The organism is Streptomyces sp. NPDC015346 (assembly GCF_043078785.1).
Lineage (GTDB): Bacteria > Actinomycetota > Actinomycetes > Streptomycetales > Streptomycetaceae > Streptomyces.
On record NZ_JBIBTW010000002.1, the window covers coordinates 397,870 to 453,066 of the forward strand.

The 55,197-nt window shown below is 72.5% G+C and carries 52 protein-coding genes, 2 pseudogenes and 1 riboswitch (2 of these 55 cut by a window edge); of the genes and pseudogenes, 17 read left to right on the forward strand and 37 right to left on the reverse strand.

Annotation, left to right across the window (positions count from 1 at the left end):
- The 3 genes from ACF06X_RS07755 to ACF06X_RS07765 all read left to right on the forward strand — a co-directional run.
- Positions 1-511 carry the 3' portion of a transketolase gene (locus ACF06X_RS07755; RefSeq protein WP_392286320.1) on the forward strand. The gene continues 251 nt to the left of window position 1, outside the view, so 511 of the gene's 762 nt are visible here — the last part of the coding sequence; the start codon falls outside the window, past its left edge; the stop codon is at positions 509-511.
- Positions 512-557: 46 nt separating this feature from the next.
- Positions 558-1,451 carry a transketolase family protein gene (locus ACF06X_RS07760; protein ID WP_392286321.1) on the forward strand — a complete coding sequence of 298 codons (894 nt, stop codon included), beginning with the start codon at positions 558-560 and terminating at the stop codon, positions 1,449-1,451.
- 519 nt (positions 1,452-1,970) lie between these two features.
- Positions 1,971-3,170 carry an acyl-CoA dehydrogenase family protein gene (locus tag ACF06X_RS07765; protein ID WP_392286322.1) on the forward strand — a complete coding sequence of 400 codons (1,200 nt, stop codon included), beginning with the start codon at positions 1,971-1,973 and terminating at the stop codon, positions 3,168-3,170.
- A 108-nt stretch (positions 3,171-3,278) separates the two neighbouring features.
- On the opposite strand, the gene ACF06X_RS07770 is transcribed toward ACF06X_RS07765, so the two are convergent.
- The 5 genes from ACF06X_RS07770 to ACF06X_RS07790 are packed head-to-tail and all read right to left on the reverse strand — an operon-like array spanning position 3,279 to position 7,205.
- Positions 3,279-3,848, reverse strand: a complete 570-nt coding sequence (locus tag ACF06X_RS07770; protein WP_392286323.1) for a GAF domain-containing protein — start codon at positions 3,846-3,848, stop codon at positions 3,279-3,281.
- Entirely contained in the window at positions 3,845-4,468 is a 624-nt protein-coding gene (locus ACF06X_RS07775) for an ATP/GTP-binding protein (protein ID WP_392286324.1), read from the reverse strand. The genes ACF06X_RS07770 and ACF06X_RS07775 overlap by 4 nt, the downstream gene beginning before the upstream one ends.
- The gene (locus ACF06X_RS07780; RefSeq protein WP_392286325.1) at positions 4,446-4,817 is read right to left on the reverse strand and encodes a DUF742 domain-containing protein; all 372 of its coding nucleotides are present in this window, start codon (positions 4,815-4,817) and stop codon (positions 4,446-4,448) included. Before ACF06X_RS07780 ends, ACF06X_RS07775 begins: the two co-directional genes overlap by 23 nt.
- A 2-nt stretch (positions 4,818-4,819) precedes the next feature.
- Positions 4,820-5,254: a roadblock/LC7 domain-containing protein gene (locus ACF06X_RS07785; RefSeq protein WP_392286326.1), complete on the reverse strand. Its 435-nt coding sequence runs from the start codon at positions 5,252-5,254 to the stop codon at positions 4,820-4,822.
- A 7-nt stretch (positions 5,255-5,261) separates the two neighbouring features.
- Positions 5,262-7,205, reverse strand: a complete 1,944-nt coding sequence (locus tag ACF06X_RS07790; protein ID WP_392286327.1) for a sensor histidine kinase — start codon at positions 7,203-7,205, stop codon at positions 5,262-5,264.
- Between the two features lie 604 nt (positions 7,206-7,809).
- On the opposite strand from ACF06X_RS07790, the gene ACF06X_RS07795 reads away from it, so the two are divergent.
- Positions 7,810-8,013, forward strand: coding sequence for a DUF2795 domain-containing protein (locus tag ACF06X_RS07795; protein WP_392286328.1), 204 nt, complete (start codon positions 7,810-7,812; stop codon positions 8,011-8,013).
- Between the two features lie 93 nt (positions 8,014-8,106).
- Here ACF06X_RS07795 and ACF06X_RS07800 read toward each other — a convergent pair whose 3' ends face one another.
- Complete coding sequence (locus ACF06X_RS07800; RefSeq protein ID WP_392286329.1) at positions 8,107-9,351, reverse strand: MBL fold metallo-hydrolase; 1,245 nt, start codon at positions 9,349-9,351, stop codon at positions 8,107-8,109.
- Between the two features lie 162 nt (positions 9,352-9,513).
- Between ACF06X_RS07800 and ACF06X_RS07805 the strand changes: the two genes are divergently transcribed.
- The gene (locus tag ACF06X_RS07805; RefSeq protein ID WP_392286330.1) at positions 9,514-10,167 is read left to right on the forward strand and encodes a TetR/AcrR family transcriptional regulator; all 654 of its coding nucleotides are present in this window, start codon (positions 9,514-9,516) and stop codon (positions 10,165-10,167) included.
- 87 nt (positions 10,168-10,254) lie between these two features.
- Here the strand turns inward: ACF06X_RS07805 and ACF06X_RS07810 are convergent, their stop codons facing one another.
- The 3 genes from ACF06X_RS07810 to ACF06X_RS07820 all read right to left on the reverse strand — a co-directional run bounded on the left by ACF06X_RS07810 (position 10,255) and on the right by ACF06X_RS07820 (position 12,668).
- The gene (locus ACF06X_RS07810; protein ID WP_392286331.1) at positions 10,255-11,133 is read right to left on the reverse strand and encodes an SIMPL domain-containing protein; all 879 of its coding nucleotides are present in this window, start codon (positions 11,131-11,133) and stop codon (positions 10,255-10,257) included.
- 99 nt (positions 11,134-11,232) lie between these two features.
- Positions 11,233-12,330, reverse strand: a complete 1,098-nt coding sequence (locus ACF06X_RS07815) for a DUF6745 domain-containing protein (protein ID WP_392286332.1) — start codon at positions 12,328-12,330, stop codon at positions 11,233-11,235.
- 11 nt (positions 12,331-12,341) lie between these two features.
- A complete protein-coding gene (locus ACF06X_RS07820; RefSeq protein ID WP_392286880.1) occupies positions 12,342-12,668 on the reverse strand; it encodes a hypothetical protein in 327 nt (108 codons plus the stop codon).
- Positions 12,669-12,833: 165 nt separating this feature from the next.
- On the opposite strand from ACF06X_RS07820, the gene ACF06X_RS07825 reads away from it, so the two are divergent.
- The 5 genes from ACF06X_RS07825 to ACF06X_RS07845 are packed head-to-tail and all read left to right on the forward strand — an operon-like array spanning position 12,834 to position 18,096.
- On the forward strand, positions 12,834-13,793 hold the full coding sequence (locus ACF06X_RS07825; RefSeq protein WP_392286333.1) for an STM4015 family protein: 960 nt from the start codon (positions 12,834-12,836) through the stop codon (positions 13,791-13,793).
- Positions 13,790-15,010 (forward strand): STM4014 family protein, encoded by a 1,221-nt coding sequence (locus tag ACF06X_RS07830; protein ID WP_392286334.1) that lies wholly within the window; start codon positions 13,790-13,792, stop codon positions 15,008-15,010. The genes ACF06X_RS07825 and ACF06X_RS07830 overlap by 4 nt, the downstream gene beginning before the upstream one ends.
- A 20-nt stretch (positions 15,011-15,030) precedes the next feature.
- Positions 15,031-15,852: an STM4013/SEN3800 family hydrolase gene (locus ACF06X_RS07835; protein WP_392286881.1), complete on the forward strand. Its 822-nt coding sequence runs from the start codon at positions 15,031-15,033 to the stop codon at positions 15,850-15,852.
- Positions 15,849-17,186, forward strand: a complete 1,338-nt coding sequence (locus tag ACF06X_RS07840; RefSeq protein WP_392286335.1) for an STM4012 family radical SAM protein — start codon at positions 15,849-15,851, stop codon at positions 17,184-17,186. The genes ACF06X_RS07835 and ACF06X_RS07840 overlap by 4 nt, the downstream gene beginning before the upstream one ends.
- A gap of 10 nt (positions 17,187-17,196) precedes the next feature.
- Positions 17,197-18,096: an STM4011 family radical SAM protein gene (locus tag ACF06X_RS07845; RefSeq protein WP_392286336.1), complete on the forward strand. Its 900-nt coding sequence runs from the start codon at positions 17,197-17,199 to the stop codon at positions 18,094-18,096.
- Here ACF06X_RS07845 and ACF06X_RS07850 read toward each other — a convergent pair.
- Both ACF06X_RS07850 and ACF06X_RS07855 read right to left on the reverse strand, forming a co-directional pair.
- Positions 18,083-18,877: an SGNH/GDSL hydrolase family protein gene (locus tag ACF06X_RS07850; protein WP_392286337.1), complete on the reverse strand. Its 795-nt coding sequence runs from the start codon at positions 18,875-18,877 to the stop codon at positions 18,083-18,085. The genes ACF06X_RS07845 and ACF06X_RS07850 overlap by 14 nt on opposite strands.
- Before the next feature lie 149 nt (positions 18,878-19,026).
- Positions 19,027-20,001 carry a peptidoglycan DD-metalloendopeptidase family protein gene (locus tag ACF06X_RS07855; RefSeq protein WP_392286338.1) on the reverse strand — a complete coding sequence of 325 codons (975 nt, stop codon included), beginning with the start codon at positions 19,999-20,001 and terminating at the stop codon, positions 19,027-19,029.
- A gap of 4 nt (positions 20,002-20,005) precedes the next feature.
- A riboswitch (cyclic di-AMP (ydaO/yuaA leader) is annotated at positions 20,006-20,195 on the reverse strand.
- 360 nt (positions 20,196-20,555) lie between these two features.
- On the opposite strand from ACF06X_RS07855, the gene ACF06X_RS07860 reads away from it, so the two are divergent.
- A complete protein-coding gene (locus ACF06X_RS07860; protein ID WP_392286339.1) occupies positions 20,556-21,368 on the forward strand; it encodes a tyrosine-protein phosphatase in 813 nt (270 codons plus the stop codon).
- Between the two features lie 18 nt (positions 21,369-21,386).
- Here the strand turns inward: ACF06X_RS07860 and ACF06X_RS07865 are convergent, their stop codons facing one another.
- The 19 genes from ACF06X_RS07865 to ACF06X_RS07955 form a co-directional block, all read right to left on the reverse strand.
- Positions 21,387-21,542: a DUF6126 family protein gene (locus tag ACF06X_RS07865; RefSeq protein WP_392286340.1), complete on the reverse strand. Its 156-nt coding sequence runs from the start codon at positions 21,540-21,542 to the stop codon at positions 21,387-21,389.
- A gap of 20 nt (positions 21,543-21,562) precedes the next feature.
- Positions 21,563-22,186 (reverse strand): helix-turn-helix domain-containing protein, encoded by a 624-nt coding sequence (locus tag ACF06X_RS07870; protein WP_392286341.1) that lies wholly within the window; start codon positions 22,184-22,186, stop codon positions 21,563-21,565.
- A 75-nt stretch (positions 22,187-22,261) separates the two neighbouring features.
- Positions 22,262-23,647 (reverse strand): aspartate aminotransferase family protein, encoded by a 1,386-nt coding sequence (locus ACF06X_RS07875; RefSeq protein WP_392286342.1) that lies wholly within the window; start codon positions 23,645-23,647, stop codon positions 22,262-22,264.
- Entirely contained in the window at positions 23,644-25,563 is a 1,920-nt protein-coding gene (gene dxs, locus ACF06X_RS07880; protein ID WP_392286343.1) for a 1-deoxy-D-xylulose-5-phosphate synthase, read from the reverse strand. Before dxs ends, ACF06X_RS07875 begins: the two co-directional genes overlap by 4 nt.
- A 129-nt stretch (positions 25,564-25,692) precedes the next feature.
- Positions 25,693-26,715, reverse strand: coding sequence for an adenosyl-hopene transferase HpnH (gene hpnH, locus ACF06X_RS07885; protein ID WP_392286344.1), 1,023 nt, complete (start codon positions 26,713-26,715; stop codon positions 25,693-25,695).
- Positions 26,716-26,722: 7 nt separating this feature from the next.
- Complete coding sequence (locus ACF06X_RS07890; protein ID WP_392286345.1) at positions 26,723-27,379, reverse strand: 1-hydroxy-2-methyl-2-butenyl 4-diphosphate reductase; 657 nt, start codon at positions 27,377-27,379, stop codon at positions 26,723-26,725.
- Positions 27,379-29,430 (reverse strand): squalene--hopene cyclase, encoded by a 2,052-nt coding sequence (gene shc, locus ACF06X_RS07895; RefSeq protein ID WP_392286346.1) that lies wholly within the window; start codon positions 29,428-29,430, stop codon positions 27,379-27,381. Before shc ends, ACF06X_RS07890 begins: the two co-directional genes overlap by 1 nt.
- A gap of 108 nt (positions 29,431-29,538) precedes the next feature.
- Positions 29,539-30,639, reverse strand: coding sequence for a polyprenyl synthetase family protein (locus ACF06X_RS07900; protein ID WP_392286347.1), 1,101 nt, complete (start codon positions 30,637-30,639; stop codon positions 29,539-29,541).
- Entirely contained in the window at positions 30,636-32,072 is a 1,437-nt protein-coding gene (hpnE, locus tag ACF06X_RS07905) for a hydroxysqualene dehydroxylase HpnE (protein ID WP_392286882.1), read from the reverse strand. The genes ACF06X_RS07900 and hpnE overlap by 4 nt, the downstream gene beginning before the upstream one ends.
- Positions 32,073-32,169: 97 nt before the next feature.
- A complete protein-coding gene (gene hpnD, locus ACF06X_RS07910) occupies positions 32,170-33,120 on the reverse strand; it encodes a presqualene diphosphate synthase HpnD (RefSeq protein WP_392286348.1) in 951 nt (316 codons plus the stop codon).
- Positions 33,117-34,028 carry a squalene synthase HpnC gene (hpnC, locus tag ACF06X_RS07915; protein ID WP_392286349.1) on the reverse strand — a complete coding sequence of 304 codons (912 nt, stop codon included), beginning with the start codon at positions 34,026-34,028 and terminating at the stop codon, positions 33,117-33,119. The genes hpnD and hpnC overlap by 4 nt, the downstream gene beginning before the upstream one ends.
- Before the next feature lie 333 nt (positions 34,029-34,361).
- Positions 34,362-35,015 carry a TetR/AcrR family transcriptional regulator gene (locus tag ACF06X_RS07920; protein WP_392286350.1) on the reverse strand — a complete coding sequence of 218 codons (654 nt, stop codon included), beginning with the start codon at positions 35,013-35,015 and terminating at the stop codon, positions 34,362-34,364.
- Positions 35,016-35,145: 130 nt separating this feature from the next.
- Positions 35,146-35,931: an ABC transporter ATP-binding protein gene (locus ACF06X_RS07925; protein ID WP_392286351.1), complete on the reverse strand. Its 786-nt coding sequence runs from the start codon at positions 35,929-35,931 to the stop codon at positions 35,146-35,148.
- Positions 35,924-36,853 carry an ABC transporter permease gene (locus tag ACF06X_RS07930; protein WP_392286352.1) on the reverse strand — a complete coding sequence of 310 codons (930 nt, stop codon included), beginning with the start codon at positions 36,851-36,853 and terminating at the stop codon, positions 35,924-35,926. Before ACF06X_RS07930 ends, ACF06X_RS07925 begins: the two co-directional genes overlap by 8 nt.
- 50 nt (positions 36,854-36,903) lie before the next feature.
- Positions 36,904-37,776 carry a glycosyltransferase family 2 protein gene (locus tag ACF06X_RS07935; RefSeq protein WP_392286883.1) on the reverse strand — a complete coding sequence of 291 codons (873 nt, stop codon included), beginning with the start codon at positions 37,774-37,776 and terminating at the stop codon, positions 36,904-36,906.
- A 20-nt stretch (positions 37,777-37,796) separates the two neighbouring features.
- A complete protein-coding gene (locus tag ACF06X_RS07940; RefSeq protein WP_392286353.1) occupies positions 37,797-38,576 on the reverse strand; it encodes a CDP-alcohol phosphatidyltransferase family protein in 780 nt (259 codons plus the stop codon).
- Positions 38,554-39,615, reverse strand: a complete 1,062-nt coding sequence (locus ACF06X_RS07945; protein ID WP_392286354.1) for an iron-containing alcohol dehydrogenase family protein — start codon at positions 39,613-39,615, stop codon at positions 38,554-38,556. Before ACF06X_RS07945 ends, ACF06X_RS07940 begins: the two co-directional genes overlap by 23 nt.
- Positions 39,603-40,340 carry a sugar phosphate nucleotidyltransferase gene (locus ACF06X_RS07950; RefSeq protein WP_392286355.1) on the reverse strand — a complete coding sequence of 246 codons (738 nt, stop codon included), beginning with the start codon at positions 40,338-40,340 and terminating at the stop codon, positions 39,603-39,605. The genes ACF06X_RS07945 and ACF06X_RS07950 overlap by 13 nt, the downstream gene beginning before the upstream one ends.
- A complete protein-coding gene (locus tag ACF06X_RS07955; RefSeq protein ID WP_392286884.1) occupies positions 40,337-42,223 on the reverse strand; it encodes a DUF5941 domain-containing protein in 1,887 nt (628 codons plus the stop codon). Before ACF06X_RS07955 ends, ACF06X_RS07950 begins: the two co-directional genes overlap by 4 nt.
- 432 nt (positions 42,224-42,655) lie before the next feature.
- Here ACF06X_RS07955 and ACF06X_RS07960 point away from each other — a divergent pair, with 432 nt between their 5' ends.
- From ACF06X_RS07960 to idi, 3 genes and pseudogenes are all read left to right on the forward strand, one after another.
- Complete coding sequence (locus ACF06X_RS07960) at positions 42,656-43,597, forward strand: cation diffusion facilitator family transporter (protein ID WP_392286356.1); 942 nt, start codon at positions 42,656-42,658, stop codon at positions 43,595-43,597.
- A 231-nt stretch (positions 43,598-43,828) separates the two neighbouring features.
- Positions 43,829-44,575: pseudogene (locus ACF06X_RS07965) on the forward strand (class I SAM-dependent methyltransferase); the annotation flags it as partial.
- A 272-nt stretch (positions 44,576-44,847) separates the two neighbouring features.
- A complete protein-coding gene (idi, locus tag ACF06X_RS07970; RefSeq protein WP_392286357.1) occupies positions 44,848-45,486 on the forward strand; it encodes an isopentenyl-diphosphate Delta-isomerase in 639 nt (212 codons plus the stop codon).
- 187 nt (positions 45,487-45,673) lie between these two features.
- On the opposite strand, the pseudogene ACF06X_RS07975 reads toward idi, so the two are convergent.
- Together ACF06X_RS07975 and ACF06X_RS07980 are read right to left on the reverse strand one after the other, a co-directional pair.
- Positions 45,674-46,120: pseudogene (locus ACF06X_RS07975) on the reverse strand (ATP-binding protein); the annotation flags it as partial.
- Between the two features lie 129 nt (positions 46,121-46,249).
- On the reverse strand, positions 46,250-46,963 hold the full coding sequence (locus ACF06X_RS07980; RefSeq protein ID WP_392286358.1) for an HdeD family acid-resistance protein: 714 nt from the start codon (positions 46,961-46,963) through the stop codon (positions 46,250-46,252).
- Positions 46,964-47,028: 65 nt separating this feature from the next.
- Between ACF06X_RS07980 and ACF06X_RS07985 the strand changes: the two genes are divergently transcribed.
- Positions 47,029-47,781: an enoyl-CoA hydratase/isomerase family protein gene (locus tag ACF06X_RS07985; protein WP_392286359.1), complete on the forward strand. Its 753-nt coding sequence runs from the start codon at positions 47,029-47,031 to the stop codon at positions 47,779-47,781.
- A 52-nt stretch (positions 47,782-47,833) separates the two neighbouring features.
- Here the strand turns inward: ACF06X_RS07985 and ACF06X_RS07990 are convergent, their stop codons facing one another.
- Together ACF06X_RS07990 and ACF06X_RS07995 are read right to left on the reverse strand one after the other, a co-directional pair.
- Entirely contained in the window at positions 47,834-48,478 is a 645-nt protein-coding gene (locus ACF06X_RS07990) for a DJ-1/PfpI family protein (RefSeq protein WP_392286885.1), read from the reverse strand.
- A gap of 8 nt (positions 48,479-48,486) precedes the next feature.
- A complete protein-coding gene (locus ACF06X_RS07995; protein ID WP_392286360.1) occupies positions 48,487-49,500 on the reverse strand; it encodes a GlxA family transcriptional regulator in 1,014 nt (337 codons plus the stop codon).
- A gap of 113 nt (positions 49,501-49,613) precedes the next feature.
- On the opposite strand from ACF06X_RS07995, the gene ACF06X_RS08000 reads away from it, so the two are divergent.
- Positions 49,614-50,480, forward strand: a complete 867-nt coding sequence (locus tag ACF06X_RS08000) for a hypothetical protein (protein ID WP_392286361.1) — start codon at positions 49,614-49,616, stop codon at positions 50,478-50,480.
- Positions 50,481-50,605: 125 nt separating this feature from the next.
- Complete coding sequence (locus tag ACF06X_RS08005) at positions 50,606-53,011, forward strand: Tex family protein (RefSeq protein WP_392286362.1); 2,406 nt, start codon at positions 50,606-50,608, stop codon at positions 53,009-53,011.
- Positions 53,012-53,181: 170 nt separating this feature from the next.
- Here the strand turns inward: ACF06X_RS08005 and ACF06X_RS08010 are convergent, their stop codons facing one another.
- The 3 genes in view from ACF06X_RS08010 to ACF06X_RS08020 are tightly spaced (each overlapping or abutting the next) and all read right to left on the reverse strand, a layout consistent with a single transcriptional unit that may run on beyond the window.
- The gene (locus ACF06X_RS08010; protein ID WP_392286363.1) at positions 53,182-53,589 is read right to left on the reverse strand and encodes a hypothetical protein; all 408 of its coding nucleotides are present in this window, start codon (positions 53,587-53,589) and stop codon (positions 53,182-53,184) included.
- Positions 53,586-53,909: a hypothetical protein gene (locus ACF06X_RS08015; RefSeq protein ID WP_392286364.1), complete on the reverse strand. Its 324-nt coding sequence runs from the start codon at positions 53,907-53,909 to the stop codon at positions 53,586-53,588. The genes ACF06X_RS08010 and ACF06X_RS08015 overlap by 4 nt, the downstream gene beginning before the upstream one ends.
- Positions 53,909-55,197 carry the 3' portion of an ABC-F family ATP-binding cassette domain-containing protein gene (locus ACF06X_RS08020; RefSeq protein WP_392286365.1) on the reverse strand. It continues 349 nt past the right edge of the window, so 1,289 of the gene's 1,638 nt are visible here — the last part of the coding sequence; its start codon lies beyond the right edge, outside the window — the gene reads right to left on this strand; its stop codon occupies positions 53,909-53,911. The genes ACF06X_RS08015 and ACF06X_RS08020 overlap by 1 nt, the downstream gene beginning before the upstream one ends.

Sequence of the window (55,197 nt, forward strand, 5' to 3'; positions counted from 1 at the left end):
GAAGGGGCACGGGCCGATGGCGTACTACGCCGTGCTCGCCGCCAAGGGCTTCTTCCCCGAGGAGCTGCTCACCGGCTTCGGGTCGTACGACTCGCCGCTCGGGCACCATCCCGACCGGACCCTGGTGCCGGGGGCCGAGATCGGCAGCGGGTCGCTGGGGCACGGGCTGCCCCTGGCGGTCGGGACCGTGCTGGGGCTGAGGGCGCAGGGGCTGGCCGAGCCGCGGGTGTGGGTCCTGATCGGTGACGCCGAGCTGGACGAGGGCAGCAATCACGAGGCCCTCGCCTATGCCGGGCCCGCCGGCCTGGAGCAGCTGCACACGCTCGTGATCGACAACAGCTCCGCCACCTACGGCTGGCCCGGCGGGATCGCCTCGCGGTTCGAGGCCGCCGGATGGTCCGCCGCGACCGTGGACGGCCGTGATCACGAAGCGCTCCACGCGGCCTTCACCGCCCCGCACCCCGGGCGGCCGCGCGCCGTCGTCGCCCGCGTCGAGCCGAAGACCGCCTGAGCCCGAACCGCTCAAGAAGAAGCCGTACAAGCCCGAGGAGCCTTCCATGGACACCATGCGTGACCGTTTCATCTCGACCACCAGCCGTCTTCTCGACGAGGACCCCCGCCTCGCCGTCGTCCTCGCGGAGATCAGCAGGGACGGCTTCCAGCAGGCCGAGCGCCGCCACCCCCACCGTGTGATCAATGTGGGGATCCGCGAGCAGCTGCTCATCGGCGTGGGCGGCGGGCTCGCGCTGACCGGGATGCGGCCGGTCATGCACACCTTCGCGAGCTTCCTCGTCGAGCGCCCCTTCGAGCAGATCAAGCTGGACTTCGGCCATCAGGGCGTCTCGGGTGTCCTGGTCAGCGCCGGAGCCTCGTACGACTGGCCCGCCGGCGGCTTCACCCATATGTCGCCCGGCGACGTCGCCCTGCTCGACACCCTCGACGGCTGGACGGTCCATGTCCCCGGCCACCCGGACGAGGCCGAGACCCTGCTGCGTCAGGCCGTCGCGGGCGACGATCGCGTCTACGTCCGGCTCTCGCTGCAGTCCAACGCCTCGGCCCGTCCCGTCTCCCCCGGCTTCACCACACTGCGCGAGGGCCGTGCCGGGGTCGTCGTCGCGGTCGGGCCCCTGCTGGACAACGTCCTCGCCGCGACCGAGGGCCTCGATGTGACCCTTCTCTACGCCACCACCGTCCGCCCCTTCGACGCCGCGACCCTGCGCCGGGCGGTCGCCGGGGCCCGCGCCGACGTCGTCCTGGTCGAGCCCTACCTCGCCGGGACGTCGACCACCGCCGTCAACGACGCCCTCGCCGAGACGCCCCATCGGGTGCTGGGCCTCGGCGTCTCCCGCCGCGAGCTGCGCACCTACGGCAGCATGGAGGAACACCTGACGGGCCAAGGCCTCGACCCGGCCGCCCTGCGGGAACGCGTCACCACCTTCCTCGGCCGCTGACCCCTGGCGCGCGGGCGCCCCTGACCGGCGTATGCGCCGGAGCGCACACCGGTCACTCCCCGTGACACGCCGGGGCGCCGCCGGGCGCACCCGCACGCCGGTCCCGAGGGTCCGACCGGCGGCCGAGGGTGGCCGAGGGTGGCCGCATCCCCGCGCTCCGGCGCCGGGACCGACGTGTGGGAAGTTCCGGCATGCCGCCTCTCTGGGTATGAAGTGACGCATGAGGCGACCGGATACGCCACAAGGCCATATGCCCATGAACTGTTTGCCCTTGGCATGTGGCAGAAAGATGCCCACGGGGAATGCCCTGGTGAACCGCGCGAACAGGCCAAGTCCACGCGAAACACAGTCAGATTCAAACGTCAACCACTCCGGTTTCGGACAAACTCGGTGGCGATATTGATCCGCCCCAGAAAGATCAACACCATGAAGTGTCGGCCTGTTCGGGACGGGACCACTGCCGATGCACCAGCTGCTCGAACAACCGAACGAGCAGGCGTTTCGCAGGGGAGGACTCGAATGGACGGCTACTTCAGCAGTCGACTGCATCATCAACTCAGGGAAACGGTGCGCGCCTTCGCGGAGAGTGAGGTTCGGCCACGGATACCGGAGATGGAGGCGTCCAGGTCGGTACACCACGAACTCTCCCGGCTCATCTGCGAGCAGGGCTGGCTGGGGGCGACTATCAGCCAGGAGTACGGCGGCATGGGTGCGGGGCACCTGGCCAAAACCATCATCATCGAGGAGCTCTCCCGGGTCAGCGGCGCGATGGGCGCCATGGTCCAGGCCTCCCAGCTCGGCACCGCCAAGATCGTGCACTTCGGCAGCGACGAGCAGCGCAAGACCTGGCTTCCGGCCATCGCGGCCGGAGAGTGCCTGCCGACCATCGCCGTCACCGAACCCGGCTCCGGCGGCCATGTCCTGGGCATGACCGCGAGCGCCGTGCGGGACGGTGACGACTACATCCTCAACGGCAGCAAGGTCTTCGTCGGCAACAGCCATGTCGGCGACCTGCACGGCGTGGTGGTGCGGACCGGCCCCGGATCGAAGGGGCTCACGGCCTTCCTGGTCGAATCCGATCGCCCGGGGTTCCGTACCGGTCCCCAGCAGCCTGCGATGGGGCTGCACGGCTTCAGCTTCGGCGAGCTCATCTTCGAGAACTGCCGGGTCCCCGCCTCGAACCGGCTGGGTGACGAGGGCGACGGACTGTCCGTGGCGTACTCCTCCAGTGTGCTGTACGGCCGGGCCAACCTCACCGCCGTCTCGCTCGGCATCCACCAGGCGATCCTGGAGGAGACGACCCGGTTCTGCGCCGAACGCCAGCGCTACGGCAAGCCCCTGCACGACCTGCCCACCGTCAAGTTGAAGCTGGGTCAGATGCAGTCCCGGCTCATGACGGCCCGGCTCTCCGCCTACCACGCGGTACACCTGCTGGACCAGGGCATGTCCTGCGACGCCGAGTTGATGAACGCGAAGCTGGTCAACGTCGAGTCCGCCCTCGACTCGGGGCGCAACGCGATGGAGATCCACGCCGCGGCCGGGCTCTTCACGGACCGCTCCATCGAGCGCTATCTGCGCGACGCGCACCACATCTTCGCCCCGGCCGGCACCTCGGACATCCAGCTGCTGCGCCTGGCGGAGGTCGCCCTCGGCCAGGACAAGGGGAGTTGGTCGGAGAAGCTGTCGGACCTGGTCAAACTGGAGCCCGCCCACCTCTGAGCGGCCGGCCCCGCCCACCGGAGACGGAAGAAGCGCCCCGGCCCGGCCGTGAGCCGTTCCGGGGCGCTCGGGGCGTTCCGAAGCGCTCCCGGGCGCCCCGTCACCACCTCAGATGAGGTTCTCCTCACGGCGGTGGATCTGCTCCACCAGCTCCGCGGCGAGCCTCTTGATCGTCTCAAGGCCGGCCCGGCCCCACGGGCGTACGTCGGTGTCGACGACGCAGATCGTGCCGAGCGCGATGCCCGTACGGTCGATCAGCGGAGCACCCATGTAGGAGCGGATGCCGATCTCGTCCACCACCGGGTTGCCCGCGAACCGCGGGTAATCGCAGACGTCCTCCAGGACCAGTGCCTTGCGGCGCACCACCACGTGCGGGCAGTAGCCGTGGTCACGGGCCATGAACCGGCCGACGTTGCCGCCGGCCGCCGCCGCGCCGAGGTCGCTGCCCGTGTGGGTGCCCGCCGGGGTGTGCAGTCCGGCGAAGAACTGCCGGTTCTCGTCGATGAAGTTGACCATCGAGTACGGCGCCCCCGTCACGTCCGCGAGCCGGTGGGCGAACTCGTCGAAGGCCGGCTCCGGCCGCTCCCCGAGGCCGAGTTCGCGCAGCCGCTGCACACGGGCGGGCGCCTCCCGGTCGACGGGGGTCAGCAGCAGATGACCGGTCGGGTCGTAGGTCATGTCGGTGCTCCGTAGCTCGGCACGGGGGCCGGGATGGTGGTGAGCAGATGCTGGACGAGGGTGACCAGGGTACGGATGCCGGCGCTGGAGATCCGGGCGTCGCAGAGCACGACCGGCACCTCGGGCTTGAGGTCGAGCGCGGCCCGCACCTCGTCGGGCTCATAGCGGTAGGCACCGTCGAACTCGTTGACGGCCACGACGAATCCGATGCCGCGCCGTTCGAAGAAGTCGACCGCGGAGAAACACTCCTGCAGCCGGCGGGTGTCGGCGAGGACGACCGCTCCGAGCGCGCCCTCGGAGAGCTCGTCCCACATGAACCAGAAGCGCTCCTGGCCCGGTGTGCCGAAGAGGTACAGCACGTTGCGGTCGTCGAGGGTGATGCGCCCGAAGTCCATCGCGACCGTGGTCGTGGTCTTGGACTCCACGCCCTCCAGGCTGTCGGTGGCCGCGCTGACCTGGGTCAGGAGCTCCTCGGTGCTCAGCGGTTCGATCTCGCTGACCGCGCCCACGAAGGTGGTCTTGCCCACGCCGAAGCCGCCCGCCACCAGGATCTTGAGCGCGGTGGGGAACGGATCGGTCGCCACGCTCTCGTGGCGCTCAGAGCCGTTGTCGTAGGCCATCGAGCACTGCCTCCAGCAGGGAACGGTCGGTTGGATTGGCGTGGAAGCGGGGCGCCCGGGCGGTGAGCGCCCCGCAGTCCACGAGATCGGAGAGCAGAACCTTGGTGACGACCGCCGGGAGCCGTAAGTGCGCCGCGATCTCCGCCACCGAGGTGGGCCCGTCGCACAGCCCGAGGGCCAGGCTGTGCTCGGGACCCATGTGCGGCTGCGGGGAGGAGCCTGTCGCCATCACCATGGAGAGGAGGTCCAGCGCGGTGGTGGGCTGGGTCCGGCCACCGCTCACGGTGTACGGCCGGATCAGCCGGCCGGCCGCGTCGTCGAGCCAGGGCCCCTCCTGCGAGGACGCCACGCTCACTGCCCCGTACTGCCCGCCGTGCCCGCCGCTTGTCTGGCGGGCGTGACCAGATACGGCCGGACGCTCTTGACGAGCATCGCCATCTCGTACCCGAGGACGGCGGCGTCCGCCTCGCGTCCGGCGAGCACCGCCAGACACGTGCCGGAACCGGCGGTGGAGACGAACAGCAGGGTGGAGTCCAGCTCGACGACCACCTGCCGCACCTCGCCGCCGTCGCCGAACCGCGCGCCGGCGCTGCGCCCGAGCGAGTACAGCCCGGAGGCCAGCGCCGCCATGTGGTCGGCGGCGTCGGTGTCGAGGCCGTGGACCGATTTGACCAGGCCGTCGGAGGAGAGCAGTACCGCGTTGCGGGTGTACGGGACCCGCTGGACCAGACCGCTCAGCAGCCAGTCGAGATCCGAGGAATGGCCGTTCGGCACATTGCTCGCCATGGTGCATCTACTCCTTGTGCGCGTCGCCGGGACGCGGCGGTTCTTGGGGGGAGGGTTGGGATTCGGCGAGTCCGATGCCGCGCTGGAACGCGGCCATCAGGCCCGGGTCGTGCAGGGTGTGCTCCTCCGGCTTGCGGGCCACGGGCTCGTCGCGCAGCTGCGGGACGAGGTGCTCCTGGGCGCGCCGCTTGGGCAGGAGGGGGCGGCTCTGCGCTTCCGCGCGCGGGGCCGGTGGGGACGGGGGCGCCTGAGGCGGCAGGGGGGCGCCTCCGGCGCGGGCACTCGCGGTGGCCGGGGAGGACTCACCGGAGTACGCCGACTGGTGCGGCAGGGCGGGCGGTGACGAGGGGGTGTACGTCACCGGCCGGTGCCCGGGCTCGGGCGCCTGACCTTGGCCGTGGCCGGTTTCCTGCGCCTGCGCCTGGGCCTGCGCATGCGCGGGCTGCGGCCGGGAGGCCTCTCCCGGTACGCGTACGGGCGCGGGGGCCGGAGGTGGTGTCGGGGCCCCGGGCGCGAGCGGCTGCGCCTGGAGGTGGGACTGCCCCTGGGACTGAGCGGCCTGCGCGGCCGGGGACTGGGGTTGGAGTTGAGGCTGGGGCTGGGCGGCCTGAGTCTGGGCCTGGACCTGGGCCGCCTGGATCTGCGCCGCCTGGCTCGCGGCCACCGCCCCCGGCTGGTTCTGGCTGCGCGCGAGCCCCTCCGGATCGGCACCGAGGAGCCCCTGCGGCAGCACGAGAACGGCCTGGACACCACCGTAGATGTTCGACTGCAGGCGTACGGCGATACCGTGGCGCCGCGCGAGCGCGGAGACCACGAACAGTCCGATGCGTCCGTCCTGCAGCAGGTGGGCCACGTTGACCTGGTCGGGGTCGGAGAGCAGCGCGTTCATCTTGTTCTGCTCGGTGACGGGCATGCCCAGGCCGCGGTCCTCGACCTCGATGGCGAGGCCGGCCGTGACGTACTGGGCGCGCAGCAGCACCGTGGTGTGCGGAGCGGAGAACAGCGTCGCGTTCTCGACCAGTTCGGCGAGCAGGTGGATGACGTCGGCCACGGCATGGCCCCGGAGCGTACCGTCGATCGGCGGGACGAGTTTCACGCGCGGGTACTGCTCGACCTCCGCGATGGACGAGCGGAGCACCTCGGTCATGGTGACCGGATTCGACCACTGACGGCGGGAGATGGCGCCACCGAGCACGGCGAGGTTCTCCGCGTGGCGGCGGATGCGGGTCGCCAGGTGGTCGACGTGGAAGAGGCCCTTGAGCAGCTCCGGGTCCTCGACCTCGTTCTCCAGCTCGTCGAGGAGCTGGATCTCGCGGTGCACGAGGGACTGCAGACGACGGGCGAGGTTGACGAAGACCTCGACCTTCTGTTCGTTGCCCACGCTGCTCGACAGCCGGGAGGCCTGCACCACGGCGGCCACCGCGGCCTCGTGCGAGCGGGCCAACTCCTGGGAGAGCAGGTCGAATTCGTCGCCGGAGGCGGTGGCGGGCGGGATGACCGCGCGGGCCGGCGGGCCCTCGCCCCTCCGCAGCTGTTCGACGACCGCGCGCAGTTCGCTCTGGCCCCGGGCGCTGGAGCGGCGCAGGGCGTTGCACCGGTCGAGGACGGCCTTGGCGGCCCGGTCGGCGCCGAGGGCCGCCGCGGTCACGGAGGCGACCGTGAGGGCCGCGGCGCCCGTCAGCGCGGCCCAGAGGCCGGGGGTCGGAGTGGCCCCGGTCGAGCGAAGGGTGAAGAGGACGGCGGCGGCGCCGCCGAGTGCCACCGCGATGGCCGGGAGCACGGAGGTGCGCAGGAGTTGTGGGCGTATGCGGGCTTCCGTCGGGAGCGGCGCGGGCTGCTGCTGTCCGGGATCGGGAACCCCCGCGCTGGGGGCGGAGCGGGCGCCTGACCGGCCGTGCCGCCCGCCCTCGCGGCGTTCGGACCGCGGGGCGGGTGCGCGAAGTTGAGACATGAGTGTCCTTGGTACGTGCCCAGGAATCGGCGTACTACGGGGGGTCTACTACGTGGATGTGATGAGCCTACCGATGATCACCAACCACACACTGTAGTCGTCAACCGTTCATGTGCGGTGCGCAGTTGGCAAACTTACCCGGAGCGCGGCCCACTCTGGTATTAGCCGTCGCACAACAGGCCGAGAACGCTTGGCCGGAACTCGATGAAGGGTGCGAAATGCCGGGAGCGGAAGCGGGCGGAGGGGCGTGTACGCCACCACCCGCCGAGGAAATCGCCCCCGACCGGAATCCGCTCCCGCGTCCGGGTGGCGGGCGTGGAGGGGCGGGGCCGGAGCGCCGACCCCGGCGCCGGTACGGCCGCGCATGGGCCCTGTGTACGGGCGTGAGCACCGGTTCCGGCGTGGTGGGTCGCCGTGACCGTCCGTAGGTCCGGCCGTAGGTCCGGCCGGCGGCGGCTCAGCCGGCTCCCTCGGCGTGCGGCTGCCCGTCGGCCTCCGCGGCAAACGACCGTCCTCTCGTCGGCGGGCCGCCGAATCGTCGGCCGGATTCTGGGCAGCGGCCACGAGACCGGTATTCACGCCGAGCAGGAGAGAGGTCACCACCATGGCCGACGTCAGTCCCATCGATGTCCAGAAGGCTCTCAAGGGCGCCGAGTACCCCGCCAGCGGCGAGGACCTGGTCTCGGTGGCCAAGAGCAACGGCGCCGAGGACACCGTCGTGAAGAAGCTCCAGAGCTCCGGTTCGAAGCGGTACGACGGTCCCGACGATGTGCAGAAGGCCATTTTCGGGAGCGGCGGAAAGAGCTGACCGGCGCCCGGAACCGGCCCGTGGCCCGCGCCCCCGTCACCGGGAGCGCGGGCCGCAGTCGCGGTCAGGCCCCGCTCAGGTCACCGCTCGCCCTCACCGCTCGCCGGCGAGGTCCAGGTCGCCCCGCGGGGCGGGTTCCGCGGCGACGGTCAGCGTCTTCGGGCCGGCCCAGGGGCGGGCGACGGGCCGGGACACCGTCCGCCACCAGGGGTCGATGGGGAGGAGCCCCTCCGGTTCGAAGGGCTCACCGGGGCGGGGAAGCGCGACGGACTGCCCGGCGCCCATGGCGGCGTCCATGGTCCACTCACCCGGTTCCGCCCAGGCGTGGAAGGCGAGGTTGAACGTCCCCCAGTGGATCGGCAGCAGCACCCCGCGCGGTGTCCGTCCCTGCAGATCGAGGTGGGCCTCCACACCCTCCGCGGGCGTCATGTGAATGTCCGGCCAGGCCCCCGGGACCGGCATGGCGTCCGTGTGTCCCTCGGGCCAGTACTCGCTGTACGCCCCGATCTGGATCATGGTCGCGTCGAAGGGGCCGTGCTCGGCGCCGATCTCCCGGAAGCCGGGGAAGTACCCGGTGTCCCCGCTGTGGTAGACGCGGTGCTCGGGGCCCGCGACCACCCATGAGGCCCACAGAGTGTGCTGCTGGTTGCGCAGGCCTCGGCCGCAGAAGTGGCGGGCGGGCGTCGCGGTGAACCGCGTCTCGCCGATCTCGGTGGACTCGTTCCAGTCCAGCTCGCGCAGGCGGGAGGGGGAGACCCCCCAGCGCTCCAGATGGGCGCCGACGCCCAGGGGCACCACGAAGACGGTGTCGGTCGAGGCCAGGGCCTTGATCGTGGGCCGGTCGAGGTGGTCGTAGTGGTCGTGCGAGATCACGACGGCGTCGACGGGGCCGAGCGCGGCGAGGGGAAGCGGTACGGGGTGCAGCCGTCTGGGACCCGCGAAGGAGAACGGGGAGCAGCGGTCGCCCCACACCGGGTCGAAGAGCACCCGCTGTCCGTCGATCTCGGCGAGGACGCTGGAGTGACCCATCCAGGTGAGCCGCAGCCCGGAGACGGGGGGCTTGGCGAGGTCGGCCAGGGTGGTGGCGTGGACGGGGATCGTGCCGGTCGGGGCCCGGCGCGCCCGTGCCTCCTTCTGGAAGAAGACCTTGGCGAGCTCGACGGCGGAGCCGGAGGGCACGGTCCGGGACGCCACGGGGTTCTGGAAGACGCCGTCCGCGAAGTTCGGCGAGCGCCTGATGCGCTCCAGGCGCTCACCCGCGGGGTCGGCGCCGAAGGCCTCGGGCCGCCGGGCGCGCAGCCGGGCCCGCAGCGAATGGTCGGAGCCGGTGCCGGTCACAGGGCCTCCTGAGGGTCGGGACTCCATTATGGGCGGCCCTCGCCGCTTACGGCCGGGGGACCGGCGAGGGGCGCCGGCGGCGCGTGGGGAGGGGTGCGGAGCGCCCGGGACCCGGGCCGTAATTGATCATGCCCGTGTCATGTGCTGTGTAGGCTGGCCGCCGTGGCGAGAGTGCGGTTGAGCGTGGCGGAGCGGCGGGAGGAGCTGCTGCGAGCCGCCGTCGAGCAGATCGAGGCCCGGGGAGTGGCCGCCGTCCGGATCGCCGATGTCGCCGCCGCCCTCGGGGTCAGCAACGCGCTCGTGCTCTACCACTTCTCGACCAAGGAGAAGCTGGTCGCCGCGGCCTTCTCCTATGCCGCCGAGGCCGACCTCGCCCATCTGCGCCGGCTCCTCGGGCGGCGTACCACCGCCCTGCGCCGGCTGCGCGCGGCCGTGCGCTGGTACGCCCCGACCGGGCAGGCCAAGGGCTGGCGGCTGTGGATCGAGGGCTGGGCGGCCGGCCTGCGGGAGCCGGCGCTGCGCGAGGTCGCCGGAGCGCTCGACCAGCAGTGGAAGGCGGCGCTGACCCAGGTGATCGCCGAGGGCACGGCGGCCGGCGAGTTCCCCTGCGCGGATCCGGCCGCGGCGGCCTGGCGGCTGACCGCCTTCCTGGACGGCCTCGCCGTGCAGATGACGTCCTACGCCGGGTCGCTCTCCCGCGCCGCCATGCTGGAGTGGGCCGACGCGGCCCTCGCCCGCGAACTGGGCCTCCCCGCCGGGGAAGCGCCCGGCCCGGCCGCCCTCTGCCCCGGGACGACCGGCGACGGCGGCGCGTAGACGCCGGCGACGGGCGGGCCGGCCCGGCGTCCTGGCACGGGCCGACCGGTCCACCGGCCGGCCCGGCTCACCACGAGGATCACGGGGTCACAGCAGTTCGTAGACCGCCGTGACCGTCACCTGTTCCTCGATCTCACCCGGCGCAAGGGGCACCTCCGGGGCGTCGGCGGGCATGCCGCCTCCGGGGCTGGGGCGCAGGCTCTCGCCCTCGGTCAGGGAGATGAGGCGGCCGAGACGGTGGCCGCTGAGCTCCGCGTGCTGGGACGCCTTCTCGTACGCGTCCCGGTGGGCGGCCTCGCGGGCCCTGGAGCGCAGGACGGTCGGGTCGGCGACGTCGAAGGCGACGCTGTTCACCCGACCCGCGCTGCCGGTCGCCCCGGTCACGGCCCCGATGACCTGGCCCGCCTTCTCGACGTCGCGGACCTTCACGGAGAAGGTCTGCCCGGCCTGGTAGCCCGTCACCCGGCTCTCCCCATTGGTGCTCTGGGTGTAGACGGGCGAGAGGGACAGACTGTCGGTCCTGATGTCCCGGTCGGCGACGGACTGCTTCCGCAGCGCGGCGAGCAGCGCCTCGGCGGCCGTGCGCTGGGCCGTCATCGCCTCCTTGGCGGTCGGCCGGGCCACCTCCACCCCCACCGAGAGGATGGCGAGATCGGCCGGGGCCGCGGCCCGGCCGGTGCCGGTCACGGTGAGGGTCGCCGACTTCGGATCGGCGCCCGTCGCGACGCCGGGCGTGGATCCGGCGTCGGGCGTGGGCGCGGTGACGGCGGGCGCCGCCTCGACGACGGGTGTGGGCGTGGCACCCCCGGGGGCCGCGGCGAGCGCGGGGCCCGCCCCCGCGAGCATCAGCGCTCCGAGCACCACGCCCGTGGCGATGGTGCGGCGGACCGCGCGGCGGGTCGGGCGGGCGACGGGTGGCAGGCCGGCGCGGACGGTCGGGCAGTGGTGGAAGTGGCGGGTCGTCACAGGCGGTCCCTTCGACGGTGGATACCGGAAGATCCGGCGCGGACATCCCAGCACCCGCGGGCTCCCCCTCCCGCGCGCCACTCCTGCCCGGTCACCCGCTCAGGTCTGCACAAGCGGCTCGTACGCCTCCGCCGCGAGGCCGAAAGTCCAGGCGACCCCCTGCCGCGCGGTCGCCGTCTCCGGCGGCACCCGCAGCCAGTAGGTGCGGAAGGTGCCGTCCGGCTCGGGGGTCGCGTTGACCACCTCGACCATGGCCACGTCCTCGTCGTCCACCAGCTCGATCCGCCAGAGCACCCCCGTCCCGTCCCGGTGCACCGGCCGGGCGCCGGACTCGGTGAGATAGCGGTCGTATCCGTAGTACTCGAGCATCACGCGCCGCAGCTCCGCGTTCTCCTCCGCCCGTATCCGCTCGGGGGTGAGCGCGCCGAGTCCGCCGAGGAACTCCGCGGACACCGGCATGCCCCGCCAGGCGTACAGCGCGAAGCCGTCCCGGAAGGCGAGCGCGGGACCGTCGCCCCGGTCCAGGCGCCCCGCCTCGTCGCGGTGCAGCTCGACGGGGCGCTCGCAGAGGACGACCGCCTTCTCGTACGGCCACCACCAGCCCGCGTGCTCGGCGACGGCGGCTAGCCCCGCCAACCGCCCGCCCCCGTCGTCCCCGTCGCCGCCGTCGGCCCCGGAGCCACCGTCACGGCCGTCGCGGCCGTGATGCCCGTGACGCCCGTCGCTCTCGTCGCGACCCTCGAAGGCGGCGAGCCAGGCCGCGTCGTGCTGGCCGAGGACCGCGTCGAGCAGCACCAGGCGGACGGCCGTGGCCTCGTCCGGTGAAGCGGCGAGGTCCTCGGCGACCCCCGTCCGTATCCGCTCCGCCAGCGCCCGGGTGGTGTCCCAGAGCCGGGCTCCGGTACGCGTCCAGAGCTCCGCCCAGCCGCCCGGGCCCAGTGCGTCGTGGACCCGGCGCCGCTCCTCGGCCCAGGGCCGGGTGCGCACCTCGTCCCGTACCGAACGTCCCGCGTCGGTCAGTTCACGTATGGCCGTGACCGCCGCCCGGGGCGAGTCCGCCCAGACGACGCGCTCCGGCTCGACGAGGCCGGCCGTGCGGTACGCGAGCCGTACCCCCGCCTCCGCCGCCGCCCGGTCGGCCGCGCCGGTGGCGGCCGCGACGGCCCGCCACCTGTCCAGCGTCGTGGTCCCGCTCATGTCTCCCCCTGTCAGTCCGCGACGATCCGGTACGCGCCCGGTGTGTACTCCCGCTGGCGCACCACGCGGTACCAGCCCTTCGGCAGCGCGATCGGCGCGTGCTCCTCGTGCACCACCCGTCCGCCCGCGGGCAGTTCGAGCAGCAGCGGCCCGAACGGTCCCGGCTCGCGCACCAGTCGCCCCGGGCCCGGAATCGCGTGGGCGTGCCCCGTGACCTCTCCGAGCGCCAGGACCAGCCGCCCCCTGGCGTCTCGCGGCTCCCCCGCCGCGCCCTTCGCACGCGGGGGCACCGCGCTCTCGGTGACGGGCACGATCAGCACATCGCCCTGCCGGTACATGGCTCTCCCCTCCCCGGCGGCGCGGAGTGCGCCGACCACACGTACGACGCTAGAGGCCGGCACTGACAACGCGTCGTGGCCCCACCCGGCGCACGGCGCTGTCAGTGCGGCTTGGTACAACTTCTCGCGTCAACCGACCAACGCCGTCCGGTGTCTGGAGCACTCATGACCATCTCGGGCCATCTGCAGGAGTTCAACGGCCTGCCCGTGTTCGACTTCCCGGACAGCGACGCCGCGGTCGAACTCCCCGACGCCGCCTCGGTGGCCTGGCGCGTCTCCACACCGACGTACTGCGAGCCGGGCGAGGAGCAGTGGGATCAGGCCTTCGCCCGCTTCCTCGCGACGGTCGACACCACCCGGGTCCGCGCGCTGGTCGTCGGCGGCTGGAACGAGGCGTACGACACCTCGTCGGCGGAGATCGTCACCACCCTCATCGCCGCCAACAACCGGCTCACCGGCCTGCGGGCGGTCTTCCTCGGCGACATGGACTTCGAGGACTGTGAGATCTCCTGGATCCAGCAGTCCGACGTGACGCCGCTGCTCGCCGCGTACCCGATGCTGGAGGAGTTCGGTGTGCGCGGCGGCTCGGAGCTCGCCTTCCCGGCGATCCACCACGCGCGTCTGCGCACGCTCGTCGTGGAGTCGGGCGGTCTGGGCGCCGAGGTCGTGCGGGGTGTGGTGGGCAGTGACCTGCCCTCCCTGGAGAAGCTGGAGCTCTGGCTCGGCACGGACGAGTACGGCGGCGACAGCACGGTCGGCGACCTGGAGCCGCTGCTCGCCGGGAGCGGGTTCCCCGCCCTGCGCCGTCTCGGGCTGCGTAACAGCGTGATCCAGGACGAGATCGCCGCCGCCGTGGCGAGCGCCCCGGTCGTCGCCCGGCTCGAACGGCTCGACCTGTCGATGGGCGTCCTGACCGACGAGGGGGCCGCCGCCCTGCTCGCCGGGCAGCCGCTGACGCACCTGGCGCACCTGGACCTCTCGCACCACTACCTCTCCGAGGAGATGCGCGAGCGGGTCGTCGACGCGCTGGCGCCGCACGGCGTGACGGTGGACGTCGGCGACGCCCAGGAGCCGGAGGACGACGGGGACGGCGAGATCTACCGGTACGTCGCGGTCGCCGAATGACCCCGCCCCCGCCCCTCGCGCACGCGCGCCGCACGCAGCCGCGTCTCGCCGTCGTCGGCAACCCCGCCAACCGCCGCGTCCGGTTCTTCCAGGACGCGGTGCGGGCGGCCGGGCTGCCGGAGGCGAGGGTCGTGCCGTGGCTCGACGTCCTGCGGGGCGGGGCGCGTTTCCTCGACGGCGAGACCGTACGCCTCGATTCGCCCGGCGAGGACCCGGAGGTGGAGCGGCTGTTGCGCGGCACGTCCGACACGACCCGGGTCGAGGGCACGGGGCTGTGGTACGAGCGGTTCACCGCCGCCGTGTCGGCGCTGGCCATCGGCGTCAGGTCGGCGGGGGCGGTCCTGGTCGACGACCCGGACGAGCTGGCCGTCCTCTTCGACAAGCGGCTCGGTCACGGCCGTCTGCGCGAGGCGTCGGTGCCGGTGCCCGAGTCGCCGACGTCGGGTCCCGACGCCCCGCCCGTGCGGGGCTGGGAGGACGTCAGATCGCTGATGGCCGACGCCGGGGCGCGCCGGGCGTTCGTGAAGCTCGCGCACGGCTCCTCCGCCTCCGGGGTGCTCGCGGTGGAGACGGCCCCGTCCGGGCGGGTCCAGGCGACCACCTCCGTGGAGCGCGGCCCCGACGGCCGGCTCCACAACTCCCTGCGGGTGCGCCGCTATCGCACGGAGCACGAGGTGGCGGCGATCGTGGACGCCCTCGCCCCCGACGGGCTGCACATCGAGCGCTGGCTGCCCAAGGCCTCGCAGGCGGGCCGGGCGGCCGATCTGCGGGTGGTGGTGATCGACGGTCGGGCCACCCACGCCGTCGTCCGCACCAGCCGCTCCCCCATGACCAATCTCCATCTGGGCGGAGCCCGCGGGGACCTGGACGCGGTCCGTGCGGCGGTCGGGGCGGCGGGCGGCCGGTGGTCGCAGGCCCTGGAGGTGTGCGAGCGAGCCGCCGCCGCCTTCCCCGGCACCCGCTGCGTGGGGGTCGATCTGCTGCCCTCGTCAGGCTGGCGGCGCTTCGCCGTCGGCGAGGTCAACGCCTTCGGCGATCTCCTGCCCGGCCTCACCGGACTGCCGGGCAGCGGCGCGGAGGGCCTCGACACCTACGCGGCGCAGCTCGCCGCCCTCCTCCGCACCTCCACGAACCCCGCCAACCCCGCGACCAGCGCAAGCCGCGCGACCCCCGCGACCCGAACCACCATGAGCACCACAGGAACGAGCACCACGTGAACCAGCGGACCGCACCCGACATGAACGAGATCGTGGGCAGCCACGATCTGCTCCTGGTCACGCTCGACACCCTCCGGTACGACGTGGCCGCCGAGCTGGCGGCCACCGGCCGCATCCCGAACCTGGCCCGCCACCTCCCCGACGGGCGCTGGGAGCGCCGGCACGCCCCCGGCAGCTTCACCTACGCCTCCCATCAGGCCATCTTCGCCGGGTTCCTGCCGACCCCGGACGCCCAGGGCCCGCACCCCCGCCTCTTCGCCGCGCGGTTCGCGGGCAGTGAGAGCACCGCCGACGGCACCTTCGTCCACGACACCCCCGATCTGGTCTCCGGGCTGGCGAAGGAGGGCTACCACACGGCCTGCGTCGGCGGCGTCGGCTTCTTCAGCGGCCAGGGTCCCCTCGGCTCCGTGCTGCCCGGCCTCTTCCAGGAGAGCCACTGGGAGCCGGATTTCGGCGTCACCTCCCCGACCTCCTTCGAGTCCCAGGTGACCCGCGCCGAGGAGATCGTCGCCGCGCTCCCGCCCGAGCGGCGCCTCTTCCTCTTCGTCAACGTCTCCGCGCTGCACCAGCCGAACTGGTTCCATCTGCCCGGGGCGACCCGCGAGTCGGGGGACACCCGCGCCTCGCACGCGGCGGCGCTGGAATACGTCGACCGGTACATCGGCCGGCTCTTCGCCGCCATGAGCAGCCGCCGGAGCTGCTTCGCGATCGTCTGCTCCGACCACGGCACGGCGTACGGGGAGGACGGCTTCACCGGCCACCGGCTCGGCCACGAGGTCGTGTGGACCGTCCCGTACGCCCACTTCCTCCTGAACGGCCCGGAGCGGGAGGTGGTCGCATGACCGAGGCCCCGCGCCCCTACGAGAGCTATGTCTACGCCTACCCGCACAAGACGGCGTACCGGCCGCTCGCCCACCCCGCGCCGTCGCTCGCGGAGCTGTGGGCGGACGAGCCGAAGGACGCGCTCTCCCTCTACGCGCACATACCGTTCTGCGAGGTCCGCTGCGGCTTCTGCAACCTCTTCACCCGGATCGGCGCCCCGGACGAGCTCACCACCCGCTACCTCGACGCCCTCGACCGGCAGGCGTCGATGGTCCGGGACGCGCTCGGCGACCGTGCGCCCGTCCGCTTCGCCACGGCCGCCTTCGGCGGCGGCACGCCCACGTATCTGACCGCCGCCGAGCTGGAGCGGCTCTGCGACATCGCGGAGAAGCGGATGGGGGCCGACCTGCGGGCCGTGCCGCTCTCCGTCGAGACCTCCCCCGCCACGGCGACCGCCGACCGGCTCACGGTCCTGGCCGAGCGCGGGGCCACCCGGCTCAGCATCGGGGTGCAGAGCTTCGTCGAGGCCGAGGCCCGCGCGGCCGTCCGGCCGCAGCGCCGCGCGGACGTCGAGGCGGCGCTCTCCCGCATCCGGGACACCGGCGTGCCCGTCCTCAACATCGACCTCATCTACGGCATCGACGGCCAGACCGAGGAGAGCTGGGTCCGTTCGCTCGACGCGGCGCTGGCCTGGGGACCCGAGGAGCTCTATCTCTATCCGCTCTACATCCGCCCGCTCACCGGCCTCGGCCGCCTCTCCCCCACCGCCGACCGCGCGTGGGACGCCCAGCGCCTGCGCCTCTACCGGCGCGGCCGGGACCACCTCCGGGCGCGGGGATACGAGCAGATGTCGATGCGGATGTTCCGCCGCGCCGACGCCCCGCCGCAGGGCCCCGAGGACTACGCCTGCCAGACCGACGGCATGATCGGCCTGGGCTGCGGAGCCCGTTCGTACACCTCCTCGCTCCACTACTCCTTCGACTACGCCGTCGACATGCGGGAGATCCGCCCGATCATCGACGCGTACACGCGGACGGAGACGGCCGGCTTCGCCCGGGCGCAGGTGGGCCGCTGGGTGGACGCGGAGGAGGCCCGGCGTCGCCATCTGCTCCAGTCGCTGCTGCAGGCCCGGGGCATGTCCGTACGGGAGTACGAAACGCGGTTCGGGACCACGCCCTTCGCCGACTTCCCCGCCGAACTGGACCGGTTCGAGGCGCTCGGCTGGCTGGACAGGGAGACGCCGGAGGGGCTGCTGCGGCTCTCCCCCGAGGGTCTCGCCCACTCGGACGCGCTCGGACCCGCGCTGTTCTCCCCCGCCGTGCGGGCCGCGATGGCCGCCTACGAGCCGAAGTAGGGGCGCCCGCATGGACCTGACGCTCCTCTACCGGGGCCCGCTCGCCTCCTGCGACTACGACTGTCCCTACTGCCCCTTCGCCAAGCGCCGCGACAGCCGCGAGCAGTTGCGCGCCGACCGGGCCGCGCTCGAACGGTTCGCCGCCTGGGCGGCCGGGCAGACCGGCGACCGGCTGAGGATCCTCTTCACCCCGTGGGGCGAGGGCCTCGTCCGGTCCTGGTACCGGCGGACGCTCGGCGAGCTGTCCCACCTCCCGCACATCGAACGGGTCGCGATCCAGACCAATCTGAGCTGCCGCACCGACTGGCTGGCCGAGGCCGATCCCGAGACCCTCGCCCTCTGGTGCACGTACCACCCCGGGCAGACGCCCTACGACCGCTTCCTCGCCAAGTGCCGCGAGCTAGCCCGCCGGGGGACGCGGTTCAGCGTCGGCATCGTCGGTCTGCCGGAGCACCGCGACCACGCCCGGCGGCTCCGCGCCGACCTCCCGTCCCAGGTCTACCTCTGGGTGAACGCGGCGGACGGGCACACGTACACCGACGAGGAGGCCGAGGGCTGGACGGCCCTGGACCCCCTCTTCCCGTACAGCCGCCACCCGCACCCCTCGGCCGGTCTGCCCTGCCGGACCGGCGAGTCGGTGATCTCGGTGGACGGCGACGGGACGGTGCGGCGCTGCCACTTCGTCAGGGTCGAGCTGGGCAATCTCTACGACGGTTCCTACCGCGCCGCGCTCGGCCCGCGCGCCTGCCCGCTGGCCGTCTGCGACTGCCACATCGGCTACGTCCACCTGGAGACGCTGCCGCTGTACGACGTGTTCGCGGGCGGGGTGCTCGAACGGATCCCGGCGGCGGTCGCCCCCACCGCCGGAACCACCACGGGAACCACCGCCCGAGCCGCTACAGGGGCATGAGGTCCGGGCGCTTGGCCGCCACGTGGTCGCCGGAGCTCTCACCCCGCAGCCGCCGCCCGATCCACGGCACCAGGTACTCCCTGGCCCACTGGATGTCGTCGCGGCGGACCTCGAGCGGGCCGCGCGGCGGCAGCGGCGGCCAGGCCTGGTCCGGGTCGGCCGGTACCTCGATGCCGAGGACCTGGGCGGCGCGCAGCGCGACCCGGGTGTGGCCCTCGGGCGACAGGTGCAGCCGGTCGGCGTCCCAAGCCCGCCTGTCCTGGACGGACTTGAGCGACCACAGGTCCAGGACCGGACAGCCGTAGCGGTCGGCGATGGCGCGGACGTGGGCCGTGTAGGTGGCGATCTTGCCGCGCAGGTGCCGGAGGACGGGAACGTCACGGGTGTCGAAGCCGGTCGTCACCATGACCGTGCCCACGGCGGACGTCAGCTCGGCGACGGCGCGCTCGAAGCGCTCGGCGACGTCGTCGGGGTCACTGCCGGGGCGGATGATGTCGTTGCCGCCCGCGCAGAAGGACACCAGATCGGGGGCGAGTTGCTTCGCCCTCGGCACCTGCTCGGCCACGATCTGGTCCAGGAGGCGGCCGCGTACGGCCAGGTTGGCGTAACGGAACGCGTCGGGCTCGGGCAGTCGGTCGGCCAGCAGGACCGCGAAGCGATCCGCCCAGCCGACGTATCTCCCGTCGGGCCCGGGGTCTCCGACGCCCTCGGTGAAGCTGTCACCGATCGCCGCGTACGACCCGAATACGTGCGTGTCTCTTGATCTCGAATCGTCTGCCACGGGAACACATCTTTCCCTTACGGGTGTGACCTACGCGACCGTAAGGAGGGGTTGACGGCGGGTGAGATACGCCACCGGTCAAGATTGCCCAAAGCCGGAATACGCCGAGGCCCGGCACGCGGGTGCCGGGCCTCTCTGGCGTATGTGGATCAGACGCCGACGCCGTGCTGGCGCAGGTAGGCCAGCGGGTCGATGTCGGAGCCGTAGCTCGGCCCGGTGCGCATTTCGAAGTGCAGGTGCGGACCGCTGGAGTTGCCGGTCGAGCCGGACAGGCCGATCTGGTCGCCACCGCTGACGCTCTGGCCGGCGGAGACGGAGAGGGAGGAGAGGTGCGCGTACTGCGAGTACGTGCCGTCCGCGTGCTGGATGACGACCTCGTTGCCGTACGAGCCGCTCCAGCCGGCGGAGTGGACGGTGCCCGGGCCGACGGCCTTCACGGAGGTGCCGGAGGAGGCCATGAAGTCGACACCGGTGTGGTAGCCGGAGGACCACATGGAGCCGGAGGCGCGGTACGGCGTGGAGACGCCGCCGGAGACCGGGGCGACCCAGCCGGAGGACGCGGCCTGCGCGGGGGCGGCCGGGGCCGCCGGGGCGGACTCCACCGTGGTGCGCTCGGTGGAGCGCGAGCTGCGCGACTCGGCCGAACCGGAGGAGGACTTCTCCGTCTTGGGCGCGGCCTTGGGGGCCGCCTTCGGCGCGGCCTTCGGCGCGGCGGCCTTGGGCGCGGACGCCTTGGCCGGCGACTTGGCGCCGAGGGTGAGCTTCATGCCCGGCAGGATCAGCGACGGGTTCTCGCCCACGACCTCGCGGTTGTCGGCGTAGAGCTTCTTCCAGCCGCCGGCCAGGTGGTGCTCGGCGGCGATCTTGGACAGGTAGTCGCCGGCGACGACGGAGTACGTGGTGGGCTTGGCCTTGGCGGCGGGCGCGGCCGGGGCCTTGGCCGGAGCGGCGACGGCGGCGACGGCCTGCTGGGGCGTCACGGCGGGAGCGGCCTTCTCCGCGGCGTGGGCGCCGGTGGCGCCGAGGAGCGGGAGGGCGACGACGGCGCCGCCGGTACCGGCGGCGACGAATCCGCGAGTGAGCGGGTTGACCTTCGGGCGGCGGTGCTTACCCTTTGCGGGCATGACGAATTCCTCTCCGTCGCCTACGAGGTGAGCTGTCGGGTGCGGACTGGAGATGTCCGGCCGCGTTTTCACGCGACTTGACCCCAAGCCGTCCGGAAACGACCGGAACGGCGTACTACCTGGGTCCCCCGCTCCTGCCGTACGTGGGGTGGGTGCGGATTCCGGACGGTGGCAGGATTCGGCGGTCCGACCGGATTGACGGTGACCGTAGACGAGTGGGGTCGGCGCGAACAAGCCGTCGGATTCGTCTCGCATTCTCCGGCTTGGAATTCGCCCGGAATTCCGGTCACCCTCCGTCGATGACGGAACCTGGATCTCCTTTTCGCGCAGGGGAATTGCCCGGGACGATCAGGCACGTTCCGTCACAGTTATGACGCTGCTCACGCGCCGGAGACCATCTCCCCTGCAATCAGGGCGCGTTATCTCTAATGTCCCAATTCGGACAGACAGCTCATTCCCGCCCGAGGGGTGTGCCGAGGGAAGCCGACCCGGGATGATTGCCCGAGGAACCGATCTCGTATCGTCGAACATCCTCACAACACTCAGGAGCACTCGTGACGCAGCAGCTGCCGCAGGTCCCGTCGACCGAGCCCGAGCTGAGCGGGGTACGCAACTTCCGGGACGTGGGCGGCCTGCCGACCGTGGACGGCAGGTCGGTGCGGTTCGGGCGGCTCTTCCGCAGCGGCCACCTGGCGCACGCCACCGAGGAGGACGCGGCGTTCCTCGCCGGCCTGGGGCTGCACACCATCTTCGACTTCCGCAACCAGGCGGACCGGAAGGTCGAGGGGCCCGATGTCGAGCTTCCGGGTGTACGAAATGTGAACATACCGCTCAACGACCCGGCCGACGGCAAGGAGTTCTGGAAGCTGGTGAGCACCGGCAACATCGAGCAGCTCCGCTCGGTGCTCGCCGACGGCAAGGCGGCGGCCCGAATGTCCGATTCATACCGGAAGATGATTGCCGAGCGGACGGCGGAGCACAGCCGCGTCCTGCACGCGATGGCCGAGGACAGCGTCCCCGCCCTCATGCACTGCGCGGCCGGCAAGGACCGGGCGGGCCTCTCCATAGCCATCTCGCTGCTCGCGGTGGGGGTCGAGCGCGAGGCCATCGAGGCCGACTACGTGAAGTCGAACGACCCGCACCGCCGCTACAAGGTGCGCCGCAGCTCCACGGCCGCCGACGCCCTGTCGCCCGAGGTGATGGAGCTGCTCAGCCCGCTCTTCGACGCGCGCCTGGAGTACTTGCGGGCGGCGTTCGAGACGATCGAGCAGAACTGGGGCACGGTCGAGAGCTACCTCTCGGACGGCCTGAAGCTCTCCCCCGCGACGCGCGAGCGGCTGCGCGAGCGCCTCGTCACCGAGGCGTAGCCCACGCAGCCCGGCCCGCTAGTGGTTCTGGCCGCCGAGCATGAAGAGCAGGTAGAGGAAGCCGGCGAAGAGGTGGCCGGCCACCAGGTAGGCGAAGAGCCGGAGGACCAGCCCCTTGGGGAACTTCCCGTCCCCGCGCTCCTCGCCGGTGGTCGGAACTGGCTTTTCGGACATCTCTGCCCTTTCGGTCGGGTTCAGCGGAGACGAGGAGTGCCGGTGCCGAGGCACAGCTCGGCGACGGGGCTCTGCGTCAGGGTGTGGACGAAGAGCAGCTCGGCGCCGCCGTGCGTGGCGGCCCCGATCCGGTGCGGGGTGAGCGAGTCGAAGTGCGCGCTGTCTCCCGGGTCGAGGACGTGCACCGCGTCGCCGAGCGCGAGCCGCACCCGGCCGTCGAGGACGTGCAGCCACTCCTCACCCGGGTGGACGCGCACGATGTCGGCAGGGGTGGCGTACGGCACGTGGACCCGGAGCGCCTGCAGGGCGCGGCCGGGGCCGCCGGCCTGGCGGTAGAGCCAGCCGTCGGCCTCGACGGGCTCGGACCGGCTCGCCCGGACGATCGGATCGCGTTCGGGCGCGACCTCGCCGAGGAGCTCGGAGACCGTCGTACCGTAGATCCGGGCGAGACCGAGCAGCATGGGCAGCGAGGGCTGCCGGCGCCCCGTCTCCAGACGGGAGAGGTGGGCCGGCGAGAGACCGGCCCGCTGCGCGGCGGCCTCCAGCGTCAGCCCCCGGCGGCGGCGCAGCCCGCGCAGCCGCGGGGCGACGTCGGGCACGTCGGGCACGTCGCCCGGCGCATCGGGTGCGGGGAGGGTCTCCATGCCCCCATTCCGCCAGGATCTTTCCTCTCAGGCAAGTTTCTTGCCTCAGAGGCAAACCCGCCTCGACCCGCCCCTCTAGCGCTGTGCGACCGCCTGCTTGACCAGCGTCTTTCCGAAGTCCCACATCAGACCGCCACCCGCGTGGGCGTCGTCCATGACGGCCGTGAACGCGGTCACGAAGCGGTCCACGTCCGCCTCGTCGATGATCAGCGGCGGAATCAGTTTGATCACCTCCAGGTGGTCGCCCGACACCTGGGTCAGGATCCGGTGGCGCTGGAGCAGGGGCACCACGACCATCTGGGCGAAGAGACCCTTGCGGGCGGCCTGGAGCATGGTCCACCGGCTGCGCAGCCCGAGCGACGACGGCCGCCCGAACTCGATCCCGATCATCAGCCCGCGCCCGCGGATCTCGTGCAGCAGCTCGTAGCGCGGTACGAGCTCCTTGAGCTTCGAGGAGAGCAGCTCGCCCACCCGGCGCACGTGCGCCACCGTGCCCTCGTTCTCCATGACCGAGAGCACCGCGAGCCCGGCGGCCATGGCCTGCGCGTTCGAGCCGAAGCTCGCCGAGTGGACGAGGACCCTGTCCATCGAGGAGTAGACCTTCTTGAAGATCCAGTCCTTGCCGAGCGTCGCCCCGACGGGCACATAGCCGCCGGAGAGCGCCTTGGCGACACAGACCAGGTCCGGTTCCACACCGTCCTCGTGCTGGTACGCGTAGAAGTCGCCGGTCCTGCCGAGACCCGTCTGCACCTCGTCGGCGATCAGCAGCGCCCCGCGCGCGTGCAGCAGGGACTGGGCCGCGCGCAGGAAGCCGGGCGGGGCCTCGTGCACGCCCTTGCCCTGGATGGGCTCGACGACGAAGGCGGCCACGTCCCCCTTGCGCAGTTCCCGCTCCAGGGCGTCGAGGTCGCCGAGCGCGATCGCGGTGTCGGGGAGCAGGGGGGCGAAGCCGTCCCTGAACCCCTTCTCGCCGTTGACCGACAGGGACCCGGTGGTCAGCCCGTGGAAGGCGTGGGAGCAGTAGAGGACCCTCGGCTTCCCGGTGGCGTACCGGGCGAACTTCAGCGCGGTCTCCACCGCCTCCGTACCGCTGTTGCCGAAGAAGACCCGGTCGAGGTGCGGGCTGTGGGAGAGCAGCTTCTCGGCGAGCAGTCCGGGCAGGGGCTGGCAGTCGAACCGGGTGAGGTCGGCGAGCGAGGCGTCCAGGACGTCGTGGAGGGCCTTGCGGACCACGGGGTGGTGGCGGCCGAGGCCCATCACCCCGAAGCCGGCGAGCATGTCGAGGTGGTCGGCGCCGTCGGCGTCCCAGAAGTGGGCGCCCTCGGCCCGTTCGTAGACCTTGTCGAAGCCGATCGTGTGGAGCATGCGCGGCAGCTGGTGGTTGAGATACCGGCTGTGCAGCTCGTAGCGCTCGGCGCCGCGTTCGGCGAGCAGTGCCGCCAGGTCGAACTCCTTGCTCATTGCCCGTTCTCCTTGCGCGCCAGGGCGGCGCTGATCCGTCCGGCGATCTCCACCGGGGTGAGGCCGAGGTCGGCGAGCAGCTCGCCGCGCTTCGCGTGCGGCAGGAACTGCTCGGGGATCCCGAACGTGGTCAGGGGTACGTCGGTCTCCGCGTCCCGCAGGGCCTGGTCCACCGCCGCCCCGACACCGCCCGTGCGGACGCCGTCCTCGACGACGGCGACGAGGCGGTGGCGCGAGGCGAGCGGGGCGAGGGCCGGGTCGACCGGCTTGACCCAGCGGGGGTCGACGACGGTGCAGCTCAGGCCGCGTCCGGCCAGCAGGTCGGCGGCGCGCAGGCAGGCCTCCGCCATCACACCGACGGCGACGAACAGCACGTCGGCCTCCGCACCGCGCAGACCCGCCTCCTCGGGCCGCTCGGGCCGCTCGGGCCGCAGCAGGACGTCCATGCCGCCGACGCGGCCGACGGCCGGCACCGACGCGCCCACGGTCTCCTTGGGGAAGCGCAGGAGCGTCGGGGCGTCGTCGACCTCGACGGCCTCGCGCAGCTGGGCCCGCAGCTGTTCGGCGTCGCGGGGAGCGGCGATCCGCAGCCCGGGGACGACCTGGAGGATCGACATGTCCCACATGCCGTTGTGCGAGGCGCCGTCGGTGCCGGTGACACCGGCGCGGTCCAGGACGAAGGTCACCCCGCACCGGTGCAGGGCCACGTCCATGAGCAGCTGGTCGAAGGCGCGGTTGAGGAAGGTCGCGTAGACGGCGACGACGGGATGCAGCCCACCGGCGGCGAGGCCGGCGGCGGAGACGACGGCGTGCTGCTCGGCGATCCCGACGTCCCAGACCCGGTCGGGGAAGCGCTCGGCGAACCTCGTCAGACCCACCGGGTGCAGCATGGCGGCGGTGATCGCCACGACGTCCGGACGCTCGGCTCCGATCTCGGCGATCGCGTCGCCGAAGACGGAGGTCCAGGACGGGCCGGCGGCCGGGGCGATCGGCTCGCAGGTGAGGGGGTCCATGGCGCCGACGGCGTGGAAGCGGTCGGCCTCGTCCGCGAGGGCGGGCCGGTAGCCGCGCCCCTTCTGGGTGAGGCAGTGGACGAGGACCGGGCCGTGGAAGCGCTTGGCGCGGCGCAGCGCGGACTCGACGGCGCCGATGTCGTGGCCGTCGACGGGGCCGACGTACTTCAGGCCGAGGTCCTCGAACATGCCCTGGGGCGCGATGAAGTCCTTGAACCCCTTCTTGGCGCCGTGCAGCGACCCGTAGAGCGGCTTCCCGACGACGGGCGTGTGCTGGAGGACGTCCTTGCCCCAGGCGAGGAAGCGTTCGTAGCCGTCGGTGGTACGCAGGGTCGCGAGGTGGTGCGCGAGGCCGCCGATCGTGGGGGCGTAGGAGCGTTCGTTGTCGTTGACGACGATGACCAGCGGGCGGTCCTTGGCGGCGGCGATGTTGTTCAGCGCCTCCCAGGCCATGCCGCCCGTGAGGGCTCCGTCGCCGATGACGGCGACGACGTGGTCGTCCTTCTTCAGCACCTCGTTGGCCTTGGCGAGGCCGTCGGCCCAGCCGAGGACCGTGGAGGCGTGCGAGTTCTCGATGACGTCGTGGACGGATTCCTCGCGGGAGGGGTAGCCGGAGAGACCGCCCTTGCTGCGCAGCTTGGAGAAGTCCTGACGGCCGGTGAGCAGTTTGTGGACGTAGCTCTGGTGGCCGGTGTCCCAGAGGACGCGGTCGGCGGGCGAGTCGAAGACCCGGTGCAGGGCGATGGTCAGCTCCACCACGCCCAGGTTGGGCCCCAGATGCCCGCCGGTCCTGGCCACCGCCTGGATCAGGAGCTCCCTGATCTCGTCCGCCAGTTCGTCGAGCTCCGCGCCGCTCAGCGGCCGGAGGTCGCGCGGCCCCCGGATGCTCTCCAGAATCGTCATGCTCGGCCCCCTTTCGGTCGGTGCGAGGTGCACGGCGCGTCGACGCGGTCCGCTGGACACGGTCCGCCGTCCGCGGTCCGCGCCGGGGAGCCATGACACCACCGCGTCGTGGCTCCCCGGCGTCGGGACTCAGCCGTTGTTCCCCGACACGGTCTCGCGGACCGCACGGAGGGACTCCTTGAGGGAGCCCATCGTGGCGAGGACGGCGGTGGGTTCGTAGCCGCAGTGCGCCATGCAGTTGGCGCAGCGCGGGTCCTTGCCCCGGCCGTATTTGTCCCAGTCGGTCTCCTCGATCAGCTCGCGGTACGTGGGGACGTAGCCGTCACTCATCAGATAGCAGGGTCGCTGCCAGCCGAAGAGGGAGTAGTTGGGGATCGCCCACGCGGTGCACGGGAAGTCGGCCTTGCCCTCCAGGAAGTCCAGGAAGAGCGGCGAGTGGTTGAGCCGCCAGCGACGGCGGTTGCCGCCCGCGAAGGCCTTCTTGAAGAGCTCCCTGGTCTGTTCGACGCCGAGGAAGTGCTCCTGGTCCGGGGCCTTCTCGTAGGCGTACGCCGGGGAGATCATCATCTCGTCGACCTTGAGGTCGTCGTTGAGGTAGTTGAGGACCTCGATGACGGTCTGCGGGGTGTCGGTGTTGAAGAAGGTCGAGTTCGTGGTGACCCGGAAGCCGCGCCGCTTGGCCTCCTTGATCGCCGCCACCGCCTCGTCGAACACCCCCTCCTTGGCGACGGATTCGTCGTGCCGCTCGCGCAGCCCGTCGATGTGCACCGCGAACGCGAAGTACGGAGAGGGCGTGAAGTCCTCCAGTTTCTTGCGCAGCAGCATGGCGTTGGTGCAGAGGAAGACGTATTTCCTCTTCGCCACCAACTGACGCACGATCTCGTCGATCTGAGGGTGCATCAGCGGTTCGCCGCCCGCGATGGAGACCATCGGCGCCCCGGACTCCAGGACCGCGCCGACCGCCTGGGCGACCGGCATGCGCTGCTTGAGCACACCCGCCGGGTGCTGGATCTTTCCGCAGCCCTCGCACTTGAGGTTGCAGGCGAACAGCGGCTCGAGTTCGACGATCAGCGGGAACTTGTCCCGCTTGCGGAGCTTCTGTTCGAAGAGATAGGTCCCGACCCGGATGGACTGACGGAGCGGCATGGCCATAACTCGCTCACCTCCTGGGGAGCAGCAAAGAACGGTGCCATTCGAAGAATGCGGGAAGGACGGCACGAAGAACACGGAAAGCCGATATTCCACCGCGTACCGTGCCGATCCGGACCAGTTCGTGTTCTGGAGCGTCCACGACCACCCGTACGGCCGCAACGGGGCGCGGCCCGGCGGTCAGCGCGGTACGGAGTGTGGCCGCGGACTCCATGTCGACCGCGATGGCTCCGGTGGCCCTCAGCTCGGCCCGCTCGTGGCCCCGTACGACATGGTCGGAGCCGGTCAGCGGGCCGGTGTGGACCGTTTTCCCGGGCACCGCCCGGCTCACCGCCTTCACCAGGAGCTCGGTCCCGGTGCAGGGGGTGGTGCCGTCGGGGCCACGGGTCTCGTCGGCCACGATCAGGTCCCCGGGGTGCATCCCGGGGACAAGACCGGCGCAGAAGCCGGAGGCGATGACGGCGGCGTCCCGCCAGGGCTCCCGGCCGAGGCTCCGCGCCACGGCCCGGCGGGCCTGGGCGGGGCCCATGCCGGTGCGGACCACGGTGAACGGGCCGGAGGCCCCGTCCCGGCCGCCGCTGCGCAGCGCGAGCTGCTCGATGCCGAGCGCGCAGGCGATCAGCAGCGGCGGCGCCTCGGCGCCGGTGGCCTCCGGCCCTGGGCGCATCAGGCCTCCCTGGAGAGGTTCGGCTCTCCGTTCACGTAGCGGCCGAGCGCAGTGAGCGGGAACACCTGCCGGTAGAGGTGGTAGTTGATGGAGAAGTCCCAGGGGAATCCGGTGCCGGTGAAGTACGGCTCGTCCCAGGAGCCGTCCGGGAGCTGGGTCTCGGTGAGCCAGGCGACGCCGCGTTCCACGGCCCTGGACTGCCGCCCGCCGGCCGCCAGCAGGGCGAGGAGCGCCCAGGCGGTCTGCGAGGCGGTCGAGGCCCCGTGGCCGATCCAGGCCTGCTCCCGGTAGGAACGCAGGTCCTCGCCCCAGCCGCCGTCCTCGTTCTGTACGGATTCGAGCCAGGCGACCGCGCGGCGGATCGCCGGGTGGGAGCGGGGCAGCCCGGCGGCGGTGAGGGCGGGGACCACCGAGCCGGTCCCGTAGACGTAGTTGACTCCCCAGCGGCCGAACCAGGCGCCGTTCGGCTCCTGTTCGGCCAGCAGCCACGCGATTCCCCTGCGGGTACGGGGGTCGTGGGCCTTGCCCTCGTGGGCGAGCATCTCCACCACGTGGGCGGTGACGTCGGCCGAGGGCGGGTCGATGACCTCACCGAAGTCGCAGAACGGCAGCCGGTTGGGGAAGGGGCTGGTGTTGTCGGCGTCGAAGGCGCCCCAGGCCCCGTTCCTCGACTGCATCCCGAGCGTCCAGCGGGCGCCGCGGGCGATCGCCCCCTCGACCCGGTCGGGGTCGTGGTGCTTCACCCGGCGCAGCGCGAGGACGACCTCGGCGGTGTCGTCGATGTCCGGGTAGTTGTCGTTGTGGAACTCGAACGCCCACCCGCCCGGCGGGAGTCCGGGGCGGCGTACCGACCAGTCGCCGGGCCTGACGATCTCCTCGCCGAGCATCCAGTCGGCGGCCTTGACGAGCGCCGGGTGGTCCGGCGGAAGACCCGCGTCGGCGAGGGCGATGGTGGCGAGGCAGGTGTCCCAGACCGGCGACTGGCAGGCCTCGATCATCCGTGAGCCGTCCTCGCGCCAGACGGCGAACCGGTCGAGGGACTCGAGTCCGGCGCGCATGACGGGGTGGTTGAGGTCGTAGCCGAGCAGATGCAGGGCGATGACCGAGTAGACGGCCGGGGGCTGGATGCCGCCCCAGCAGCCGTCGTTCTCCTGGCGTTCGACGATCCAGCGGGCGGCGCTGTTCATGGCCGCGGTACGCAGCCGGCGCGGGGCGACCCGGTGGTAGAGGTGCAGCGCCTTGTCGAGTCGCTGGAAGAGCCCGTCCCAACTGGCGGGCGGCGCCAGGGGCTTGGCCGGATTGGGCCGGGAGGGGTCGGTGTGCAGCTCGTCCAGCGGGAAGGGTGCGGGGCGCACCGGCCGCTTGGCGGAGACCACCGTGAGCGGCACGATGGTCTGCCGGGCCCAGCAGCCGAAGTCGTAGATGTTGAGCGGGAACCACTTCGGCAGGAAGATCAGCTCGGGCGGCAGTTCGGGGAGTTTGTCCCACTTCCACCAGCCGAAGAGGGCGAGCCAGATCCGGGTGAAGACCCGGGCGGAGGCGATTCCGCCGCGCTCGCGGATCCAGGCGGCGGCGCGGGCCATGTGCGGGTCTTCGGGAAGGTCTCCGGCGAGGCGCAGCGCCACGTACGCCTCGATGGTGGTGGAGAGTTCGCCCGGCCCGCCGTGGAAGGTGGCCCAGGTGCCGTCCGCGCGCTGCTCGCCGCGGATGTGGAGGGCGGCGGCGCGGGTGGTGGCGTCGTCCTGGATGCCGAGGAACTGGCGCAGCAGCAGGTCCTCGGCGTCCATGGTGACGTTGGTCTCCAGGTCGCCCTTCCACCAGCCTTCGGCGTCCTGGCGGCCGAGAAGATGGTCGACGGAGCGTTGCGCGGCGCGGGCGGCGGCCTCTTCCAGGCCGACCGTCACGGGCGCGGTGTCGGAGACGGAGCGTTGCGCGGCGCGGTCGGCGGCCTCTTCCAGGCCGACCGTCACGGGCGCGGTGTCGGTGGTGGAGCTGGCCGCGGCCGCCCGGGGGCCCACGGCCCCGGCGCTTCCGTCGGTCGTCGCTGTCATGGCTTCCCCTTCGTGCAGTAGGTCTACTTCTGCTTCTTCGGGTCTGCCGTCGGCCGGTGCCCGTTGGCACCGGCCGGCGACTGCGAACTCATATCAGAGTGATGGTGATCATCTCTTCCGTACGACGACGAAATCGGCCAGGGCGGTCAGCTGCGCCCTGACCCTCTCGGGCATGTCCACCTCGTGCAGGGCCTCGATCGCGACGGCGTGCTGACGGCGGGCCTCCTGGGAGGTCCACGCACGGCCGCCGGCCTCCTCGATCAGGGCCGCGCGGGCGGCGAACTCCTCCTCGGAGAAGGAGTCGAGGTCGCTGCTCTTGGCGTCGGCGGCGAGCAGTTCGCCGAGCCGCTCGGAGGCGGGTCCGCCGGCGGCGAGGGCGGCGACGACCGGCAGGGACTTCTTGCGCTGGCGCAGGTCGCTCCAGGTCCGCTTGCCGGTGGACTCGGGGTCGCCCCAGATGCCGAGGAGGTCGTCGACGGCCTGGAAGGCGAGGCCGAGGTGGTAGCCGTACTCCTCCAGCTTGTCGGCCGTGCGGTCGTCGGCGCCGCCGAGGACGGCGCCGATCGAGACGGCGCAGGCGAGCAGGGCGCCCGTCTTGTTGCCCTCCATCTCCAGGCACTCCTCGACGGTGACCCGCTCGCGGTGCTCGTAGGAGATGTCCTGGGCCTGACCGTCGATGAGCTTGCGCGTGGCGGTGGTGAGCCGGCGGGTGGCGCGGCCGGCCTCGACGGTGCCGAGTTCGAGCAGCAGCTCGTTGGCGAGGGCGAACAGGGCGTCGCCGACGAGGATGGCCTGGGCGGGGCCGTGCACCTTCCAGACGGTGTCGCGGTGGCGCCGCTGCTCGTCGCCGTCCATCAGGTCGTCGTGCAGCAGCGAGAAGTTGTGGACGAGTTCCACGGCGACGGCGCCGGGGACGCCGACCTCGGGGGCGGCTCCGGCGGCCTCGGCGGAGAGCAGCGCGAGCGCGGGGCGGACGGCCTTGCCGCCGTCGCCGTCGGCCGGGTTGCCCTGCGCGTCGATCCACCCGAAGTGGTAGGCGGCCACGGTGTCCATGGGCGGTGCGAGCCGGTCGACGGCCGCTCGCAGGACGGGGGTGGACAGGGTCCGCCCGCGCTCCAGCAGAGCGGTGACGTCCGCGGTGTCGACGGCCGGATTCACCGGGGGCACAGTCGGCACGGTCTCTCCTCTTGTTCCAGTACTCACACTCATGCCGCCTCCTGCAGCGGATGTTCATGGCGGCGGCCGAGGGCGGAGAGCGCGGCGCCCGCGGCGCTGAAGCCACTGCGGACGGCACCCTCCATGGTCGCGGGCCAGCCGGTGGCGGTCCACGCGCCGGCCAGGTACAGACCGGGGGCGTGGGTGCGGGCGCCGGGGCGGAGCCGGCCGACGCCCGGTGTGGGGGCGAACGTGGCCGTCCGCTCCCGGGTGACGAAGAAGTCCCGGATCCCGGCGCCGCGGGCGGCCGGGAGCAGCCGCTCCAGCTCGGGGAGGTAGCGCTCGCGCAGGACGGCGACGGGTTCGTCGATGTCGTCCTGGGCCGCGGACTGGGAGACGGCGAGGTACTGGCCGCCGCCCGTGAGGCCCGAGGAGTCGGTGCGGTCGAAGACCCACTGGACCGGGGAGCCCAGGGCCGTGAAGAACGGCTGCCTGAGCACCTTGCGGTCGTAGACGACGTGCAGGTTGAGGATGGGGGCGGTGCCGATGTCGAGGAGCCGGTCGGGGTCGTCGAGGGCGCCCTCGGGCAGCAGGTCGTGGGTCTCGCGTTGCGGCACGGCGAGGACGACGGTGTCGGCGTCGAGCGTCTCCCCGGGCACCTCCACGCTCCAGCGGCCGTCCCGCGTACGGGAGATCCGCTCGGCCTTGGTGCGCAGGGCGGTGCGGACCCCGAGGGAGTCGAGGGCCTTGCGGGCCAGGGTGTCGTGGAGGTCGCCGAGCGGGACGTGCGCCCAGCCGATGTCCGCCGCGCCGGGCTCGGAGAGGAGCCCGGTCTTGAAGACCATCGCGGCCAGGCCCATGGAGGCGTGCGGGGCGGTGGCGTTGAGGGTGGCGACGCCGACGAGGTCCCACAGGGCCTCGATGGCGCGGGGTGACTGGCCGTGGCGGCCGAGCCAGGTGGCGAAGTCGATGCCGTCGAGGGCCGGGTCGGCGGGGTCGAGCCGCTTCAGCGCGAGCGCGGCGCGCCCGACGCTCGCCCGCTCGGCGAGGGAGAGGTGCGGGTAGGTGGCGAGGCTCCCGGCGAGGTGGAGCGGTACGGGCAGGGCGCTGCGGCGCAGCCGTCCGAGGCGCGGGCCGCGCGGGTGGGCCACGTCGAGGACGGGGACGTCCAGGCGCGGCTGGAGGGGCGCCAGGTGGGCGCCCTCGACGCGGTCGAGGAACCAGCGGTACGCCGTGCAGCAGCGCAGATAGACGTGCTGCCCGTTGTCGACGGTGAGGTCGCCGCGCCGGAACGAGAACGCCAGCCCGCCGAGCCTCGGCCGCCCTTCGAGAAGCGTGACCCGCGCCCCGGCCTCGGCCAGCCGCAACGCGGCGGTGATCCCGGCGAGCCCGCCACCGACAACGACGGCATGCGGCTGCCGACCGCCGCCGTCGCCACCGGGCCCGCCGGTGCCGCCCGGGGCGGCGGCGGGTGCGGGGGTGGTCATGTCGTCCGGGGTCACGCGGTCTCCCCTCGGGTCGTCGTGGTCGGGGACGCCGACACGCCGCGTCGGGTTGCCCGGCCGGGGGTCTCGTACGGGCGCTTCACGCGCGCCTCCTGACGGTCCGTCGGGAGATGTGGCGGGTGTCGAGCCCGGAGAGGCCGCGGACGGCGACGTACGCCTTCTCGTGGCCGGGCAGCGAGACGCGGCCGCGCAGCACCGCCTCGGGGTCGCGTTCGATCCGGTCCAGCAGGCGGCGGTAGATGCCGGCCATGGCGGCGACGCAGGCGCCGCTGCGCCGGTCGAGCATGGGCAGCAGGCGGTAGCCCTCGGCGAACAGCGCGCGGGCCCGCCGGACTTCGAAGTGCACGAGCCCGGCGAAGTCGGCGCCGGCCGGCGGGGTGGCGCCCCGGAAGCCGTCGCCGCAGCCGAACTTGGCCAGGTCGTCGGCGGGGAGGTAGGTGCGCCCGTTCCCGGCGTCCTCGCGTACGTCCCGGAGGATGTTGGTGAGCTGCAGGGCCAGGCCCAGCGTGTCGGCGTACTCGGGGGCGCGTTCCGCGCCCTGCGCGCCGGGCTGGGTGCCGAAGACGCCGAGCGAGAGGCGCCCGATGGCCCCTGCGACGCACCGGCAGTAGACCTTGAGGTCGTCCCAGGTCTCGTACGTCTCGCCGCGCACGTCCATGAGGACGCCGTCGATGAGCTCGTCGAGGCCGTCGAGGGGGATCGGGAAGCGGTCGGCGGCGTCGGTGAGGGCCACGGCGACCGGGTCGGTGTCGTCCTCGTCGACGGCGCCCTTCCGGATCCGCTCCAGGAGCGCCCGGGTGGCTTCGAGCCTGTCCCGCTTCGCGTCGGGGGCGAGGGTGCCGTCGCCGATGTCGTCGACGCGCCGCGAGAAGGCGTACAGCGCCGACATGGCCTGCCGCTTGTCCGTCGGCAGCAGTCGGATGCCGTAGGCGAAGTTGCGAGCCTGCTGTCCGGTGACGGCCTCGCAGTAGCTGTACGCGGCCTGTACCGGCGCGGACGTCTCCGTCTGTCCCTCCACGGTCCGGCTCACCCCTCTCTCCGCGCTCTGAGCAGGACCGTTCCCGCGTGGCGCATCAGACTCGGCTTGGTGGGCTTGGGCGGGTTCGGCAGGACGTCGAAACCGGCGGCGGCGATCGCGTCGAGCGCGGCGAGCCCGCCGGCGGTGAATCCGGCGAGCAGCAGGCGCAGCCTGCCGTGGACGCTGCCCACCAGCGGCGTGCCGTCGTGGAGCAGTGCGCGGGCGCGTGAGACCTCGAAGGCGATGAGGGCACGCACCGAGGCGCCGGCGGTGGGCCGGGCGAGGTCGTCCTCGGTGACGTGGAAGCGCTTCATGTCCTCGGCGGGCAGGTAGATCCGGTCCCGGCCGAGGTCCTCGGCGACGTCCTGGAGGTGCTCGACGATCTGCAGCGCGGTGCAGACGGCGTCCGAGCGGCGGACGCGCTCCGGGGTGGTGGTGCCGGTGATCGCGAGGACGAGACGGCCGACGGGGTTCGCGGAGAGTTCGCAGTATGCGACGAGGTCGTCGTACGTCTCGTAGCGGCGGACCAGCTGGTCCTGGCGGTTGGCCTCGATCAGGCCGACGAAGGGCTCAGGGGTGAGCCCGCACCGCCGTACGGTCGGCTGGAGGGCCCGCAGGAGCGGGTGGCGGGGTGCTCCGTCGAAGACCCGCGCGAGGTCGGCCTCGAAGGCGTCCAGCATCGCCAGGCGGTCCTCCGCCCGCTCGGGGGCGACGCCGAGGTGGCGGGCGTCGGCGCCGCCGGGGGCCAGGTCGCCGTCGCCGATGTCGTCGACGAGGCGGGCGTAGCCGTAGACAGCCATGAGGTCGTCGCGCCAGGCGCGCGGCAGGAAGAAGGGGGCCACGGGGAAGTTCTCGTCCGTGGCCTTGTCGAGCGTGGTGCGCGAGGAGGCGTCGGGGCGCACCTGCCGGGATCGCGTCACTGGGGTCTGCCCGACGCGGGGACGGCGACACCCTCGTGGAGCTGGAGATTTCGCGTCATGGCCGTCACATCTCCTGTTCTACACTGCCGATCCAATCCATCCTATTTCGGACACGCCACCGGGCCGCCCTGGAGGGATGGGGCTCCCCGGGGGGGATCACCGCCCGACGGCCGGGATGCTAGGGGGTATCGCCCCACTTGCCACGAATCAGCACCGCTACAGCTTACGTTGTACAACGCCCGGTGCCGCGTCGGGGTGTCGGGCATCCGGCGAAAACCTCACCCGGCGGGCCAACCTTCCCTCACCTGGCGGCAGTTCGGCCGCCCCCGGCCCTCAGTCGGCGCGTGCTCCGGAGACGACCATGGCGAGGGTCGACTCGACGACGTCCGCCCGGCGCTGCTCCGGAAGGCGGCGCAGCGGTCCGTCGAGCAGCAGGAGCGACAGTCCGTGCACCGCCGACCACGCGGCGGCCTCCACGGCGGGCCGCGCCGGGCGCGGGATGCGGCCGGCCCGGGCCAGGGCGTTCAGCGCCTCCGTGAGCAGGGCGAACGCGCGGATCTCGGGCTCCGGCTCGGGGGCCCGCCCGGCCGGCGCCCACTCCTCGCCGCAGGCCGGCCGGGGCGTGCAGAACGCGGCCCGGTAGAGGCCCGGGTGCTCCAGGGCGAAGCCGACGTAGCCACGGCAGAGGGCGGCGAGCCGCAGCTCGGCGGCGACGGTGGGGTCGTCCGCGCCGGGCGCGCGGGCCGCGGCGCGCTCCATCGACTCGGCCAGGGCCCGCTGGGCGTGGATCTTGACGGCCCTCAGCAGCGCGCCGCGGCCGTCGAAGTGTCGGTAGGCGGCGGTGGGCGAGACGCCGACCCGGCGGGCCGCCTCGCGCAGGACGACCCGTTCGGGGCCGCCTTCACCGGCGAGGTCGACGGCGGCGCAGATCAGCGCGTTGCGCAGGTCGCCGTGGTGGTAGGACTTTCCCCCCGAGATCGCTGCCATGGGCTCATCCTGCCCGATGTTGACCGCATGAACATTCCAGCCGGGGGCGCGACGCGCGGGCGGGCCCCCCACGACACCGAACGGCCCCCGCCGGGTGGCGGGGGCCGTCGTGGCAGGCGGTGGGCGGGGGCTACTTCGCGGTGTCCTTCTCGTACGCCTTCAGGACCTCGTCGGTCGGCCCGTCCATCACGAGTTCGCCCTTCTCCAGCCACAGCACGCGGTCGCAGGTGTCCCTGATCGACTTGTTGCTGTGACTGACCAGGAAGACCGTGCCGGCCTCCTTGCGGAGCTCGCGGATGCGCTCCTCGGAGCGGATCTGGAACCTGCGGTCACCGGTCGCCAGCGCCTCGTCGATCATGAGGACGTCGTGGTTCTTGGCGGCCGCGATGGCGAAGCGGAGCCGGGCGCCCATGCCGGACGAGTAGGTGCGCATGGGCAGGCTGATGAAGTCGCCCTTCTCGTTGATGCCGGAGAAGTCGACGATCCCGTCGTAGCGCTCGCGGATCTCCTCCTTGCTCATGCCCATGGCGAGTCCGCCGAGGATCACGTTGCGCTCACCGGTGAGGTCGTTCATCAGCGCCGCGTTGACGCCGAGGAGCGAGGGCTGGCCGTCGGTGTAGACCTTGCCGCTCTCGGTGGGGAGCAGTCCCGCGATGGCGCGCAGCAGCGTCGACTTGCCGGAGCCGTTGGAGCCGATGAGGCCGATGGCCTCGCCGCGGTAGGCGGTGAAGGAGACACCGCGTACGGCGTGGACCTTGCGGACGCCGCGGGTGACCTCGGCCTTGCCGCGACCGAGGATCCGGCTGAGCGCCGCGGTGGCGCTGCCCTTGCCGCCGCCGCCGGTGTTGACCCGGTAGACGATGTGGACCTCGTCGGCGATGACGGTGGGAACGCGTTCCTGAGTCGTGTCAGCCACGGCCGTACCTTTCCTCGGCCTTCCAGAAGTAGACGAAGCCCCCGAGGCCGATGGCCAGGGCCCAGCCCAGCGCGGCCATCCAGACGTGATCGGGCAGGTTCTGCGAGCTGTAGCCGTCGATGAGGGCGAACCGGATCAGGTCCATGTAGAGGGCCGCCGGGTTGTACATGAGCGTGTCGGCGATCCAGGCCGGCTTGTCGGCGAGCATCACCGGGATGGAGAACATCACACCGGACGCGTACATCCACGTGCGCATGACGAACGGCATCAGCTGGGCGAGGTCGGGCGTCTTGGCGCCCATCCTCGCCATGATCATCGCGAGTCCGACGTTGAACACGAACTGCAGGAACAGCGCCGGCACCAGCAGCAGCCAGCTCAGCGACGGATAGCTGCCGAAGGCGATCGCGACGGCGGCGAGCACGATCATGGAGAACAGCAGCTGCTGGAGCTGCTGGAGCGCGAACGAGATGGGCAGCGTGGCGCGCGGGAAGTGCAGCGCTCTGACCAGGCCGAGGTTGCCGGAGATCGCCCGCACGCCCGCCATCACCGAGCTCTGGGTGAAGGTGAAGACGAAGATCCCGGTCACCAGGAAGGGGATGTAGACCGCGGTCGACATGCCCTGGTCGGCGTTGAGGATCAGCCCGAAGATCAGGTAGTAGACCAGCGCGTTCAGCAGGGGGGTCGCCACCTGCCAGAGCTGGCCGAGCTTGGCCTGGCTGTACTGCGCCGTCAGCTTCGCCTGGGAGAAGGCGAGGATGAAGTGGCGTCGGCCCCACAGCTGGCGGATGTACTCGAAGAACCCGGGCCGGGCGCCGCTGACCGACAGACCGTACTTGGCGGCCAGCTCGGCCGGGGTCAGGCCGTCGTCGACGGACGGCGGGGCGCTCGTCGCGACCGCACCGTCGTGGGTTGTGTCACTCACAAGTCGAAACTTTCGTATCCAAGATGCGCGGCAAGTCGGGTACCACGGTGTCAGACGACCGGCGGGCGTCCCAGTCGGGTCAGCCGCCACACCGTACGCCATTTCATCGGCCGGCGCGGTCCGCAGGGAGCGGTCCAGCCTTCCCGGAAGCCGCCGGCCCATGCCTTGAGGGCGGGGACGGAGGGCCGCCGCGCCAGCGTGAGCAGCAGCCAGACGCCGAGATAGACCGGGACCAGAGGTGCGGGCAGATTGCGCCGGGCCAGCCACACCCGGTTGCGGGCCACGTTGTAGTGGTACGTCGCGTGCCGGGAGGGAGGAGTGGTGGGGTGGAGCAGCACCATGTCGGAACGGTAGTCGATCATCCAGTCGGCGTCGAGCGCCCGCCAGGCGAGATCGGTCTCCTCATGAGCGTAGAAGAACTCGTCGGGCAGGCCGCCGACTTCGGCGAACACCTTCGTACGGACGGCGTTGGCGCCGCCGAGGAAGGTGGTCACCCGGGAGGAGCGCATCGGGTCCGCGGCGCGCAGCCGCGGCACGTGCCTGCGCTGGGTGAGACCGGTCTCCGGGTCCGCGATCCGGAAGCTGATGATGCCCAGCCTCGGGTCGGCGGTGAAGGCCTGCCGGACCAGCTCGGCGGTGTCCGTGTTGGCGAGCAGACCGTCGTCGTCCAGGAAGAGCAGGACGTCCACATCGGTGCCGCCGGGGCCGAAGGCCTCGATGCCGACGTTGCGGCCGCCGGGGATGCCCAGGTTCTCGGGCAGGTCGATGGTGCGCACGCCGTCCGGCACCCCCGTCACGGGGGCGCCGTTGCCGACCACCACGACCTCGATCGGATCGCCGTCCTGCTTGGCGACCGAGTCGAGGAGCGCACGCAGGTCGTCGGGCCGGTTGCCCATGGTGATGATGACGGCGCCCAGCTTCATCGGCGTACTCACACTCTTCCTCACTTCAGCCGGCTCGACGCCAGGATCGACACCAGGTGCAGCAGCGTCTGGAGCAGCGCGATCCCGGCGAGGACCGCGACACCGAGCCGCGAGAAGAAGAGGTCTCCCCTGACGGTGTCCACCACGGCCAGGGCCAGGATGAGCAGCGACGCCTCGATGCCGAGGATCAGCCGGTGGAACTTGAGCGCGCCGGCGGCCCTGCGGGCCAGCGCCATGCCGGAGGAGCGCGGCTCGGACGCCGACTCCTTGACCGGCGGCAGTCCGCCCTGGTGGCGGGCGACGCCGACGAGGTCGGTCTCCGCCTTGATCAGGATGGCGCCGAGGGCGGCGAGGGTGCCGAGGAAGGCCCACAGCCAGTCGATCCGGCCCGGGCCCCACAGGTCGGCCGCGCGCAGGCCGAAGCCCACGAGGACCGCCGCGTCGCACAGGTAGGCGCCGACCCGGTCCAGGTAGACACCGCCCAGCGAGAACTGCTTCTTCCAGCGGGCCACCTCGCCGTCGACACAGTCGAGCAGCAGGTAGAGCTGGACCGCGACGACGCCGAGGACGGCGCCCCAGATCCCCGGGATCAGCAGGGCCGGGGCGGCGAGGACGCCGCACACGGTCATCACATAGGTCAGCTGGTTGGGCGTGACCCGCGTGCCGACCAGATGCCGGGTGATCCGCAGCGAGATCTCCCGCATGTAGAGGCGGCCGCCCCAGTGCTCACCGCTGCGCCGGTCCTTCACTCCCGCCGGGTGGACGACCGGACGCAGCTCAGCTACGGATGGTCTTTGCATAGTCGGCGTACGCGTCCCTGATCTCGTCGGTGGACAGGTCGAGGTGCTCGAGGATGGTGTAGCGGCCGGGCCGGGTCTGCGGAGCGAACTCCACCGCCCTGACGAACTCGTCCACGCTGAACCCGATCTCCTCCGGGGTGACGGGCAGAGCGTGCCGGCGCAGTGTCTCGACCATGCGCAGCGAGCCCTCGGCGGCCCCACGCAGGTGCATCGCGAAGGCGGCGCCGATGCCGCACTGCTCGCCGTGGCTGGCGGCGCGCTGCGGGAAGAGCAGGTCGAAGGCGTGGCTGATCTCGTGGCAGGCGCCCGAGGAGGGGCGGGTGTCGCCGCTGATCGACATGGCGATGCCGGACATCACCAGGCCCTCCGAGAGCGTGACGAGGAAGTCGTCGTCGCCCACCGTGCCGGGGTGACGCAGCACCGCCTCGCCGGCGCTGCGCGCCATGGCGGCGGCCAGGCCGTCGACCGGCTCGCCCGTCTCGCGGTGCGACAGCTCCCAGTCCGCGATGGCGGAGAGGTTGGAGATCGCGTCCCCGATGCCGGAGCGCACGAAGCGCACCGGTGCGTCACGGATCACGTCGAGGTCGATGACCAGCGCGATCGGAGTCGGCACACCGTAGGAACCGCGACCGTTGTCGTTGTCCAGGGTGGAGACCGGCGAGCAGATGCCGTCGTGCGACAGGTTGGTGGCGATGGCGACCAGCGGCAGCCCGACCCGGGCCGCCGCGTACTTGGTCACATCGATGATCTTGCCGCCGCCGAGCGCCACCACCGCGTCGTACCGCTTGCCGCGCATGGCGTCGGCGAGCTTGACCGCCGCGTCGATGGTGCCGCCGTCGACCGGGTACCAGTCGGCCCCCGGGAGTTCGGCGGCGAACTGGTCACGCAGCTTCAGGCCGGAGCCGCCGCTGATCGCCACGGCGATCCTGCCGTTGCTGGAGATCCGCTGGTCCGCGAGGAGCGCGGACAGGTCCTCCAGCGCTCCCCGGCGGATGTCGACGACGACCGGCGAGGGGATCAGCCGGGTCAGTACTGGCACGCGATGTCACGGCCCTTCGCCAGGTCGTCGTGGTTGTCGATCTCCACCCACTTCACCTCGCCGATCGGGGTGACGTCGACGGTGAAGCCGCGGTTGACGAGCTCCTGGTAGCCGTCCTCGTAGTAGAGGTCGGGGTCGCGCTCGAAGGTCGCCTTCAGGGCGTCGGCGAGCTCCTCGGCGGCCTCGGGCTCGATGAGGGTGACGCCGATGTACTCACCGGTGGCCTCGGCCGGGTCCATCAGCTTCGTGATGCGCCGGACACCCTTGCCCTCGGCGGTGATGACCTTCATCTCCTCGTCGGCGAGGGTCTTCACCGTGTCGAGGGCGAGGATGATCTTCTGGCCCTCGCCGCGCGCGGCGAGCAGGGTCTTCTCGACGGAGACCGGGTGCACGGTGTCGCCGTTGGCGAGGATGACGCCCCTCTTCAGGACGTCACGGGCGCACCACAGGGAGTAGGCGTTGTTCCACTCCTCGGCCTTGTCGTTGTCGATCAGGGTGATCGAGACGCCGTACTTGGCCTCCAGGGCCTCCTTGCGGTCGTACACGGCCTCCTTGCGGTAGCCGACGACGATGGCGACCTCGGTGAGGCCGACCTCCGCGAAGTTCTTCAGCGTCAGGTCGAGGACGGTGGTCTCACCGTCGACAGGCACGAGGGCCTTCGGGAGCGTGTCGGTGTAGGGGCGCAGACGCCGTCCGGCACCGGCTGCCAGTACAAGGCCAATCATGCTGTTTCTCCTTCGTCATGTACGGCAGGTGCTCCGGAGGACACCCAGAAACGGATGGACTCCACGAGCACCAGGAGCGCCACGGCGGCCGCGAGGGCGGTGAGCGCCAGGGTGAAATCGGTGCCGCGGTTCACGAGCAGGGCGGCGAGCACGGTCACGAGGAGCGTGCGGCCCTCGTGACCCCCGATGGTGCGCACCAGCCACGCGGGCGGCGCGCCGGTGCCGCCGCGGATGCGGTACACCGTGTCGTAGTGATGGTAGGCGACCGCCGCGACCAGCCCGAATGCGGCGGGCACGGCCCCGGGAACCTCGGAGCGGGCCGCGAGGATGAGCACCGTGGTGTATTCGGCGGCCCGCAGGACGGGCGGGACGAGCCAGTCGAGGGCGCCCTTGAGAGGGCGGGCGACGGCGAGTCCGGCGAGGACCGCGTACCCGAGGGCGGCGAGCACCGTGAGGGCGCTGCCGACCGACTGCGTCCAGGCGACGGCGATCAGCAGGGCCGCGCCGACGACGGCCGGGAGCAGCGGTGGGGGCGCGAGGCGGCGGCCCGCCTTGGCGACCAGCTCGCCGAGGGGGCCCGTGTCCGCGAGGTCCGCCAGCGCCTGTGCGGCCCGGTCCGTCCGCTTCGCCTTGCGGGTCAGCGAGCGCAGGACGCGCCCCGCCGCCGTGTAGCAGGCGCCGAACGCGCAGCCGGCGATGAGCGCCCAGAAGACGATCCGGGGGGTGGTGACCGCGGTGAGGACCGCGATCATGGCCCAGCGCTCACCGATCGGCAGGATGATCATCCTGCGTACCCAGACGGTCCAGCCGACGCTGTCGAGACGGCTGGAGAGGGCCGCGGTGGGGCTGGTGTTGGCCGTGGCGTCGTGGTTGGCCTCGTTGAACGAGAAGTCCACGACGTGGCGGCAGGTCATCAGGACCATCGCGCCGAGCGCGAGCGTCCACACGTCGTCGCCGCCGCGGGCGGCGCCGAGGGCGAGGCCCGCGTAGAAGGAGTACTCCTTGGCGCGGTCGAAGGTGGCGTCGAGCCAGGCGCCCATCGTGGAGTACCGCAGGGCGTAGCGGGCGAGCTGCCCGTCGGTGCAGTCCAGGACGAAGGAGACGAGGAGCAGGACGCCCGCGGCGATGTAGCCACCGCGTTCGCCCGTGGCGGCGCAGCCGGCCGCGAGGAGGGCGGTGAGCAGCGAGGCGGTGGTGACCTGGTTGGGGGTCAGTCCGCGCCGCGCGCACCAGCGGGCGATGTAGCGCGAGTACGGGCTGATGAAGAAGGTGGTGAAGAAGCCGTCGTGGGCCTTGACGGCCGAGCGCAGGCGTACGGCCTCGTCGTCGACGGCCGCGACGGCGGCGCGCGCCCGGTGGCGGGCCTCCGCGTCGGTCGGTACGGCGGCGACGAGCGTGCCGAGCTGCGGCCGGTGCACGGGGACGCCTTCGGCGTCGAGCACGTCGGCGAGCACGGTGGGAAGGTCGTCGGCGTCGCGCCGTACGGCGGGCGCGGCCTGGGTGGGCGCGGCCGGGGCGGTGGGGGCCGTGTCGGACCGCGGCGCCGCCGTACCGACCGGGGCGGTCGCCGGGGCCGCCCCGCCCGCGGGCGGGGCGGTCAGGGCGCGGGTGAGGGCTGGGCGGGCCTCGCTCTGGGCGGCGAGGGCGCCGGGGACGGCGGCGGCGGGGAAGCGGGGGTCCGTGAGGGCCAGGCGCAGCGCGTGGAGGTGTCCGACGAACCGGGGGTCGACGACGGCGACCCGCTCACCCGCCGGTACGGCGGCGAGCAGCGTGCCCGTCTCGTCCGGGCCGGAGGCGACCTTGACGTCGAAGCCCAGCGACCGCAGATCGCCGTCGAGCGACGATCCGGGTACCGGCGGACCGGTGAGGATGGCGGTCGACAGACGAACTCACTCCTTGGAGCTGACGGGCGGGCCGGCGGGGCCCATGGCGCGCCCCGGGGCACGGCGGCTCGGCCCGGCATCGGGCGGCGGCACGTCGGCTGAGGCTATCGGATGAACCAAGCGGGAGTTCACCGAGGCTTTGCGGTGCGGACGCCCCCGGGCCCACTCCGCTCCGCGTGAGTGCGCCGCGTCCTGCGGAGATCATCATGGGTGATCGACGCCCCGCCCCACAAACCGCCGGTATCCGCGCTCCGCCCGGGGCCCGCCGCCCTCCCGCCCACGGGGCTTGATCGTCACCGCGCTCTGACCTGCTCACATAACCGCAGGTCAGAGCATATGACAACGGTGTTCAGTGCCGTGTTGCGGATACCCCCCACCCGTAGTTCACTTGCGAGCCGGGGCACCGAAACAACAGGACCGGGAGGCCTTTTCATGGGGGCTGGACACGACCACGGGCACAGCCACGGGGGACCGCCGCCGACGGGCACGGCAGCCGCGGCCTACAAGGGCCGGCTGCGGATCGCGCTGACCATCACGCTGTCCGTGATGGTGATCGAGATCATCGGCGGCGTCGTCGCCGACTCGCTCGCGCTGATCGCCGACGCCGCCCACATGGCGACCGACGCGGTCGGTCTGGCCATGGCGCTGCTCGCGATCCACTTCGCCAACCGTCCCCCCACCGACAGGCGCACCTTCGGCTTCGCCCGGGCCGAGATCCTCGCCGCCCTCGCGAACTGTCTGCTGCTGCTCGGTGTCGGCGGATACGTGCTCTACGAGGCCATCCAGCGGTTCGTCGAACCGGCCGAGACCCGGGGCGGGCTGACCATCGTGTTCGCGCTGATCGGTCTGGTCGCCAACATGATCTCGCTCTCGCTGCTCGTACGGGGCCAGAAGGAGAGCCTCAATGTGCGCGGCGCCTATCTGGAGGTGCTCGCGGACGCGCTCGGCTCGGTGACCGTGCTCATCTCGGCGGGGATCATCCTGGCCACGGGCTGGCAGTACGCGGACCCGATCGCCTCCATCCTGATCGGCCTGATGATCGTGCCGCGCACGGTCAAGCTGCTGCGCGAGACCCTGGACGTACTCCTGGAGGCGGCCCCCAAGGGCGTCGACATGGCGGAGGTGCGGGCGCACATACTGGCGCTGCCGGGCGTCGAGGACGTCCACGACCTGCACGCCTGGACGATCACCTCCGGGATGCCGGTGCTCTCCGCCCATGTCGTGGTGGACCAGGCGGCACTCGACTCGGTGGGCCACGAGAAGATGCTGCACGACCTGCAGGGCTGCCTCGGCTCGCACTTCGACGTGGAGCACTGCACCTTCCAGCTGGAGCCGGCCGGCCACGCGGCGCACGAGGCGAAGCTCTGCCTCTGAGCCGTGCCCGAGCTCTGTGAGCCCTGTCCGTGGCCCTGTTAGTCTCTTCGCACAAGCGTGAGGTGGGAGAGGAGCTGAGGTTGATGACCGTCGCGATGGAGGCTGCCCAGTGCGGCAGCGCCCGGTCCAGCTTCAGCTCCCGGGTCTCCGGCTGACCTGATCCCGGTTCGCTCGATCGAACCGATCGTCATCACGTCGGCCCGGGCCCCTCTCACACAAGGGTTTCCCACGTTGTCCGACAACGCTCTGTACGACGCCTTCTTCGCCCTGCACCACGGTCTTCCGCGGCAGGGCCCCGGTTCCGACTCCACCACCCGCCGTCTGCTCGCCCTCGCCGGCCCGCTCCCCGAGCGTCCGCGCGTCCTCGACCTGGGCTGCGGGCCCGGCCGCTCCGCGCTGCTCCTGGCCGCCGAGGCCGGCGCCGAGGTGACGGCCGTGGATCTGCACGAGCCGTTCCTGGAGGAGTTGCTGCTCGCCGCCGCAGCCCGCGGGCTCGGCGACTCCGTCCGTACCCTCAACGCCGACATGGGCGGGCTCCCGTTCCCGGACGGATCCTTCGATCTCGTCTGGGCGGAGAGCTCCGCCTACGCCCTCGGCTTCGACACCGCGCTGCGCGAGTGGCGCCGGCTGCTCGCACCCGGCGGCACCCTCGTGCTCACCGAGTGCGAGTGGACCGTCGACGAGCCCGGCCCGGAGGCGCGCGCCTTCTGGGACCGGCACTACCGGCTGCGCACCACCGCCGAGAACACCGCGGCGGCGGTCGAGGCCGGCTATCACGTCCTCGGGGTCCTGCCGCAGCCCGAGAGCGACTGGGAGGAGTATTACGGCCCGCTCGAAGAGCGGGCGGACGCCGCGGACCCCGCCTCCCCCGGCATGGCCGAGGCTCTCGCCGCGACCCGCGCCGAGATCGCGCTGCGCCGCGACCACGGCGGGGAGTACGGCTACACCGGCTACGTCCTGCGCCCCGCCGACGCCAGGTGACGGACTCGGGAGGAGAATCGCGCCAGATTTCGAGGTGCCCGACGAGGCCACGACGGCGCCGGCCCCCGAGGGTTCCGGCGAGGCCCCCCGGGGCATGATCCGGTATCCGGCGGCCTTCGGCGTCCGACGCGGCTCCCCGCTCCCACCGCACCGGTGTACTCCGGTGTGGTGGGAGCGGCCATGTCCGGCCTCCGAAGTACGGACAAGCCGCCTTTGTGCGGCAGACTGAGGGGGCCCCACCGGGCCGAGGACCGAAGCGAAGGATGGGTATGCCGACCACACACGACACCGCGGCACACAGCTCGCCGAACGGAGTCTCCACGACCGGGATCTCCGCGAACGGGGGCACCGCGAACGGTGTCCCGGCGTCGATCATGCTCGAGCTGGTCGACGAGGACGGCAACACCATCGGTACGGCGGAGAAGCTCGCCGCCCACCAGGCGCCGGGGCAGCTGCACCGGGCGTTCTCCGTCTTCCTCTTCGACGAGTCGGGCCGACTGCTGCTCCAGCGCCGCGCCCTCGGCAAGTACCACTCCCCCGGTGTCTGGTCGAACACCTGCTGCGGCCACCCGTACCCGGGCGAGGCGCCGTTCGCGGCCGCCGCCCGGCGTACGTACGAGGAGCTGGGCGTCTCGCCCTCGCTGCTCGCCGCGGCGGGCACCGTCCGTTACAACCACCCGGACCCGGCGTCGGGCCTGGTGGAGCAGGAGTACAACCACCTCTTCGTCGGCATGGTGCAGGCCGAGCCGCGGCCGGACCCGGAGGAGGTCGAGGAGACCGCCTTCGTGACCGCCGAGGAGCTGGCCGAGCGCCACGCGGCCGCGCCGTTCTCCGCCTGGTTCATGACGGTGCTGAACGCGGCGCGTCCGGCGGTCAAGGAGCTGACGGGTCCGACCGGGGGCTGGTGATCCCCGACGCGGGTACGTGCCCCGTCCCCGGCGCGGGCAGCCCCGTCGGGGGTACGGGCCCGGCAGCGGGTACGGAGCCCGTACCCGCGACGGCCCCGCCGCCCGGTGCCGGAACGTTTCCCGGGGCCTGACCTGCGGTCGGCGCCGCGCCCGGGACGGCCACCGCGCCCGGGACGGCCGCCGCTCCCGGGACCAGGGGCAGTGCGGCCCAGATGATCTTGCCGCCGCTCGCGGTGTGCTCCACGTCGCACGCCCCGCCCGCCTCCAGCGCGATCTCCCGCACCAGGAGCAGCCCCCGGCCGCCGGTCTGGCCGTAGTCCGCCTCAAGGGCCTTGGGACGGTACGGATGGTTGTCCTCGACGGACACCCGGATCCACTCCGCGCCGATCGCCACCTCCACCGCCACTTCGGGGGAGAGCAGCGCCGCGTGCTTGACCGCGTTGGTGACCAGCTCCGACACGATCAGGAGCAGGCCCTGGACCGTGTCGTCGTGGGCCGGGACCCCCTGTCGGATCAGCAGGTCGCGGACGGCGTGCCGGGCCCGCGGGACGGAGACGTCGACCGCGGGAGCGGTGAAGCGCCAGACCCCTTCGTAGGACGGCGGCCGGGCGGGGACGCTCCCGCGGCTCTCCATAGTCCGGCTCCCACCGTCGTGCTCGATTGTCGCCACGAGGTCGAGTCTTGGTATTCCGCAGGTCCGGACGGGCCACTGACCAGAAGTCGACACTTATCGACCGTCTTCGACCGATTGAGTATGCCAACGTCAGTTGTTCGACTGCTCCTGACCTTCTTCTGACGGCTTCGGAGGGGTCCCGCCTACGGCGGTCCGCGGGGCCACCATACTGACGATCCGTCGGCCGCCGACACCGATCGCGATCAGGCCCAGACCGTCGAAGAGCAGCGCGAGGGAGAAGAAGAGACCGAGGACATAGCGGCTGCTGTCCGGCCAGTCGAAGAGGACGAGCAGACCGAGCAGCAGCCCGAACGCCCCCTGCAGGAGGGTCCAGCCGAACTGCGGTCCGCGCACCACCGCACTGCCCACGAGGCGGAACACCCCGCCGGTGAGGAAGAGCAGCGCGGCGAACATGGTCAGCGCCTCGGCCGAGCCCTCCGGATGCCGGATGACGACCAGTCCGGCCGCGATGTTCAGGGCGGCCACGACCACGGCGAGCCAGAAGTAACTGGTGCCGCGCGACTCGATGGCGTGGAGGAGGCCCACGACGCCGCCGACGAGCAGCAGCCAGCCGAAGAGGAGCATCGAGGTGAGGGTGGCGACCCCGGTGTAGACCAGGCCGACGAGTCCGCCGAGGACGAGCAGGGCGCCCAGGAGGACGAGCCAGCCGAAGCTCCGGGCGAGTTTCCTGCCCTCGCGTACGGGGTCGTGATCCCGGACCGGGCCGTGCGGGTCCTGACCGTGCGGGTCCTGACCGGACGGGCCCGGGCCGTGCGGGTCCCGGCCGTGCGGGTCCTGAGCCATCGGCGCCTCCTCCTCGCGCCCCCTTCCTGATCGTACGTTCGGGCCCTGCCGATAGCATCCGGCGCATGGAGCCGCAGCTGAAGGCAGTCCCCGCCGACGGGGTCGACGGGGTCGTCACCGTCGTCATCTCGAACCCGGCCAAGCGCAACGCGATGACGGCCGCGATGTGGCGGGCCCTGCCCGGTCTGCTGGCGGGTCTCGCCGCCGACCGCGACGTCCGCGCGCTGGTCCTCACCGGCGAGGGCGAGACCTTCTGCGCCGGCGCGGACATCTCGACGCTGCGGGAGCCGGGCGACGAGCAGCAGACGCTCGCCGTACGGGCCGAGGAGGCGCTCGCCGCCTTCCCCAAGCCGACCCTCGCGGCCGTCCGCGGCTACTGCGTCGGCGGCGGCAGCCAGCTCGCCGCCGCCTGCGACCTGCGGTTCGCCGAGGAGGGCGCCCGCTTCGGGGTCACCCCGTCGAAGCTCGGCATCGTCTACCCGTCCTCCTCGACCCGCCGCCTCGCCTCCCTCGTGGGGCCCTCGGCCGCCAAGTACCTGCTCTTCTCGGGCGAGTTGATCGATACGGAGCGGGCGCTGCGCACCGGTCTGGTGGACGAGGTGCTCCCGGCCGGCGAACTGGACAAGCGGGTGGCCGAGTTCACCCGCGTCCTGGCCGGCCGCTCGCAGCTGACGCAGGCGGCGGCGAAGGAGTTCGTGGACGGCCGCACGGACCGGGACGCCCACTGGGCGGAGCAGGCGCGCGCCAGCGGCGATACCGCGGAGGGTGTCGCCGCCTTCCTGGAGCGCCGCGCGCCCCGCTTCACGTACGGGATCTGAACCGGCCCGCGATCCCGGGCCTCGCCGCTCAGCCCGCCGCTCAGTCTGCCGCTCAGCCCTGGTCGGCGAGCACCTTCTCCCCCTGTCCCCGCCAGTGCGCCACGATCTCGGCCGGGGCCTTCTCCGGCGAGCCCGCGTCGTACGGCGGCTGCGGGTCGTACTCGGTCAGCAGCTGGATCGTCTGCGCCGTCGCGTCGCCGGCGATCCGGCCGAGCAGATGCAGGGCCATGTCGATGCCGGAGGAGACCCCGGCGGCGGTGACGTACTTGCCGTCGAAGACGACCCGCTCGCCGGTCGGTTCCACACCGAACGGGGTCAGCTCGTCGAGGGCGAGCCAGTGGGTGGTGGCCCGGCGGCCGGTGAGCAGGCCCGCGGCGGCCAGCACCAGGGATCCGGTGCAGACGGAGGTGGTCCAGGTGCTGGTGGCGTCGACGGTACGGAGCCAGGCGAGGATCTCCGGGTCGTGCATCGCCTCGCGCGAGCCCGGGCCGCCGGGCACCAGGACGATGTCGGGGTGCGTCACGTCGGCGAGGGTCCGGGCGGCGACGAGGGCGAGGTTGCCCTGGTCGCCCGTGACAGGACCGGTCTCGCGGGAGACGAAGACGGTCTCGGCCCCGGGGAGGCGGCTGAGCAGTTCGTAGGGGCCGACGGCGTCGAGGGCGGTGAAGCGGTCGTAGAGCAGGACGGCGATCTGCATGGACATCCCTATCTGCTGGTGGTGGGAACAGGGGCGTGGAAGCGACGCCGGTAGTCGGCCGGAGCCGTGCCGAGCGCCTTGACGAAAGCGCGGCGCATGGCCTCGGGGGTGCCGTAGCCGGCGGCCCGTGAGACCTCCTCGACGCCGTGGGTGGACTCCTCCAGGAGCCTGCGGGCGTGTTCGAGCCGGACCCGGTCGACGTACCGCCCCGGGGTGGTGCCCGTCTCCGCCTGGAAGGCGCGGGCGAAATGGCGGGGCGAGAGCCGGGCGCGGGCGGCCAGCGCCTCGACGGAGAGGTCGGCGTCGGGGTGTTCGGTGATCCAGTGCTGCAGCTCGCGCAGCGGTTCCCGGCGGGCCGTCTGGGCGGCGAGCTGCACGCTGAACTGCGCCTGGTTGCCGGGGCGGCGCAGAAAGACGACCAGGTGACGGGCGACGGTGAGCGCCGCGTCCCGGCCCAGGTCCTCCTCCACCAGGGCCAGCGCGAGATCGATGCCCGCGGTGACTCCGGCGGAGGTGGAGAGCCTGCCGTCCCGGACGAAGATGGGGTCCGGGTCGACCTCGACCTCGGGGTGGCAGCGGGCGAGGTGGTCGCAGGCGGCCCAGTGAGTGGTGGCCCGGTGCCCGTCGAGGAGTCCGGCCTCGGCGAGCAGCAGCGCGCCCGTGCAGACGGAGACGAGACGCTCGGCGTGCGGGGCGTTCGCGCGCAGCCAGTCGATCAGCCGCGGGTCCGGGTTCCGGGTGCCCTCGCCGCCCGGCACGAGCAGGGTGTGCGGGCGGTCGGCGGCGGCGAGCGTGGAGTCGGGCAGCAGGCACAGTCCGCTGTGGGTGCGGACGGGGCCGCCGTCGAGCGAGGCGGTACGGATCCGGTAGGCGGTACCGCCGCTGTCGCCGTCAGGTCCGTCGAGGCGACCGGCGCAGCGCCCGGCGAAGCGGTCGGCGCCGGCGAAGACCTCGACCGGTCCGGTCACGTCCAGGCTCTGCACGCCGTCGAAGAGGACGACGAGTACGGGTCGCTGCGTCATACCCCCATCCTTCGCGGGGCATGGGACGGCCGCAATGACGAGCATCCCACCTTTCCTGCCATCGCGAGCCCGGCGGTTCCGGTCGTACCGACCAGTCGGTAACGTTCAGGTCCATGACGACTTCTCTGCCGCCGCGTGCCGGACGCCGCTGCCACAACGCCCTCAATCCGCTCCACTCGACCCTCTACTTCTCGCCGGATCTCGACACCGAGTTCAAGGGCCTCGGCCTCGAGGACTCCACGGCCGTGCGGCTCGCGGCGCGCAGCGCCCCGCTGGGTGCGGTGGGGGCCGGAACGGTCGCCGCGACCTTCTACAACTACAACGTCGAGCTGCTGGCGATCCACCTGCCCGCCGTCTGGGAGACCGCGGCGCCCTCGGCCGTCCTGGCCGCCCGGCTGCGTACCGCAGACACCACCCTGCGCCGGCTGCTCGGCGAGGAGACGGTCACCTCGCCGGAGATGGCCGAGGCCGCCGAGCTGGCGCTGCGCGCCACGGAGGCGTGCACCCGGCACGCCCGGCCGCTGTACTCCGCCAACGCCGACCTGCCCGTGCCCGACGAGCCGCACCTGAGGTACTGGCACGCGGCCACCCTGCTGCGCGAGCACCGCGGTGACGGCCACCTGGCGGCGCTGCTCTCCGTGGGGCTCGACCCAGTGGAGGCGCTCGTCAGCCACACCGCGACCGGCAAGGGCATGGCGCCCCGCTGGGTCCTGGGCACGCGGGGCTGGCGGCGCGCGGACTGGGAGGCGGCGGCGGAGCGGCTGCGCGACCGGGGCCTGCTGGACGCCGAGGGCGAGCTGACGCCCGCGGGCTCCGACCTGCGCGCCGAGCTGGAGGAGATGACGGACCGGCTGGACTCCGCCCCGTACGAGCATCTGGGCGCGGCGGGCGTGGAGCGGCTGACGGAGCTGGGCCGGGGCTTCCTCTTCGCGGCGGCGGGCGCGGGCGCGTTCCCGCAGGACCTGACCGGCAAGGGCTGAGACCGGCCCTGGGCGGCCTCGCCGCGTGCGGGGCGCGCGCGGGCGGGGCGCGTGCGGTGTTCCGGTGGGCGACCCGGCACAATGCAGTCGCAAGCTTGAGGCACGAGAAGGCGAGTCGGAACACCGTGACGACGTCCATCGAAAGCACAATCGCCGAGGAACTCGGCGTACGCGAGCGACAGGTGAGGGCGGCCGTCGAGCTGCTCGACGGCGGCTCGACCGTGCCGTTCATCGCGCGCTACCGCAAGGAAGCGACCGAGATGCTCGACGACGCGCAGCTGCGCACGCTCGAGGAGCGGCTGCGCTACCTGCGGGAGCTGGAGGACCGGCGGGCCGCCATCCTCGAGTCGGTGCGCGAGCAGGGCAAGCTGACCCCCGAGGTGGAGGCCAGGCTGCGGGCCGCAGACACCAAGGCGCGGCTGGAGGACATCTATCTGCCCTTCAAGCCCAAGCGCCGCACCAAGGCGCAGATCGCCCGCGAGGCGGGTCTGGAGCCGCTGGCGGAGGGGCTGCTCGCGGACCCGTCGGTGGAGCCGGCTGCCGCCGCGGCGGCCTTCGTCGACGCCGGCAAGGGGGTCGCGGACGCGGCCGCCGCGCTGGAGGGCGCCCGCGCGATCCTCACCGAGAAGTTCTCCGAGGACGCCGACCTCATCGGCGAGCTGCGGGAGCGGATGTGGAGCCGGGGCCGGCTCGCCGCCAAGGTACGGGAGGGCAAGGAGGAGGCCGGCGCGAAGTTCGCCGACTACTTCGACTTCACCGAGCCGTTCACCGCGCTCCCCTCGCACCGGATCCTCGCCATGCTGCGCGGCGAGAAGGAGGACGTCCTCACCCTGGAGCTGGAGCCGGAGGAACCGTCGGACCTGCCCGGCCCCTCGTCGTACGAAGGAATGGTCGCCGCGCGCTTCGGCGTGGCCGACCGAGGCCGCCCGGGCGACAAGTGGCTGCTCGACACGGTTCGTTGGGCCTGGCGGACCCGGATCCTGGTGCACCTCGGGATCGATCTGCGGCTGCGTCTTCGGACGGCGGCGGAGGACGAGGCGGTACGGGTCTTCGCGGCGAACCTGCGGGACCTGCTGCTCGCGGCGCCGGCCGGGACGCGGGCGACGCTGGGTCTCGACCCCGGTTTCCGTACGGGCGTGAAGGTCGCCGTCGTCGACGCCACGGGCAAGGTCGTGGCGACCGACACGATCTATCCGCACGTCCCGGCGAACAAGTGGGACGAGTCGCTGGCGAAGCTCGCGCGGCTCGCGAAGGAGCACGCGGTCGAGCTGGTCGCCATCGGCAACGGCACCGCCTCGCGCGAGACGGACAAGCTGGCGGCCGATCTCATCGCCCGCCACCCGGAGTTGAAGCTCACGAAGGTGATGGTCTCGGAGGCGGGCGCCTCGGTGTACTCGGCCTCCGCGTTCGCCTCGCAGGAACTGCCCGGTCTGGACGTCTCGTTGCGCGGAGCGGTCTCGATCGCACGGCGGCTGCAGGACCCGCTGGCCGAGCTGGTGAAGATCGACCCGAAGTCGATCGGCGTCGGGCAGTACCAGCACGACCTGTCCGAGGTGAAGCTCTCGCGCTCGCTCGACGCGGTGGTGGAGGACTGTGTGAACGGCGTCGGTGTCGACGTCAACACCGCCTCGGCGCCGCTGCTTTCGCGGGTTTCGGGGATCGGCGCCGGTCTCGCCGAGAACATCGTGGCGCACCGGGACGCCCACGGTCCCTTCCGTTCGCGCAAGGCGCTGAAGGACGTGGCGAGGCTGGGTCCGAAGGCGTACGAGCAGTGCGCGGGCTTCCTGCGGATCCGGGGCGGCGACGACCCGCTGGACGCGTCCTCGGTGCACCCGGAGGCGTACCCGGTGGTGCGGCGGATGGCGAAGACGACGGGTGGCGAGGTCGCGTCCCTGATCGGCAACACCGGGGTGCTGCGGTCGCTGCGGGCGGACGACTTCGTCGACGAGAACTTCGGTCTGCCGACGGTCACGGACATCCTGCGCGAGCTGGAGAAGCCGGGCCGCGACCCGCGTCCGGCGTTCAAGACGGCCACGTTCAAGGAGGGCGTCGAGAAGATCGGCGACCTGGAGCCGGGGATGGTGCTTGAGGGTGTCGTGACGAATGTCGCGGCCTTCGGCGCGTTCGTGGACATCGGGGTGCACCAGGACGGTCTGGTGCACGTGTCGGCGATGTCGAAGACGTTCGTCAAGGACCCGCGGGACGTGGTGAAGCCGGGTGACGTGGTGCGGGTGAAGGTCATGGAGGTGGACATCCCACGCAAGCGGATCTCGCTGACGCTCCGGCTCGACGACGAGGCGACGGCGGACACCGGGGCCGGCGCCGGCCCGGCCCCGAAGCGGGAGCGCGGCGGCCGCCCGCCGCAGCAGCGCCGCGGTGGCGGCGGTGGCGGTGGCGGTGGTGGCGGTGGTGGCGGTGGTGGCGACCGGGGCCGCTCCCAGGCCCCGGCCCCGTCCAACAGCGCGATGGCGGACGCCCTCCGCAAGGCGGGCCTTCTGAACGAGGGCGGCGGCAAGCGCCGTAGCCGCTGACACCCACCACGGGCCCGGCCGGAAGGCCGGGCCCCTGGCACAGCGCCGGGAGCGCGTCCGGGCTGCCGGGCCGGGAGGCCGGGAGGCCGGGAGGCCGGGAGGCCGGGAGGCCGGGAGGCCGGGAGGCCGGGAGGCCGGGAGGCCGGGAGGCCGGGAGGCCGGGAGGAAGGCTAGGCGTTCGGGAGGAAGCGGAGGGCCCATTCGGCGCGGTTGGCCACGTCCAGGTCGTCGTCCTCGGTCAGGGGCTGGAGGACCGTGCGGGAGGTGTGCGGGTCGGACTGGACGATGTCGACGATCTCGGTGGCCAGCGCGTCCTGGTCGTCGCCGAGGTCGACCGACGACGCTCGCAGCAGCGCCGGGAGCGCGTCCGGGCCGCCGATGGCGGCGAGGACGCCGCCCAGGAGCTCGCGGGCGTAGGCGTTCCGCTCGGTGAGGGCGCGGTCCAGCTCGGCCTGCAGGCGCGGCAGGAGAGCGGCGTCGCCGGAGGCGGCGATCTCGTCGGCGAGGTCGATCGTCTCGTCGACGTCCGCGTCCAGATCGTCGAGCATCTCGGTCAGCCGGGTCAGTAGATCGGTCATGGTGCTGCCTCCTGGAATGCGCCGTCCCTCAGAACGGGGACCGTGTCCGAGGTGTCGGCCTCGGCGGCCACCGCCATGTCGCGCGGATGGCCGTACTCGTACAGTTCACTCCCCGAATCGCGTCGGTGCAGGGCGGCCGGGAAGAGCGGCCGCGGGTGCCGCGGCGACGCCTGGCCGCGGCCGACGGCGAGGGCCACGTGCCGCCGGTCCGCGTCGGCCCGCCGGCGGTACGGGTAGACGGCGGTACCGGCCGCCACGGCGACGCCGTCCACCGCCGGCGGACGGGCCTCCGTCCGGCCCCGCCCGGAGGTGACGCCCATCAGAGCTCGGTCACCTTGCCCCCCGCGACCTCGATGCGACGGGTCGTGCGGACGGCGTCCAGCATGCGCCGGTCGTGGGTGACCAGGAGCAGCGTGCCGGTGTAGGTGTCGAGCGCGGCCTCCAGCTGCTCGATGGCCGGCAGGTCGAGGTGGTTGGTCGGCTCGTCGAGGACCAGCAGGTTGACGCCACGGCCCTGGAGGAGGGCGAGGGCGGCGCGGGTGCGCTCGCCCGGCGAGAGCGTCGTGGCGGGGCGCAGGACGTGCTCGGCCTTGAGGCCGAACTTCGCGAGGAGGGTCCGTACCTCCGCCGGCTCGGTCTCCGGTACGGCCGCGCAGAATGCGTCGAGGAGGGCCTCCGAGCCGTGGAAGAGCTTGCGGGCCTGGTCGACCTCGCCGACGACGACGCCGGAGCCGAGGACGGCGTCCCCGGAGTCCAGCGGCAGGCGGCCGAGGAGCGCGGCGAGCAGGGTCGACTTGCCGGCCCCGTTGGCACCGGTGATGGCGACCCGGTCGGCCCAGTCGATCTGGAGCGTGGCCGGCCCGAAGCGGAAGTCGCCGCGGCGGACCTCCGCCTCGCGCAGGGTCGCCACCACCGAGCCGGAGCGCGGGGCGGCGGCGATCTCCATCCGCAGCTCCCACTCCTTGCGGGGTTCGTCGACGACGTCGAGCCGCTCGATCATGCGCTGCGTCTGGCGGGCCTTCGCGGCCTGCTTCTCGCTGGCCTCGCTGCGGGCGTTGCGTCCGAGCTTGTCGCCGTCGGTGGCCTTGCGGCGGGCGTTCTTGACGCCCTTGTCCATCCAGGACCGCTGCATGTGGCCGCGGGCCTCCAGGGCGGCCTTCCGGCCCGCGTACTCCTCGAAGTCCTCGCGGGCGTGGCGCCGGGCGGTGTCCCGCTCGTCCAGGTACGCGTCGTAGCCGCCGCCGTAGAGGGTGATCTGCTGCTGGGCGAGGTCGAGTTCGAGGACCTTGGTGACCGTACGGGTGAGGAACTCGCGGTCGTGGCTGATGACGACCGTGCCGGCGCGCAGGCCCCGCACGAAGGCTTCGAGCCGCTCCAGACCGTCGAGGTCGAGGTCGTTGGTGGGCTCGTCGAGGAGGAAGACGTCGTAACGGGAGAGGAGGAGGGAGGCGAGTCCGGCGCGGGCCGCCTGACCGCCGGAGAGGGAGGTCATGGCCTGGTCGAGGCCGACGGTCAGGCCGAGCGAGTCGGCGACCTCCTCGGCGCGCTCGTCCAGGTCGGCGCCGCCGAGGTCGAGCCAGCGCTCCAGGCTGACGGCGTACGCGTCGT

Bases quoted from the DNA above. Each gene is read 5' to 3' on its own strand.
- ACF06X_RS07760 (WP_392286321.1), top strand. From the start codon at position 558: ATGGACACCATGCGTGACCGTTTCATCTCGACCACCAGCCGTCTTCTC.
- ACF06X_RS07765 (WP_392286322.1), top strand. From the start codon at position 1,971: ATGGACGGCTACTTCAGCAGTCGACTGCATCATCAACTCAGGGAAACG.
- ACF06X_RS07770 (WP_392286323.1), bottom strand. From the start codon at position 3,848: ATGACCTACGACCCGACCGGTCATCTGCTGCTGACCCCCGTCGACCGG.
- ACF06X_RS07775 (WP_392286324.1), bottom strand. From the start codon at position 4,468: ATGGCCTACGACAACGGCTCTGAGCGCCACGAGAGCGTGGCGACCGAT.
- ACF06X_RS07785 (WP_392286326.1), bottom strand. From the start codon at position 5,254: ATGGCGAGCAATGTGCCGAACGGCCATTCCTCGGATCTCGACTGGCTG.
- ACF06X_RS07790 (WP_392286327.1), bottom strand. From the start codon at position 7,205: ATGTCTCAACTTCGCGCACCCGCCCCGCGGTCCGAACGCCGCGAGGGC.
- ACF06X_RS07795 (WP_392286328.1), top strand. From the start codon at position 7,810: ATGGCCGACGTCAGTCCCATCGATGTCCAGAAGGCTCTCAAGGGCGCC.
- ACF06X_RS07815 (WP_392286332.1), bottom strand. From the start codon at position 12,330: ATGAGCGGGACCACGACGCTGGACAGGTGGCGGGCCGTCGCGGCCGCC.
- ACF06X_RS07820 (WP_392286880.1), bottom strand. From the start codon at position 12,668: ATGTACCGGCAGGGCGATGTGCTGATCGTGCCCGTCACCGAGAGCGCG.
- ACF06X_RS07825 (WP_392286333.1), top strand. From the start codon at position 12,834: ATGACCATCTCGGGCCATCTGCAGGAGTTCAACGGCCTGCCCGTGTTC.
- ACF06X_RS07830 (WP_392286334.1), top strand. From the start codon at position 13,790: ATGACCCCGCCCCCGCCCCTCGCGCACGCGCGCCGCACGCAGCCGCGT.
- ACF06X_RS07835 (WP_392286881.1), top strand. From the start codon at position 15,031: ATGAACGAGATCGTGGGCAGCCACGATCTGCTCCTGGTCACGCTCGAC.
- ACF06X_RS07840 (WP_392286335.1), top strand. From the start codon at position 15,849: ATGACCGAGGCCCCGCGCCCCTACGAGAGCTATGTCTACGCCTACCCG.
- ACF06X_RS07845 (WP_392286336.1), top strand. From the start codon at position 17,197: ATGGACCTGACGCTCCTCTACCGGGGCCCGCTCGCCTCCTGCGACTAC.
- ACF06X_RS07855 (WP_392286338.1), bottom strand. From the start codon at position 20,001: ATGCCCGCAAAGGGTAAGCACCGCCGCCCGAAGGTCAACCCGCTCACT.
- ACF06X_RS07865 (WP_392286340.1), bottom strand. From the start codon at position 21,542: ATGTCCGAAAAGCCAGTTCCGACCACCGGCGAGGAGCGCGGGGACGGG.
- ACF06X_RS07870 (WP_392286341.1), bottom strand. From the start codon at position 22,186: ATGGAGACCCTCCCCGCACCCGATGCGCCGGGCGACGTGCCCGACGTG.
- ACF06X_RS07875 (WP_392286342.1), bottom strand. From the start codon at position 23,647: ATGAGCAAGGAGTTCGACCTGGCGGCACTGCTCGCCGAACGCGGCGCC.
- dxs (WP_392286343.1), bottom strand. From the start codon at position 25,563: ATGACGATTCTGGAGAGCATCCGGGGGCCGCGCGACCTCCGGCCGCTG.
- hpnH (WP_392286344.1), bottom strand. From the start codon at position 26,715: ATGGCCATGCCGCTCCGTCAGTCCATCCGGGTCGGGACCTATCTCTTC.
- ACF06X_RS07890 (WP_392286345.1), bottom strand. From the start codon at position 27,379: ATGCGCCCAGGGCCGGAGGCCACCGGCGCCGAGGCGCCGCCGCTGCTG.
- shc (WP_392286346.1), bottom strand. From the start codon at position 29,430: ATGACAGCGACGACCGACGGAAGCGCCGGGGCCGTGGGCCCCCGGGCG.
- ACF06X_RS07900 (WP_392286347.1), bottom strand. From the start codon at position 30,639: ATGAGTGTGAGTACTGGAACAAGAGGAGAGACCGTGCCGACTGTGCCC.
- hpnE (WP_392286882.1), bottom strand. From the start codon at position 32,072: ATGACCACCCCCGCACCCGCCGCCGCCCCGGGCGGCACCGGCGGGCCC.
- ACF06X_RS07920 (WP_392286350.1), bottom strand. From the start codon at position 35,015: ATGGCAGCGATCTCGGGGGGAAAGTCCTACCACCACGGCGACCTGCGC.
- ACF06X_RS07935 (WP_392286883.1), bottom strand. From the start codon at position 37,776: ATGAAGCTGGGCGCCGTCATCATCACCATGGGCAACCGGCCCGACGAC.
- ACF06X_RS07940 (WP_392286353.1), bottom strand. From the start codon at position 38,576: ATGCAAAGACCATCCGTAGCTGAGCTGCGTCCGGTCGTCCACCCGGCG.
- ACF06X_RS07950 (WP_392286355.1), bottom strand. From the start codon at position 40,340: ATGATTGGCCTTGTACTGGCAGCCGGTGCCGGACGGCGTCTGCGCCCC.
- ACF06X_RS07960 (WP_392286356.1), top strand. From the start codon at position 42,656: ATGGGGGCTGGACACGACCACGGGCACAGCCACGGGGGACCGCCGCCG.
- idi (WP_392286357.1), top strand. From the start codon at position 44,848: ATGCCGACCACACACGACACCGCGGCACACAGCTCGCCGAACGGAGTC.
- ACF06X_RS07980 (WP_392286358.1), bottom strand. From the start codon at position 46,963: ATGGCTCAGGACCCGCACGGCCGGGACCCGCACGGCCCGGGCCCGTCC.
- ACF06X_RS07985 (WP_392286359.1), top strand. From the start codon at position 47,029: ATGGAGCCGCAGCTGAAGGCAGTCCCCGCCGACGGGGTCGACGGGGTC.
- ACF06X_RS07990 (WP_392286885.1), bottom strand. From the start codon at position 48,478: ATGCAGATCGCCGTCCTGCTCTACGACCGCTTCACCGCCCTCGACGCC.
- ACF06X_RS07995 (WP_392286360.1), bottom strand. From the start codon at position 49,500: ATGACGCAGCGACCCGTACTCGTCGTCCTCTTCGACGGCGTGCAGAGC.
- ACF06X_RS08000 (WP_392286361.1), top strand. From the start codon at position 49,614: ATGACGACTTCTCTGCCGCCGCGTGCCGGACGCCGCTGCCACAACGCC.
- ACF06X_RS08010 (WP_392286363.1), bottom strand. From the start codon at position 53,589: ATGACCGATCTACTGACCCGGCTGACCGAGATGCTCGACGATCTGGAC.
- ACF06X_RS08015 (WP_392286364.1), bottom strand. From the start codon at position 53,909: ATGGGCGTCACCTCCGGGCGGGGCCGGACGGAGGCCCGTCCGCCGGCG.